Annotated in this window: 33 protein-coding genes and 2 riboswitches; of the genes, 6 read left to right on the forward strand and 27 right to left on the reverse strand. The window is 28.0% G+C overall.

Annotation, left to right across the window (positions count from 1 at the left end; translation table 11 throughout):
• Positions 1–1,058 precede the first annotated feature (1,058 nt).
• Positions 1,059–1,499 carry a prepilin-type N-terminal cleavage/methylation domain-containing protein gene (locus tag ABUA17_RS08665; protein WP_052330640.1) on the forward strand — a complete coding sequence of 147 codons (441 nt, stop codon included), beginning with the start codon at positions 1,059–1,061 and terminating at the stop codon, positions 1,497–1,499.
• 394 nt (positions 1,500–1,893) lie between these two features.
• On the opposite strand, the gene ABUA17_RS08670 is transcribed toward ABUA17_RS08665, so the two are convergent.
• Positions 1,894–3,189 carry a M18 family aminopeptidase gene (locus tag ABUA17_RS08670; RefSeq protein WP_195952594.1) on the reverse strand — a complete coding sequence of 432 codons (1,296 nt, stop codon included), beginning with the start codon at positions 3,187–3,189 and terminating at the stop codon, positions 1,894–1,896.
• Between the two features lie 560 nt (positions 3,190–3,749).
• Here ABUA17_RS08670 and ABUA17_RS08675 point away from each other — a divergent pair.
• The gene (locus tag ABUA17_RS08675; protein ID WP_042397550.1) at positions 3,750–4,925 is read left to right on the forward strand and encodes a cation diffusion facilitator family transporter; all 1,176 of its coding nucleotides are present in this window, start codon (positions 3,750–3,752) and stop codon (positions 4,923–4,925) included.
• Positions 4,926–5,317: 392 nt separating this feature from the next.
• Here ABUA17_RS08675 and ABUA17_RS08680 read toward each other — a convergent pair whose 3' ends face one another.
• The 4 genes from ABUA17_RS08680 to ABUA17_RS08695 all read right to left on the reverse strand — a co-directional run bounded on the left by ABUA17_RS08680 (position 5,318) and on the right by ABUA17_RS08695 (position 10,399).
• On the reverse strand, positions 5,318–7,891 hold the full coding sequence (locus tag ABUA17_RS08680; RefSeq protein WP_055291540.1) for a tetratricopeptide repeat protein: 2,574 nt from the start codon (positions 7,889–7,891) through the stop codon (positions 5,318–5,320).
• A 151-nt stretch (positions 7,892–8,042) separates the two neighbouring features.
• Positions 8,043–8,765 carry an amino acid ABC transporter ATP-binding protein gene (locus ABUA17_RS08685; RefSeq protein ID WP_042397552.1) on the reverse strand — a complete coding sequence of 241 codons (723 nt, stop codon included), beginning with the start codon at positions 8,763–8,765 and terminating at the stop codon, positions 8,043–8,045.
• Complete coding sequence (locus ABUA17_RS08690) at positions 8,752–9,432, reverse strand: amino acid ABC transporter permease (protein WP_042397555.1); 681 nt, start codon at positions 9,430–9,432, stop codon at positions 8,752–8,754. The genes ABUA17_RS08685 and ABUA17_RS08690 overlap by 14 nt, the downstream gene beginning before the upstream one ends.
• Positions 9,433–9,550: 118 nt before the next feature.
• Complete coding sequence (locus ABUA17_RS08695; RefSeq protein WP_195952595.1) at positions 9,551–10,399, reverse strand: transporter substrate-binding domain-containing protein; 849 nt, start codon at positions 10,397–10,399, stop codon at positions 9,551–9,553.
• 362 nt (positions 10,400–10,761) lie between these two features.
• Between ABUA17_RS08695 and ABUA17_RS08700 the strand changes: the two genes are divergently transcribed.
• Positions 10,762–11,844 carry a PRK06851 family protein gene (locus ABUA17_RS08700; RefSeq protein WP_042397561.1) on the forward strand — a complete coding sequence of 361 codons (1,083 nt, stop codon included), beginning with the start codon at positions 10,762–10,764 and terminating at the stop codon, positions 11,842–11,844.
• 615 nt (positions 11,845–12,459) lie between these two features.
• On the opposite strand, the gene ABUA17_RS08705 is transcribed toward ABUA17_RS08700, so the two are convergent.
• The 15 genes from ABUA17_RS08705 to ABUA17_RS08775 form a co-directional block, all read right to left on the reverse strand.
• Complete coding sequence (locus ABUA17_RS08705; protein WP_042397567.1) at positions 12,460–13,383, reverse strand: IS1/IS1595 family N-terminal zinc-binding domain-containing protein; 924 nt, start codon at positions 13,381–13,383, stop codon at positions 12,460–12,462.
• Between the two features lie 140 nt (positions 13,384–13,523).
• Positions 13,524–14,657, reverse strand: coding sequence for a M20 family metallopeptidase (locus ABUA17_RS08710; RefSeq protein WP_042397570.1), 1,134 nt, complete (start codon positions 14,655–14,657; stop codon positions 13,524–13,526).
• 336 nt (positions 14,658–14,993) lie between these two features.
• Positions 14,994–16,436, reverse strand: coding sequence for a YfcC family protein (locus ABUA17_RS08715; protein ID WP_042397575.1), 1,443 nt, complete (start codon positions 16,434–16,436; stop codon positions 14,994–14,996).
• Positions 16,437–16,633: 197 nt separating this feature from the next.
• Positions 16,634–16,809, reverse strand: a riboswitch (Lysine riboswitch).
• 173 nt (positions 16,810–16,982) lie between these two features.
• Positions 16,983–17,687: a GntR family transcriptional regulator gene (locus ABUA17_RS08720; RefSeq protein ID WP_055275284.1), complete on the reverse strand. Its 705-nt coding sequence runs from the start codon at positions 17,685–17,687 to the stop codon at positions 16,983–16,985.
• Positions 17,688–17,961: 274 nt separating this feature from the next.
• Entirely contained in the window at positions 17,962–18,228 is a 267-nt protein-coding gene (locus tag ABUA17_RS08725; protein ID WP_195952596.1) for a PTS sugar transporter subunit IIA, read from the reverse strand.
• Between the two features lie 12 nt (positions 18,229–18,240).
• Positions 18,241–18,975, reverse strand: coding sequence for a chitin disaccharide deacetylase (gene chbG / locus ABUA17_RS08730; RefSeq protein WP_042397581.1), 735 nt, complete (start codon positions 18,973–18,975; stop codon positions 18,241–18,243).
• Positions 18,976–18,988: 13 nt separating this feature from the next.
• Positions 18,989–20,290, reverse strand: a complete 1,302-nt coding sequence (locus tag ABUA17_RS08735) for a 6-phospho-beta-glucosidase (protein WP_195952597.1) — start codon at positions 20,288–20,290, stop codon at positions 18,989–18,991.
• Between the two features lie 264 nt (positions 20,291–20,554).
• Complete coding sequence (locus ABUA17_RS08740) at positions 20,555–21,877, reverse strand: PTS sugar transporter subunit IIC (protein WP_288161057.1); 1,323 nt, start codon at positions 21,875–21,877, stop codon at positions 20,555–20,557.
• Between the two features lie 82 nt (positions 21,878–21,959).
• A complete protein-coding gene (locus ABUA17_RS08745; protein WP_042397590.1) occupies positions 21,960–22,265 on the reverse strand; it encodes a PTS sugar transporter subunit IIB in 306 nt (101 codons plus the stop codon).
• A 334-nt stretch (positions 22,266–22,599) separates the two neighbouring features.
• The gene (locus ABUA17_RS08750) at positions 22,600–24,693 is read right to left on the reverse strand and encodes a HelD family protein (protein ID WP_195952711.1); all 2,094 of its coding nucleotides are present in this window, start codon (positions 24,691–24,693) and stop codon (positions 22,600–22,602) included.
• Between the two features lie 182 nt (positions 24,694–24,875).
• Positions 24,876–26,969, reverse strand: coding sequence for an ATP-dependent zinc metalloprotease FtsH (ftsH, locus tag ABUA17_RS08755; protein ID WP_042397596.1), 2,094 nt, complete (start codon positions 26,967–26,969; stop codon positions 24,876–24,878).
• Between the two features lie 46 nt (positions 26,970–27,015).
• Positions 27,016–27,546 (reverse strand): signal peptidase I, encoded by a 531-nt coding sequence (lepB, locus tag ABUA17_RS08760; protein ID WP_078061308.1) that lies wholly within the window; start codon positions 27,544–27,546, stop codon positions 27,016–27,018.
• Entirely contained in the window at positions 27,534–27,761 is a 228-nt protein-coding gene (locus ABUA17_RS08765) for a DUF3006 domain-containing protein (protein ID WP_042397603.1), read from the reverse strand. The genes lepB and ABUA17_RS08765 overlap by 13 nt, the downstream gene beginning before the upstream one ends.
• Before the next feature lie 565 nt (positions 27,762–28,326).
• Positions 28,327–29,619, reverse strand: coding sequence for a diaminopimelate decarboxylase (gene lysA, locus ABUA17_RS08770; protein ID WP_042397607.1), 1,293 nt, complete (start codon positions 29,617–29,619; stop codon positions 28,327–28,329).
• A 219-nt stretch (positions 29,620–29,838) separates the two neighbouring features.
• A riboswitch (Lysine riboswitch) is annotated at positions 29,839–30,005 on the reverse strand.
• A gap of 149 nt (positions 30,006–30,154) precedes the next feature.
• Positions 30,155–30,829, reverse strand: a complete 675-nt coding sequence (locus ABUA17_RS08775) for a beta/alpha barrel domain-containing protein (RefSeq protein ID WP_042397611.1) — start codon at positions 30,827–30,829, stop codon at positions 30,155–30,157.
• Positions 30,830–31,121: 292 nt separating this feature from the next.
• Here ABUA17_RS08775 and ABUA17_RS08780 point away from each other — a divergent pair, with 292 nt between their 5' ends.
• Positions 31,122–32,363: a DUF1576 domain-containing protein gene (locus ABUA17_RS08780; RefSeq protein WP_195952718.1), complete on the forward strand. Its 1,242-nt coding sequence runs from the start codon at positions 31,122–31,124 to the stop codon at positions 32,361–32,363.
• Positions 32,364–32,366: 3 nt separating this feature from the next.
• Positions 32,367–32,711, forward strand: coding sequence for a hypothetical protein (locus ABUA17_RS08785; RefSeq protein WP_042397617.1), 345 nt, complete (start codon positions 32,367–32,369; stop codon positions 32,709–32,711).
• 255 nt (positions 32,712–32,966) lie between these two features.
• On the opposite strand, the gene sfsA is transcribed toward ABUA17_RS08785, so the two are convergent.
• Together sfsA and ABUA17_RS08795 are read right to left on the reverse strand one after the other, a co-directional pair.
• Entirely contained in the window at positions 32,967–33,659 is a 693-nt protein-coding gene (sfsA, locus tag ABUA17_RS08790; protein ID WP_195951273.1) for a DNA/RNA nuclease SfsA, read from the reverse strand.
• A gap of 484 nt (positions 33,660–34,143) precedes the next feature.
• Positions 34,144–34,320, reverse strand: coding sequence for a hypothetical protein (locus ABUA17_RS08795; RefSeq protein ID WP_172676138.1), 177 nt, complete (start codon positions 34,318–34,320; stop codon positions 34,144–34,146).
• A 398-nt stretch (positions 34,321–34,718) separates the two neighbouring features.
• Between ABUA17_RS08795 and ABUA17_RS08800 the strand changes: the two genes are divergently transcribed.
• The gene (locus ABUA17_RS08800; protein ID WP_042397623.1) at positions 34,719–36,398 is read left to right on the forward strand and encodes a PTS transporter subunit EIIC; all 1,680 of its coding nucleotides are present in this window, start codon (positions 34,719–34,721) and stop codon (positions 36,396–36,398) included.
• A gap of 70 nt (positions 36,399–36,468) precedes the next feature.
• On the opposite strand, the gene ABUA17_RS08805 is transcribed toward ABUA17_RS08800, so the two are convergent.
• The 5 genes from ABUA17_RS08805 to ABUA17_RS08825 all read right to left on the reverse strand — a co-directional run bounded on the left by ABUA17_RS08805 (position 36,469) and on the right by ABUA17_RS08825 (position 42,339).
• Positions 36,469–37,647 carry an SAM-dependent methyltransferase gene (locus tag ABUA17_RS08805; protein ID WP_288161056.1) on the reverse strand — a complete coding sequence of 393 codons (1,179 nt, stop codon included), beginning with the start codon at positions 37,645–37,647 and terminating at the stop codon, positions 36,469–36,471.
• A gap of 201 nt (positions 37,648–37,848) precedes the next feature.
• Positions 37,849–39,255 carry a radical SAM/SPASM domain-containing protein gene (locus ABUA17_RS08810; protein WP_055291531.1) on the reverse strand — a complete coding sequence of 469 codons (1,407 nt, stop codon included), beginning with the start codon at positions 39,253–39,255 and terminating at the stop codon, positions 37,849–37,851.
• A 17-nt stretch (positions 39,256–39,272) separates the two neighbouring features.
• On the reverse strand, positions 39,273–39,854 hold the full coding sequence (locus ABUA17_RS08815) for a manganese efflux pump MntP (protein ID WP_042397631.1): 582 nt from the start codon (positions 39,852–39,854) through the stop codon (positions 39,273–39,275).
• A 220-nt stretch (positions 39,855–40,074) separates the two neighbouring features.
• Positions 40,075–40,635: a TetR/AcrR family transcriptional regulator C-terminal domain-containing protein gene (locus tag ABUA17_RS08820; RefSeq protein WP_195952435.1), complete on the reverse strand. Its 561-nt coding sequence runs from the start codon at positions 40,633–40,635 to the stop codon at positions 40,075–40,077.
• Positions 40,636–40,923: 288 nt separating this feature from the next.
• Positions 40,924–42,339 (reverse strand): sensor domain-containing diguanylate cyclase, encoded by a 1,416-nt coding sequence (locus ABUA17_RS08825; RefSeq protein WP_288161055.1) that lies wholly within the window; start codon positions 42,337–42,339, stop codon positions 40,924–40,926.
• Between the last annotated feature and the right edge of the window lie 427 nt (positions 42,340–42,766).

Here is a 42,766-nt window from a genome sequence, read left to right on the forward strand (position 1 = left end):
AACATGAACGTACCCGTATGGGTTATTTTTTTTGCAATTAATTAGTGTTGCACTTGATATTGTAATTTATCATATAAATAAGTAGTGATAAGTCTTTCGGGTAGTTTTATCACTACTTATTTTTTATTACGTCATCTTTTATCACTTCTTTTTTTATTATTTTTTATTACTTTTATTACTTTTATTATTTTTTATTACTTTTATCTTTATCATTTTTAACTCTTTATCATTTCTTAATTCTATTCTTTTATTTTTCTCTTAATTCTCTGTTTTTATTTTTCTGCCATCTACTCGCCATTGTTCATTATCTATTATCTATTTTCTATTTTTATATTTACTACAATTATTATATGATTTTTATTATTCTCCAAATTATATTTTTATAAATTAATATATAGTTCATACTATACTTTATATTTTTAAATATAAAAGGATTTTGAAACTATTATTTCTATATTAAAAGATAGTCCTTTACCCTCTATGATTTGTTTTCAAGTGTATTATACATAATTTTGTTATCTCCTGATAAATTTCTTTATCATTCTAATTGCAGTATGTTTAAATGAAAATATCCGAAATTATGCTTAATATTATTTTCAGTAATATTAAAATACCTCTTGAACCATCATATTCCTTTATAAAGCTTTTCTTTACAATATACTTTATATCCAAGAAATCGATATTTTCTCAATATTATAAAATAAAGATACACTATACCTATCCTTGAATTAATAGTTCAAAATCCTCCAAAGAGATAACACTATATAAAATTAAAAAAACAGTAGTAATGCATAACAAACATATTATCATTAACTTCTATTTCAATATTTTATAAACTCTTAGCAGAATGCTTATTTAATATTAATAAATTTTATTCTTTGTCATCTCTTATTATTGTTTTATCCGTTTTAGGCTTAATTTATTCATATTTTTTAGAACTTTTCACAAAAAGTTAAAATTTTTGTTTAGGTTTGTATATATTTTTCTATTCTAGGTAAGACTTCGTAAAGACTTAACTAGGCCTAGAGTTAAGAAATTTATTTTATAGGAGTGACTAAATGATAAAATATAATTTTAATTTAGAAAAGCTAAAAAAATTCTTTAAACTTAAAAGAAAGGATAAAAATGATGGATTTACTTTAGTTGAACTTGTTGCTGTTATGGCCATTATTGCAATTCTTGCTGCTGCATTTATTCCAAGGTTCGGAAATTATCTTACTGAAGCTAAAAAGGTTGGTATTTTAAATGAAGCCAAATCTATTGTTACTGCTTATGAGTCTATAAGGCATAAATCTGGTTTTGATACTGATTCAATAGGTTCCGATTTTGAAGGTGATAATCTACCATTAGAGGCTGGTACTTTAACAAAATTAAGTAGCGCTACAGTAGAACAATGTAAATTAATCATTGATACTGAAAGTAATAATTTTACTTTTAATGATGACGGAACTTCCATAATTATTAACGATGATGTAAGCAATTCTATTACTTTAGATTAGTTTTTATAATATTTCATAACTCCTCAATTATTGTGAAATATAAAAAATTAATTTATTCAACAATTATTAAAAACACTAATAATTTATTCAACATATATTATAAAATCCAAACAGTAATTTATATAATAATCATTAATGTAATATTATAATTTTAAATGGACTAATACATATATCAATTTATAAACTAATTTTTATAAAAGAATTTATTTCGCAGAATATAAGTTTCTGCTACTAAAAAAAAATTATCAATACTTCTTAAAATTATCAATAACTCTTTAGGAAATACACTTTTCTAAAGAATACAAAAGCTGTGTCTAATCTACTGCAACATTAATTTTTTTAATACACATTGTAGCTTTGACACAGCTAACTTAAAATATATTTATATCATAAATTATAAACTAAAGAATTCTGTAAATGCTTTAACAGTATAATAGTTATCCTTAACACTTGCTAATTCTCTTATTGAGTGCATTCCAAGCACTGGTGCTCCCATATCAATTACAGGAATAGTTAAATTTGCTGATGTTACAGGACCTATTGTAGTTCCACCTCTAACATCTGATCTATTAACAAACTTTTGGAATGGAACTCCTGCAGCTTCACAAACACTAGCAAATACAGCTCCATTAAAGCTATCAGTACTATAGCTTCCTGATGCAGCTATCTTTAATACTGGACCACCTTCAAGAACTGGTCTATTTGTAGGATCATGCTTATCTCCTAAGTTAGGATGAACAGCATGCGCTAAATCAGCTGATATCATTATAGATTTAGCTAAAGCTCTATAATATCCTTCTCTGTCTTTTCCTAATCCAAGTGTAATTCTTTCTAATATATTATTTAATAATGTAGAATTAGCACCTTCAGCTGTTAAGCTTCCTATTTCTTCATTATCTATGCAAATCATAACCTTAGTTGCAGCATTTTCTCTGCTATCAACTAATGCCTTAACTCCAGCAAATACCATCCATAAATCATCAAATCTTCCTGAAGAAATAAGTTCTTCATTCATTCCTATTAATGATCCTTTTTCATATTCATATAATCCAAGTTCAAAGTTTAGTATATCCTCTTTATTAACTTGTAGTTCATTAGCAAGAATATTCATTAAGTAATCTTCTTTTTCTAACCTATCATTTATAAGTCCTAATAAAGGTAATGTATCAACTTGTCTGTTGATTTTATATCCATCATTAACTTCTCTATTCATGTGAATTGCTAAACTTGGAATTATTAATAATGGCTTATTAATGTTAACTAATCTTATTTCTGGTTTTAATGGAGAAGCTCCTTTTAATGCAACCTTACCTGCGATTCCTAAAGGTCTATCATACCAAGTATGAAGTATTGGTCCTCCATAAACTTCAGTATTTAATTTAACATATTTACCTTCACTTATCATTTGTGGATTTGGTTTTATTCTAAATCCTGGTACATCTGTATGTGCTCCAATAAGTCTTAGTCCAGTTTCTTCTATATCTCCAGTACCTACTTCAAAAGCAATTAATGCTGAATCATTTTTCACAACATAATATTTACCTTTTGGTTGTAAGTTCCACTTGTCTTCTTCTTTTATTTCTATAAATCCATTTGCATCTAATATTTTTTGAGTAGCCTTAACTCCATGACAAGCACTTGGGCTATCATATAAGAAGTCTATTAATTCTAATGCTAGATTCTTTTCCATAGTCATTTGCTCCTTTACTTGTTGTATATATTTTACTATACTTCATTTGCTATTTTTTCTCAACTCATTTAAAAATATGAATTTTCATTTTAGGAAACTCTCCATTCATTTTTGTTAATATTAGTAATTCTATTTGAACAAATTAAAATTTGGAAATTTATTAAATAAAACTAACTATATAACAATATTTTGTTATAACAAATTTATATACTATTCCAACAACATTTTGATATAACAGTTCTACATACTATTCCAACAACATTTTGATATAACAGTTCTACATACTACCCCAACAACATTTTGGTATAACAGTTCTACATACTATCCTAACAACATTTTGATATAACAGAACTATATAGTACTATTTAACATCTTAATAAATTCATTTAACTTCTCACTCATACTGCTTGTCATTCTTCAAACTTGTAATTCTCTATAGTTGACTTTTATATTAGATTAAATTAGCATAATATAATAAGACGCATAAATGGAAATAATATGTTTCATAAAAATAAATACTTTATTATATATTAATAAAAAATAAATATGGGAGGATTCTTATGTTATCAAATTTTTTAGTAAAAAGATTTGTTAAAAACTCTGAAAATGTATCAGATGTTAAAGTTAGAGAATCTTACGCTAATCTTGCTGGGATCATTGGAATAATTACCAACTCACTTCTTTTTTTAATTAAGTTATCTGTTGGCTTACTTTCTAACTCAGTTTCAATTTTAGCTGATGCATTTAATAATTTATCTGATGCAGCTTCTTCAATAATAACTATTATAGGTTTTAAAATGGCAAATAAACCAGCTGATGCTGAGCATCCATTTGGTCATGGACGTATCGAATATATAACTGCAATGATAGTTTCATTTATGGTTATGCTTGTAGGATTACAATTTGTAAAAACTTCATTTCAAAAGATAGTTAACCCTACTCCAGTAACCTTTGAAATGATACCATTTTTATTATTACTTATTTCAATTGGCTTTAAATTCTGGTTATCTAAATTTAATAAATCTATAGGTAATAAAATAAATTCATCTACTTTAAAAGCAACTGCAACTGATGCTATGGGCGATGTTTTCACTTCAAGTACTGTTGTTATTTCTTTTTTAATTTCAAAGTTTACAACACTTCCTATTGATGGATATATCGGTATAATCGTTGCTTTAGCTATAGTTTATTCAGGATTTTCTCTTATTAAGGAAACACTTAGTCCACTTTTAGGAGAACCACCAGACCCTGTTTTAGTAAGTAATATTACAGATATGGTTATGTCTTATGATAATATCACTGGAATTCATGATTTAATTGTTCATAATTACGGCCCTGGAAGAATTATGGCTTCAATCCATGCTGAAATTCCTAGTAACATTGATATCATGGAAATTCATGATATTATAGATGCTGCTGAAAGGGAAATTTCTAAAAAACTAAATATTTATTTAGTAATTCATATGGATCCTATTTGTGTTGATACTGAAGAAATAAGAGAAGCTAGACAAATGGTTGAAAAAATACTTCTTAAATATGATGAAGTAAAATCTTTTCATGATTTCAGAGTTGTAGGTGATCATGATAAAAAGAATCTTGTATTTGATATTGAAGTGTGTCCAACAAAGCTTACACATGCAGAATCTCATACTAAATTATTATCTAAAATAGAGACTGACATTAAAAAAGAAGCCCCTGAATACCGTTGCGTTATCACTATTGATTTAGCTCTATAGCATAAATTTTATGTTTTTTTTGTATTTTATTACAATATAAAATTCCTTTATTACATGCTATAATTTAATCATGCAGTTAATAAAACTTTGAAAATATTATTTATGATGAATTATTATTCGCTGTTATTTAATTACGACAGATACCATATTTGCTTATAATAATGTACTAAAATATATTTTTGTTACATATATTTCATATAAGCATAAATTATTATAATTTATTCATATTGATTAAATTATAAATTCCTCAAAAAATAAATGGAGAAGTCTACCATTGGATTTCTCCATTTATTTTTTATTTTTTATTTTTAAATAATAATACTTTAATTGATATTCTAAATTTAACTCAAAGGAGTGTATATAATAAATTTGACATTCCAATTATATTAAGTTTACTCCTTCAAATTATAATAAATTTTATCTTCTAATAATTGATAATATAAAAGTTTATCTTCAGGTTTTCTTTCAGAATACCATTTAATTAAATCATTAATTACTTCATATATTCCTTTATTAATAAGCTTACTTAATTTCCTTAAAACGATTAATTCCTCTATAGTAACTATTTTACTCTCTTCGTATTCTTTAAGCTTTTCCTTTAAAATTACATACTCACATTTACTAACGCCTAAAGCTTCTCCCTCCATTGCAATATTAAAGACTTCTTCATATTTAGGGTTGTTATATAAATTATTTTTATATAAATAATTTGCAAGCTGTCCATAGCACTCTAGATTTCCAAGTTCTATTCCTTCTTGATATAAATTTATTATTTCATCACTATTCATTTCAATTAGATTATTTTCAGCTAAATACCCCCTAATGAAATTTGCAGTACCTTTATCTATTTCTTCAATTTCATTTATTAATTCATATCCCTTTTCCTTATTTTCTTCAACACCTATTCCTTTGAAGCAGTAATATACAAGTCTTTCTTTTCCCTTTAAGGCATCCAAATCTATTAATTTAAATACATAATAAATTGCTTTAATATCACTTCTTCTCCCACCTATTCCCCTTTCATATATTTGTATAAGATTTTCGATTCCTTCAATTCCATTTTTATTAGCAGCCTTTTCATACCATTTAATAGCTAAATCTATATTTCTTGATAGAAAAATTCCTTTCTTATACCAATCTCCAAGCTTAATCATTGCCTTAATACAATTCCTCTCTGCTGCAATATTGTAATAACTATAGGCTTCCTCATAATCTTGTAATACACCTATTCCTTTTTCATATATATAACCAAACTTAAAGATTGATTCCTTAAGGTCATTTTCTACTCCAAATCTAATATATTTAACTAACTCTGCTCTATTAACTTCTTTACCTTCATTTAATTCATTAATCATAATTGAAGCTAAATAATCTGCTGCATATGGTGAATTTAATTCATATGCTTCTTTTAATAATTTCTTAACTATGTCAGTTGTTTTATCTCCAAATTTATTTAATCTTAAGTATGCAACTGCAAGTACATACATAGCATGTGGCTCCTTTTTAGCAGCTGCAATACTAACATATTCTATTGCCTTTTCTAAGTCCTTTTCAACACCATCACCATTGTAATACATTATTCCAAGCCTTTGAGTGCATTTTAAATTTCCCTCTTCATGTCCTTCTTCATATGCACTAATAGCTTGATTAATTAATCCTTGCTCCTCATATACTTTACCAATTTTAAAATAAATACTTTTATCTCCAAATTCTATAGCCTTATTATAAAGCTCTAAAGCAGTATAAACATCCTTTTTAACATATAATCCCTTTAAATACATTTCTGCTAATGATTCTATACAATTAGTATCTAATGCTAGATATCCTTTAGATAAATAGTGAAATGCTTTCTTATAATCTGGTTCTAGATATATCCCCTCTAAATATGATCTTCCAACAATATAATATGCATCTTCATAATCATTTTCAGCAGCTCTTTCAATCCAATAATAAGCACTAACTAAGTTTTCCTCACACCCTTCTCCATTCTTATACATTAAGGATAATGCATACTGTGATGCTGGAAAATTATTTTCAGCAGCTTTTTTATGCCATTTAAATGCACTATCTACATCCTTTTCTACACCAAACCCATTGTAGTAACATCTTCCAAGTTGATAATATGCAGCAGAATAATCATTTTCAGCACTTTTTTGGAACCAAATAAAAGCCTTATAATAATCTTTTGGTACTCCATTACCTTCAGAATATAATACCCCTATAGAATATTGTGCAAAAGCATTACCTTTACTAGCAGCTTTATAATACCATTGATATGCCATTTCATAATTTCTAGGTATTCCAATTCCTCTATCATAAAATAATCCTAAATAACTTTCAGCATATTCATCATTCATTTTTGCTGCATCTAGAAAATATTTATATGCAGTTTTATAATCTCTCTTTACCCCCCTTCCAAAATAATATTTTTCTCCAGACTCAACTAATTCCTGTGAGACCTCTTCTGCCTCTGTTTTCTCTAAAATATTACTTTCTATTTTTTTCTTACTTTCTAAATCACCCTTGTCTTTTTTTAGATATTTCTTAAATATTTCTTTTTCTGATTCAAATAAATCACTTATAAATAAAGAATAATTCTCGTTACCATAATTAATTACAAACCAGACAAGCACTTCATATAATAGCTTCATTTCAATAAGCTCTTGATCATTTTCATAATCGTGTTCATTACTTTTAGCCTTTTTACTCCATAATATTATTTTTTGTAATATTTCATTTGGAATAACATCCATCTCTTTCAATATATCTAACCTTTTTAACCATCCTACATTTTCATCATATAATATATTATTTTGTTTACATATATAATAAATAATATCATCAATTACAGCATCTACATCTTTATTTATCATCTCTGGACTAGTTTGTCCCTTTAATTCATTTAAATCTTCATATATATCTCTAAACTCTAACTTTAGAAAATCATAATTAAAGATTTTGTCCATATATCCTCCAATGTTATTACTCCTACTAATAGTTTATTATATGGTTAATAGGTTTATTAGTAGTATTTTTTTAATAAATAAAAAAATACTAGCTATATCAAAGAAAAATTTATTATATAAATCTTCCTTTAATATAGCTAGTTTAACTAAATTATAATACTTTTGATAAAAAGTCTATTGTTCTTGAGTTTTTTGGATGTGAGAAAATTTCTTCTGGAGTTCCTTGTTCAACTATATTTCCTGCATCCATAAATAAAATTCTATCTCCAACTTCTCTTGCAAATCCCATTTCATGAGTAACAACTACCATTGTCATACCATCTTTTGCAAGATCTTTCATAACACTTAATACTTCACCAACCATTTCTGGATCTAATGCAGATGTTGGCTCATCAAATAGCATAACATCTGGCTCCATAGCTAAAGCTCTTGCTATTGCTATTCTTTGCTTTTGTCCACCTGAAAGTGATGATGGATAAGCTTTTGCTTTATCAGTTAGGCCAACCCTCTCTAATAATTCAAATGCTTTCTTTTCTGCTTCAGCCTTACTAATCCCCTTAACCTTAATAGGTGCTATTGTTAAGTTTTCTAATACAGTCTTATGTGGGAATAAATTAAATTGTTGGAATACCATCCCCATCTTTTCTCTGATCTTATTTATATCAACCTTTTTATCAGTTATACTATTTCCTTCAAATACTATTTCTCCTGATGTAGGTTCTTCTAATAGGTTTAAACATCTTAAAAATGTACTTTTTCCTGATCCTGATGGTCCTATTACAACTACAACCTCACCTTTTTTTATATGCTCATTTATTCCTTTTAAAACATCATTTTTTCCAAAACTTTTATGAAGATTATTAACGTGAATCACTTTTTTTCATTCTCCTTTCTATAAGAGATATAATTCTACCTAATGTAAATGTCATAATAAAGTAAAATACTGCTGCTACTATGTATGGCTCTAATCCAAGATATGTAGAACCTACAACAACTTTCCCTGCAAACATTAATTCATTAACACCTATTATTGAAGCCATTGATGATTCCTTAATTATTGCAACGAATTCATTACCTATAGCAGGTAAGATATTTTTAACAGCTTGTGGTATTACAATTAACATCATTGCTGTGCTCTTTTTCATTCCTAAACTTCTTGCAGCTTCCATTTGACCCTTGTCTACTGCTTCTATACCAGCTCTTACTATTTCTGATACATATGCTGCTGAATTTAATGCAATTGCTATAACTGCTGATGTAAATGGACTTAAATCTATTCCAAAGAACATCTTAGATCCTGCATACATAATTAAGATTTGTAATAACATTGGTGTTCCTCTAATTATTTCAATATAAACAACCGCTATTATCTTTAAAGGCTTTATCTTCCAAATATGAAAGTTTGACGTCTTCATAAAGAATAATAAAGATCCAAATAGTGCTCCAAAAAATACTGTAATTAACGAAATTAATAATGTATATTTAACCCCTTCAAAATAGTAAGGTAAATAATTTGGCACGAAGCTAAAATCAAAATTCATTTTTTTCATCCCCCTCAATATCAACTATTCATAGTAATATATTAATAAAATTTACTATTTAACAGTTTAGAGAACATAGTTACATCCCCTAAACTGCTATAACTAAATTCTATATTTATTATTCAGCAACTCCTGTACTTGCAGCTAATTCATTTGCTTTTAATATATAATCGTCCATCTTTCCTGATTCATTTAATTCATTTATAACTTCATTTATTTTAGCTAATAATTCTGGATTATTTTTAGCAACACCTACTGCATTACCACCAGTTTTTTCTTCATAAGTAGGTTCACCTACTGCTAAATCTGGATTATTTTTAACTGCCATTTCAGCAACCGGCTTTTCCATTACTATTGCATCAACTTTTCCAGATTTCAATTCTAATATTAAATTATTAACATTAGCTAGTAATTGTAAATCCGCATTTGGAATTTCTGCCTTTGCTATTTGTTCTTGAGTTGATCCTAGTTGTGCTCCAACTTTTGCACCTTCTAAATCAGCAAATGTTTTATACTTGTCTGCATCTTCAGTTCTTACTAATATTCCATGTTGTGAGTTATAATAGATATCTGAGAAATCTACAACTTTAGCTCTTTCTTCAGTTGGATTCATTCCTGAAATTACAACATCAACCTTTCCTGCTGGCAATGCTGATACTAATGCATCAAAATCCATTTCTTGAATTACTAATTCAACCCCTATTGCATCAGCTATTTCATTAGCTATATCTACATCAAATCCACCAATAACATCTTTTCCATTTTCATCTATGTAGTGGAATTCATATGGTGCATAATCCGCGCTCATTCCTACAACTAATTTACCTTTTTCTTGTATTGTTTCTAATAAGTCAGTGCTATTATTATCTGATGCTTTGTTACTTGATGCCCCACATCCAACAAAACCCATAGTCATTACTCCTAACATTACTGCTGCTATCACTTTTTTCATTAATCCTTTTTTCATATTTAAATCCCCCTCGACTATTCATTGTTAATCTTTTCCTTAACCTCGGTATAATTATACAACACATTATCATATTTATGCAACACTCTTTTTGATTTTTTTATATTTTTTTATATTTATGCATAAATATTATAGTTTTTATGAATATTTATATAACATTTATGAAATTTATAATATTTTCCTACAATTTCCTTGTTTTTTATACATATTTTATACATATCTTCTGCATATATATTTATATTTTCTTTCAAAAATAGCAAGCAATAATATTAAAATTAAATTATTTCATTAAATTTGTCCATTTTTATATCCATCATGAATAAAATATTATGAATAACTTAATTTTATTAGGAGTGAAATTAATGACAACACTAAAAGAGAGACATCTCTTTCCTGGTGGAAACACCTCTAAAGGCTTCTATTCATTTTATAGATATGTACTTTCTCAAGATGATGCAAAACGTATACTTTGTATAAAAGGTGGCCCTGGTACTGGAAAATCTCAACTTATGAAAAAAATTGCTGCTTATTTCAGCAAAAAAGGATATACAATAGAATATCATCATTGTTCTTCAGATCCGAATTCTTTAGATGGAGTTTTAATTAAAGAATTAAACATAGCTTTATTAGATGGTACATCTCCACACATTGTTGATCCTATAAATCCTGGAGCTGTAGATGAAATACTTAATATGGGTGATGCCTTAGATATGGATGTACTTTCTAAAAACAAAAAAGAAATTATCTCTTTAAACAAGGAAATTGGTAAGAACTTTAAAAGAGCTTATAGATATTTAGGCTCTGCTAAATGCATTCATGATGATTGGAGCAGTCTAAATTACGAATCTTTAGATTCTAATAAGATTTCTAATATTATCGAAAACCTAAAAAATAATATCTTTAAGTCTGATAAAATTGGATATGGCGGCGAACGTCATCTTTTCGCAACTGCAATTACACCTGATGGAATAATTACTTATGCTGATCAGCTTAGTAGTGAATTTAAAAAGAAATATGTATTAACAGGTGGCCCTGGCTTTGGTAAGACTGATATTTTAAAATTTATAGGCAGTAGTGGTCAAAAGAAAGGTTTCTTTATTGAATATATGCATGATCCTTTTGTTCCTGAAAGAATCGAGCATATTTTTATTCCTGAATTATCAACCTGCATTATAAGCAATAATGAAATTAACCAAGCTAATTATACTGGTATTGAATATAATTTATTTGACTACACTAAATCTAATTTACCATCTTCAAAAATTGACGATATAAAATATAATAGTAATTTATTCTATGAATTAGTTAATAAGAGTATTTCTTTAATCCATAATGCTCATATATTACATGACGAATTAGAAAGTTATTATATTAAAGCAATGGATTTTTCTGTTGCTAATGATATTTATGATAATGTTATTAAGAAATTAAGTAAATACGAATAAATTAAAAAGATTACATCAATGTTATTAAATATTGATGTAATCTCCTTTTACTTTTTTTACTTAACAACCAATTAAATTACTAACCATAATCCAATAATTTAAATATGTTTTTTTCTCAAAAATATGATACTACATTTTTAATATTCCCTGTTTCATTCCATCGATTAAAACTTATTCTCTTTTTGGAATTAAAATATAATTTGATAAGTTAATATTTAATTTTTATCAAACCTCATATTTTGTATATTTTTACAAAGCAAATTCATTTTATTTATTTTTATTTATTCACTATAACATAAATCATTTTACACTAATTCATCTCAAGGGTATATCATATGTCTTTCATCCCTATACGAATCTGTTATATCAAATTGTTGTTAACAACAATTTGATATAACAGATTCGTATAGGACTTAACTGCTACTCTATAATCTTATGTCTGACTATAAATTTCATTTATATATAATCTAGAAAAAGCAACCTTTTTTAACTTTTAAGTAGCACAACTAAACCACTATCTAATTTGAATAGTGGCTTCTTAATCATCACAATATATAATAAAAATTCTCCCTCATTTTCTGACTATATATCAACACTTTATTTTTAGAATTAAGTTTATACTTCTAATTCTTTTAGTTTTATTGAATTCCATGTAATATACGTACTTATTTCTACACCTAAATTAATTTTAAATTTTATTCTTTCTTCAATTGGTATACAATTTTTATATTCACCATTATTTTTATATTCAAAAGCCCTCAAACTTAAATAATCACTTAGGTATTTACTTGCAATACCTCTAAATTTTTTTAGCCATAATTTAGCTTTAATAGAATACTTTCTATGAGTGTTTTTCTCAATTTTCTCATTTAACTTGCTCTTATTTACTTCTATGAATACTTTACAAAAATAATCAAGTCTTGCATCTATCATTCCAACTATGTATGCCTTCTCATCTATGCGTTGTATTAATTTTTTCTTTATTTCATTAAATCCAAAGTACCTTCTACCAGCTATAACTGAAATTATGTTAATAGAATCATTTACACCATTAATAGTTACAATCTTATCTCTTTCTTTAGTATTTATATTTCTACTACCTTTAAAATTCTCAGTTGTTACTAGCTTAGTAAACTCTACATAAGAATCTATTCTTTCAATATGATTTTTTATCTTTAAATCATGTAAAAATCTATGTCTCCAATAAAATGACGTTACTAAAGTAATATTTAATGCTTTAGCACATTCCCTTAATGTTAGTCCATTAATAAAAACATCATAGTATTTTACCCAGTTCTCCTTAAATTTTTTAGAACATCTAAAAGGATTATTGCTCTCCTTAGTAAATGTTTTTTCACATTTTGTATTCTTACATCTATATCTTTGAATTCCTTTATAACTTCCAAACTTAATAAATTCAGTACATTCGCAATATGGGCATTTTTCACTTTTATCCTCAATATTATCTACTTTTAATTCATTTATAATTTTATTATTTCTTCTCTGATTTATAATTAATTTTTTATATGCATTTCTCATAACTCATCACCAGTTATGATTATTAACATATGACTTAAGTTCTAAACCGCATTATTATAAAATTTATTCATTTAATAAAGTTTTTAGTATAAAAAGGGATGGTTTAAAAATAACCATCCCTTTTTATCAACATAATCTATTTATTTTCTTAAATCTTCATTTTTAACTATAACATCATACCCTGTGTAAGCTAATGCTAATGCTGCAACTAATAATCTATCATGAGCCTTATCTGTAGTTGTAGTATCAGCCATTTTAGTTGTATGCCCTGATAGCGGACAATCTGTTAACCCTATATACGGATGAATTGTTGGAGCAACATGACTCACATTACCTATATCACTTGATGCTAAGCTCTTTTCTGGAGCATTTATTTCTGTAATTCCTAATGTTCTTAAGTTTTCATTAAACATTTCTGATAATGTTTCATTAGTTTTTAAGTTATCATATGGTAATTCATATCTATCCATTTCTAAAGTTGCACCAGTCATTAAGGCTGCCCCTTCGGCAATCTTTTTAACTTTTTCTAAAACATCATAAACTTTTTCTCTAGTTTCTGCTCTTAAATAGAATTGTGCTACGGCTTCATCTGGAACTATATTCGCAGCAACTCCACCCTTAACAATTATTCCATGCATTTTTACATCTGGAGTTACATGTTGACGAAGTGCATCTATTCCATTGAATAATTGAATAACACTATTTAATGCATTTATTCCCTTCTCTGGACAAGCTGCTGCATGAGCTGTTTTACCTTTGTATGTAAATTGAATTGCATATAGTGCATTACTTGATCCACTTGCTCTTGTTTCCCCTGCTGGGTGTACTATCATTGCTGCATCTAATTCATCAAATGCTCCAGCTTCTGTTAAAATAACTTTTCCACCATTTGTTTCTTCTGCTGGTGTTCCATAAACTATAACTTTACCACCAATTTCAGATAAAACTTTACTTAATGCAACTCCTGCTCCAGAAGATATAGGCCCTATCATGTTATGTCCACATCCATGTCCTATTTCAGGAAGTGCATCATATTCACATAAATATCCTACTGTTTTTCCTGGTTTTCCACTATCAAAAGTAGCTTTAAATGCTGTTTCCATCCCAGCATAAGGACATTCTATTTCAAATCCATGCTCTTTTAAGAATGTTGTTAATGCTTCAACAGCTTTATATTCTTCGTTTCCTAGCTCTGGATTATTGTATATGTAATCACTTATTTCTACTAATTTTTCTTTAATTAATTGACCTTCATTATATATTCTTTCCTTCATTTATTCTTCCTCCCTTGTAAAACAAATTAATAAGAAATTTAGTTAGTAATTAATAGTTTTAGGTTAGTAGTTGAATATAAAGCCTCTAGGAGCTTATTACTAATATTCCTTTAAAATTCAGTTTAATTGAATTTATTCTTAAACTACTACCTACAAATTATAAGCTACAAACTTATAATTCCTAACTATTACTTACTAACTAATAACTATTTACTATTACTTACCAACTCTTAAATATTGATCTAACTTTTAACTATTAATTCTTAACCAGCTAACTTAGCTATTAACCATTAATTCTAACTGATAACCTAATTACTAATTTAACTATTAACTAAATTAAGCCCATCCCATCATCATTGCACAAGTTACAAATATAATTCCAAGTGCAAATAAGATTATTTGTAATGGCATAATCCATTTAACCCATTTTGAATATGGTATTCCTGCCATTCCAAGACATGCCATTAATACTCCTGATGTTGGGAAGATAGCATTTGAGAATCCATCTCCTAATTGGAATATTAAAACTGTTGTTTGTCTTGATATCTCAAGTAAATCACCAAGTGGTGCTAATATTGGCATAGTTAACGCCGCTTGTCCTGAACCTGAAATAACAAAGAAGTTTATAAACATTTGAACTGGTAACATTACACATGCAGCTAATAATGATGGTAATTTACCTATAAATGATGATAAACCATATAATATTGTATCTATAATTTGAGCATTTTCAGCAATTATAACTATAGCTCTTGCAAATCCAATTACCATAGCAGCTCCAATCATATCCTTAGCTCCTGCTATGAATGCTTCTGCCATTTCATCAGCTTTTAATCCACCAACTATTCCTGCAAATATTCCTGTTATTAAGAATACAGCTGCTATTTCTGGAATCCAGAATCCTGCTTTTAGAACTCCCCATATAATAACTGCTAAGCAAACACCGATAGATGCAATAATAATTTTATGTGAAACTGTAAATTTAATTTCCTCACTTTGAGTTTGACTTAATTTTTTACGTTTTTCTTCATCTAATTTATACATTGGGCTAAATTCTGGATTTTTCTTAATTTTTCTTGCATAAATCATTAAGAATATAACTCCTACAGCGGTTGTTATAACCCATAAAATAGTACGGTATGCTAATCCTGAGAATAGTGGAATTTCAGCTATTGATTGTGCTATACCTACTGTAAATGGATTAAGCATAGCTGTTGCAAACCCTACGATACATCCTAAGTAACTTATCCCTACTGCTAATATACTATCAAATCCAAGTGCTAACATTAACGGAACTAAAATTGTTATAAATGGTATAGCCTCTTCAGTCATACCAAAAGTTGCTCCTCCAAGAGAAAACAGTGTAAATATAATAGGAATTATTAATAATTCATTGCCTTTAAAAATATTAACAACTTTAGCAATAGCTGAATCTATTGCTTTTGTTCTAGTTATTAAACTAAATGCCCCACCAACTACAAATAAGAATGCTATAATTTCTGCTGATTGCTCTAATCCGCTTATCGGTGCCTGCATTACTGAAAATAATCCTTGTGCTTCATTTTCAACATATTGGAATGAACCATTTAATACTACAGTTCTACTTTGTCCATTTACTTCTGTAACTACTCTTTCATATGCTCCACCTGGAACTATATATGTTGCTATTGCCATTAATATTATTATTGAAAAAATAATAACTAATGTATGTGGAACTTTTATTCCATTACTAAATTTTTTCCAAAAACCTTTTCTTTCGTTTTCTACTACGTTTTGCATTAGTTTAAAATCCCCCCTGAATTTATTATGTGACATTCTAGTTGAAGGAGATATCTTTTTAAAAGCTTCATGCTAATAAGTGATAGTTCTTCACAGTTTAATTAAAACAAAAAAAGCCTTGAGTTTATCACTCAAGACTATATTACTAACAAAAACTAATAAAATTTAACTCTTATCTTTTGTAAAAATATAACCATATTAGTGATAGCTCCTCACAAAGCGAACTGTGACAGTGTTATGTATCTTCTACATAACCCCAATGTTATAGCCTCAAAGCATTAGCTATACATTTCGGCGAAATTTCCTTTCTGTTTACATCACTGTGCTTACCTCCGCAAACATACTATTAAATATCGCAACCTCTACCTACTTCATATCTATTTGTCACTTATAATATACATTTTTTTATGTATATTGTAAAGATAATTTTGTATAATTATAAACTTTTCCGTCTTAATTCCTCAAAATACTACATATATAATCTACTTATAAGCCTAATTTAATATTTACATTAATTAATATATATTCTTGTATTTATATCCAATTTCAATACTTATCTACAGCAGCATTTAATGTCAATTTATATCCATAATGATATGTATGTGAATATTCAAAAACTTCTCCACCTTCTAATATTGCCACTTGCTCTATATGAAGAATAGGTGATTCACATTCTAATTCTAGTAGTTCCATTAATTCTTCACTTGATATTAATGCTTCAACTACACGTTGTGCCGTAGATATTTTATATCCACACTTCTCTAAATATTTATATAACGAATCACAATCAGTTTTCTTTAAATTGGGGAACATCTTTACAGGCATATAAGTTATCATATATGAAACCGGCGACCCCTCGGCATACCTTACTCTTTTAACTTCCCAAACATTTTCTCCCAATTCTAAATTTAATTTATCTTTTATAGTCTTATCAGCTTCAACTATAGACAAACTAATTAATTTAGTTATTACACTATACCCCTTATTAATCATTTCCTTAGTATAACTTTGAATATTGCTAATATTGTCAGAAATTCTATTAGCTAAAACAATGCTACCTATACCTCTTTTTCTTGTTATATAGCCTTCTTTAACTAAATTATTGTAAGCTGATCTTACTGTCATTCTTGTAACATTAAATTTTTCACATAATTTATTTTCTGATGGTAATAATTCACCTTGCTTTATTTCACCAGAATCAATTAATTCTTTTAAATATTTTTCTATTTTAACATACATTGGTTCAACCATTCTTTAAACTCCTTTGTATACTACTATAAATATAAGATGTATATACAAATAATAATAGTATATATATTCTATTATATCATATTTACATCTCTAAATTTTTGTATATTATTTTTATTTATAGAAAATTAACGATATAACTTTAAGAAATATTTTCTTAAGCCATACCGTTAAATGTATAAAATGTATAAGATATATAATATAAAAAATGGTTCGCTTATTTATTTTCTAACTTTACTAATCTTTCATAAACTTCTATAAATTCTTCAGCTAGTTGTTAAAAATTCATAGCATTCATTAAATGATCTTGTGCATGAATTAATAACACATTTACTTCTACGCTATTTCCTGAAGCTTCTTCAGTAATAAGCTTAGTTTGGAATGCGTGAGCTTTATGCATTTCTTCTTTTGATTTATTTATTAATTCTTTTGCTTCTTCAAAGTTACCAGCTTTAGCTTTGCTTAATGCATCATATGCTAATCCTTTAGCTTCTCCTGCATTAGCTATAAGACCAAATGATATTTCCATTAATTCTTCGTTCATATTTATATCCTCCTAAAGCTTACTGTAATTAGTAAGTTCTATGTTATTTTTTCTTAAATATTCTTGTACTTTTTCTGATGTTAAAATACTATATTCTTTCATTCTTTGCATTGCATAAGATGTTGAATTAACTAAGTACTCATCTACAAATGCTGGATGACACATGATATCTATTACATCATGCTTTTTAAGCTCATCCATATATTTTTCAAAATAATCCTCTGTTACATTTTCATTATAAAAACTTTCTGTCATTGGTATAACTTTGTCATAATCTAGTTTTGATTCAAATCCACCTCTTATAGGAAGATTATACTTCTTAACTATTTTCTCTATAACAGGTTTTAAACTTGATAATGTATGAACATGATGATGAGAATCCAAGTGATCAACATTTACACCACTATTAATAACCTTATTTATTTGGCTACAAAATTCTTCGTATACTTCATCTAAATCAAACTTTTCTTCTATAAGTTCATTAGTTATTCTTCTATAAAAGTTACCATTTTCATCTACTATTGTCTTATGATAATTTAAAACAGGTTTATTTAAGCTTAAAGTCATATGAACTCCACAGCCTAACCCTTTATTTTCTTTTAATAGTTCAACAGCATGATCAAAAGCTGGCATTCCTGCCATTATAGTAGTTGATCTTACTATTCCATTTTTATATGCTGATATTATTCCATAATTAACTGCTTCACTTAATCCAAAATCATCTGCATTTACTATTAATTTAGTCATATTAACACCTCTTCTATTTGAATTGTGGTAAATATTCTTTATGTGCTTCCATCATCTCATCTAGAATAGTTTTAGCTAAGTCATCTGATGGTATTAATGGATTTATACATAATGCTTGTAACGCTGCATTATAATCACCTTCAACTGCTGCCTTTGCTGCTAATATTTCAAATGCTTTTATTTCAGTAACTAATCCACTTACTGCAACTGGTAAATATCCTACTGATAAAGGTTTTGGACCTTCATTAGTTATTACACAGCTCATTTCTGCTGCTGAATCTTCTCTAAAGTCTCTTATTGCTCCATTATTTAATGTATTTACAACTTGAATATCCTTCTTATCATTGTAAATTGAGTTTATTAAGTTACAAGCTGCATCACTATAGTATGCTCCACCTCTTTTTTCTAATTGTGGTGGTTTAACAGCTAAATTTTCATCTTTATATAATTCAAATAAGTCGTCTTCTAAGGCTTTAACAGTTTCTCCTCTAGTTTTTCCATCCTTGAATCCTTCTAATTCTTCTTCTAACATTTCTTTATGTTTATAGTAATATTTATGATATGGACAAGGAATAACTCCTAGTGCTCTAACAAAATCAGCATTTAAAGGAATATCCTTTATATTTTGCATTGTTAATGATGAAGTAACGAATTTCTCAATTGCTTCTTTTGTTATATCTTTACCATCTAATCTTACATTCAATGCATAAACCATATGATTAAGTCCAGCAAAGTCCATTTCTACTCTATCTTTTTCCACTTCTAATATGTCTGCCATACCATTTTTAACACCTATTAGAACATTACATAATCCAATATATCTTCTAAAGTTTGTATATTTAAATACTGCTTCTGAAATTACTCCTGTTGGATTTGTAAAGTTAACAAGCCATGCATTTGGACAAAGTTCTTCAATATCCTTAATTATATCTAATACTACTGGAACTGTTCTAAGTGCTTTAAATAATCCACCTGCTCCATTAGTTTCTTGACCTATCACTCCATGTGAAAGCGGAATTCTTTCATCTTTTATTCTTGCATCTAATAATCCAACTCTTAATTGAGTAGTTACGAAATCAGCATCCTTTAATGCTTCTCTTCTATCTAAAGTTAGATTAACCTCCATATCCACTCCAGCTTTTTTTACCATTCTTTTGGCAAGATTTCCTACTATTTCTAACTTATGTTTTCCTTCTTCTATATCAACTAACCATAATTCCTTAACAGGTAGCTCTTTATGTCTTTTTATAAATCCTTCAACTAATTCTGGAGTATAGCTTGATCCTCCACCGATTGTAACTATTTTTAATACCATTTTTCATATTGTCCACCATCCTAACATTTATATTTATAAATTTGCTTTAATTAATCTGTATGTATTGTATTTTATTTAATAGTTCTTATTTTCTATAATCTCATTTAAGATAGCATTTTATATGCTGATTTTTACTCACTTTGTAAATGAATATAAAACAAAATATAAAATGTTAGGAGTTTTGAGTTTGGGATAAAGTCAACATTTATGTCAACTTTATTCTTTTATTAACTCCAAACTCCTATGCTTATTTTTCTATATCAATTAAGCTACTTGATCCATTTCCATTTTTCTAGCATCCATCTTTTCTGCCATAGCCACGAATGGTAAGTATATTAAGATTGAAACTGCTATATTAACTATACATAAAACTGCTCCTGACCAATGTCCTGTTGCCATAAATCCACCAAGTATTGGAGGTGTAGTCCAAGGCATAGTTGCCATTATTATTGGATGAACTAATCCAAATGAAATTGATAAATATGATATTATTGTTGTAACTATTGGTGCTATTACAAATGGTATTCCGAATATAGGATTTAATACGATTGGTAATCCAAATATTACTGGTTCACTAATGTTGAAGATTGATGGTGCTAATCCTAAAGCAAGCATATCTCTTCTTCTCTTACCTGCAATTGCTATAGCAATTAATAATCCAATTATTACTCCTGATCCTCCCATGAATACGAAAGCATCAAAGAACGGTCCTGCTAATACATGTAATTGATCTAATGGAGCTCCATTTTGAATCATTTCTGCATTTTGTGCTCCTAAGTTAGTTAACATTGTTCCTGTGAAAGGTAATGCAATATTTGCTCCATGTAAACCAACAAACCATAATCCATGAATAAAGAATGCTATCAATATAGCTGATGGTAATGTATCTGTTATATTACTTGATGGAATTCCTAAGTATTTGTTTATTAAATCTGTTAAGAATTGTCCATCTGCTGCTAATCTTATTAATAATCCTGCAACTGCAAATATAACTACTGTTAACATACCTGGGATTAACTTAGCAAATGATCTTGATACTGCTGGTGGAACCCCCTCAGGCATTTTAACTACTAATTGTTTTAGTTTTCCTAATCTAATAAATACTTCTGTTGATAAAATTCCTATTATAATTGCTGTAAATAATGCTCCTGTTCCTAAGTATGCAACTCCAATGAATCCCCAACCTTCTACTGCAGGTTGTCCATCAATTGCAATCTTTGCAACTTGTGGAATTAAAAGAATAAATATTGATGTTGCTATCATTGCTGATTGAAGCCCATTCTCTTCATATGATTTAGCTAAATTATATGCAACACCTATTACTAAAAGTAAAGCCATAATAGCTAATGTTCCAAACCATATATCTCCGTTTAATGATTTTATTTGCTGTCCAAATGTATTATCTGCTAAAAAGTTACTTAATGCCTTTATTGGTGCGTTATTTATAAGTGTTGCTAACGAACCTATTATTGTTAACGGTATCATTGCAACGAAAGCATCTCTTACTGCTACTAAATGTCTTTGTGCTCCCATCTTAGCTGCATATGGTGTAATGTACTTATCCATAAAAGCCATAAACTTTTCCATATCGTTCCCCTACCTTTATCTTGATATTTTTATAATTTCCCATTAATTCTCAATACCACTTTCTTTAAATCATACTTATATCTTATTTCTTTAATTCTAATGCTCTTTCTAAAACAGCTTTACCATTACATCTTCCGTAATCCATCATATTAATAACTTCTACTGGAATTCCGTGTGGTGCTGCTAAATCCTTAGCTTTACTTAAAATGTATCTAACTTGTGGCCCTAATAATAAAACATCGCACTTTTCAATTTCACTTTGTAGATTTACTTCTGAAATCGCCCAGATTTCACACTCTACTCCTTTTTCCTTTGCAGCCTCTTGCATTTTTGTTACTAATAAACTTGTTGACATACCTGCTGAGCAAGCTAACATAATTTTTATCATAATATATACCTCCAAACATTTATTTGATTCATGTATTCGTTTACTTACCTTATGTATACATTGTATATCCATTGTCTATACATTTCAAGCGTTTTTTAAAATATTTTTTGTTTTTTTATTTTCATACTCATTTTGCACTATTTATATACACTTTATTAAAAACAACCTCCTTAAAATATTAATTTCTTATTCCAATTCATATCGCTTTCATTCTTTACCAACATATTTAAAATCAAATGTATAGACATTTAATTTTAATATATATATTTACTTCTGACTATAAAAAAACTGCAAAGTTAATCCATTCATTCGATTAACTTTGCAGTCCTACTATTTATTTAAAATTAATTACCTTTAATCTATGTAGAGCTCTAGTTGCCATAATATATTTTACTAAATCATCTGTATTATCATCAAAATTAACTATTATAACTCCATCAAACTCAAGTCCTTTTGCATAATAAGAAGGAACTATGACTTTCCCACCTCTGTAAATAACATCTTCTCTATCAAATGCCAAAAGCTTAGTAAACTTTTTAAGCTCTGGCGCTATTCTTCTAAGTTGTTCCTTATCCTTAGTTATTATTGCAATATTATCATAATTTTCATCATCATAATCTTCTAATGTCTCTAAAATAGTATCAATTAAATCATCTTGATCTTTAACATCAATTTCTTCAACATCATACTTACCTTTTCTAACAAAAGGAACTATTGCATCTTCATTTAATAATTTACTTGCATACTCCATGATTTGGAATGTAGATCTATAACTCTTATTTAAAGCATAGTTCTTAACAAATCCACCAAATAAAGATTTTAACCTAAGCATTGCAGGTGTTTCTTCTACTTTAATTAATCTTTGATTTGCATCTCCAACTATAGTGTAGCTTCTACAACCTGTTAATTCTTTTAATACAATAAATTGAAGCATGCTATAATCTTGAGCTTCATCAATTACTATATGCTTAATTTCTTGACTAACTTTTTTACCATCAAGTTTAATCATTAAATAAAGTATTGCTGGTAAATCTAAGTATGATAAGTTTTGAGTCTTAGTAAATTCTTTATAAATGTCTACAATACTTTCATTATCTATCCATTTAGCTAAATTGTTTTTTTGAGTCATAAGTTCTCTAACAATTTCTCTAATTCTTATCTTTCTTTGGAACTCTATATTGTTTTGTTCAATTACTAATTGTTCTTCTGAAAGAGCTGATAATTTTTCTTTTACCTCATTATTTAAATTTCTTACTAGTTCATCTCTCTTATCTTTAAGCTTTGAAGTAATAATTCTCTTTATCTTTTGACTTCTTCTAAATAAAGGCATGTATTTATAATGTTTTTCAAATAACTCGTTAATTTCTTCTACTGAAACTACTTCTTCATCAAAGAATTTAGCAGGTTTAAAATTAAAGTAGTTAGCCTCTAATTCGTCACATTTTTCATCTAAAACAGTTATAAATTCTTCCCCGCCCTTATATTTTATCTCACTTATTATTTCTTCATTTCCATTTAGAACTTCTTCTAAATAAGCTGTAATATCAATTACTGGTTCATGTAATCCAATTTCATTTATTGCAAAACTAGCAAATGTTTGTTGATTAACATTACTTTCTCCTAAAGTAGGAAGGACATCCCCTATATAATCAATAAATATATCATTAGGTCCTAATATTAATACTTTATCTCCTAATTGTTCTCTAAAATTATATAAAAGATATGCAACTCTATGAAGTGCTATTGTTGTTTTTCCTGAACCTGCAACTCCATTAACAACTACAACTTTCATTCTTTCTTCTCTTATAATTTCATCTTGCTCTTTTTGGATAGTCATAACTATATCCTTAAGCTTTTCCCCAGCATTTGAAGATAAAATCATTTGTAAAATATCATCTTTAACATCTACATCAGAATCAAAGCAGCCCTCAAGCTTACCTTTTTTAATAAGTATTTGTCTTCTAGCTAATATATCAACTGGAACTTCCCCCTCTGGAGATTTATAACTAGTATTTCCTAATGTTCCTTTATAGAATAATGAAGCAACTGGTGCTCTCCAGTCAACTATTGCTGCATCAAAGCTTCCTTCCGGAGTTAATCCATATCTTCCAACATAAATTTCTTCAGCATATCCATTATCCTCAAAATTAACTTTACCAAAGTAAGGAGATTCTTTTAACTTTGTAAATTCAGCTAACTTTCTATCTATAGTTCTATACATTTCCTCTTTGACATATCTCTCATGGTCAAAGTATTCCATTACTTTATCTTCATCATCTCTATATTCTTCAATAAACTTCTTTCTATACTCTAATATGTAATCTGCAACATCTTTTCTTTTTTGTATGTAATTTAATATTTCTTTACTTAATAAATTAAGAGTATATTCTAAATTTTGTTCTTCTTGTAAAAATTCAAATTTATTCAAAGCTCCACGCACCCCTTCGGTTAGTTAATAGTTAATAGTTTTGAGTTAAAAGTATATTTATAGTTAAGAGTTTAAAGGAGTTAAGCTATAAAATAATAGCTTAACCCCTTATTAATTATACCTATTTATAATTTATCTTTTAGTTTATTTTCTGAGTTTTAATATACTTTTTAAGCCTTATCTTAGTCTTCTTTAGTTTCTTCCTCAGACTCTTTTTCTTTGTCCATATCTAATATAACTTCATCATTAGAAGATGATTGTTTCATTATATCTTCTTCTTCTTTTTCAACAGCTTCAATAACTTCTTGTGCTACTTTAGCATCTTGTAAGTCTTCTGAAATTTCTTCTGAAACTTCATCTGCCTTTTTTTTGTTATTTTCAAGCTCTCTGCTTTTCTTTTCTTCTTCTCTCTTTTCCTTTAATTCTGGATATTTTTCATATACAAACTTAAAGAATTCATCTCCGAAAATAGTTTCTTTTTCTAATAAGTATTCAGAAATCTTATCTAATAAATCTCTATTTTCTCTTAATATTTCTCTTGCTTTTTGATGGCACTCTCTAATTATAGATAAAACTTCTTTATCTACTAAAGTAGAAGTTTCTTCACTACAATTTCTAACTGCTCTACCATCTAAGTATCTGTTTTGAACTGATTCTAAAGCCATCATATCAAAGTTATCAGTCATACCATAAATAGTAACCATATTTCTTGCTGTTTGAGTTGCTCTTTCAATATCGTTTGAAGCTCCTGTAGATACAAGATTAAACACTTCCTCTTCTGCAGCTCTACCACCAAGCATAACCATTATTTGGTTCATTAATTCTTCTTTAGAAACAAGGTATTTTTCCTCTTCTGGAAGTTGCATAGTATATCCTAATGCACCCATTGTTCTTGGAACTATTGTAATTTTATGAACTGGATCTGTTCCTTCTAAAAGTCCAGCAACTAATGCATGCCCAACTTCATGGAATGCAACAACTTCTCTTTCTTTCTTAGAAAGAATTCTATCTTTCTTTTCTTTACCAGCAATTATAACTTCAACTGCTTCTTCTAAATCTTCTTGAATAACTGTTTCTCTTCCACTTCTAACTGCTCTTAAAGCTGCTTCATTTACTATATTAGCAAGGTCAGCACCTACAGCACCTGGAGTTCCCTTTGCAACTGATTCTAAGTTAACTTCTGGTGACATCTTAACATCCTTAGAGTGAACATTTAATATTGCAATTCTTCCTTTTAAGTCAGGTCTATCAACAATAACTCTTCTGTCAAATCTACCTGGTCTTAAAAGCGCTTTATCTAATATTTCAGGTCTATTAGTTGCACCTAAAATAACTATTCCTTTTGATGTATCAAATCCATCCATCTCAGTAAGTAATTGATTTAAAGTTTGTTCTCTTTCATCATTACTTTGCATTTGATTATCTCTACTCTTACCTATAGAATCAATTTCATCTATAAATATTATACAAGGAGCCATTTTTTCTGCTTCTTTAAATAAATCTCTTACCTTAGCTGCACCCATACCAACAAACATTTCAACGAAAGTTGAACCTGAAACTGAAAGGAATGGAACCTTTGCTTCACCAGCAACAGCTTTTGCTATAAGAGTCTTACCTGTCCCTGGAGGCCCTACTAAAAGAGCACCCTTAGGCAATTTAGCACCTATTTCTGTATATCTCTTAGGGTTATGAAGGAAATCTATTATTTCTGTTAATGATTCTTTAGCTTCATCTTGCCCTGCAACATCTTCAAAACTTACTTTTATATCTTTTTCAACATATACTTTGGCATTACTTTTACCCATGCCACCCATGCCCATTGGACCTCCGCCCATTTTTTTAGACATTTTGTTAAATATAAATCTAACCACAAAGAACATTATTACTAATGGAAGTACATTTAATATAATAAAGTCCATCCATACAGATTGTTGCTTTGTTATTTGAGGATAATACTGTACGTCATTATCTATTAATAATTGTATTAAATCTGGATTATCTGCATTTCCTGTATAAAGAACTTTACCTTTCATATCACTTGAATCTTGAGGTGTTATTACAAGTGCTGTCCCATCTACAGTAACTTCTTTAACTTCCTTATCTTTAACCATTTGAACAAATTCATTATATGAAATTTCCTTTGTCGTTAACATTTCCTTAGCTGTCGAAAATGAATATAAAAACAAGAAAGCTACTACAACATAAATTAATAAGAACTTATTATTGTTATTCTTCTTCTTTTCTCCGCCTTTTCTATTGTTCACATTATTATTCATACTTTTTTATTTCTCCTACTAACTCTTAATGTCTTTTTATAAGCTCTTATTCTATTTTTCCAAAGTCTTTCCATGGATATACCTTTATTTGAGCTTTACCTTTTATTTCACTACCATCAATATATGGATCATTCCAATATCTAGAATCTAAAGACCAATATCTATTATCTCCTAAAAAGAAATACTTACCTTCTGGCACTTCAAATTCACCTGTATAATTATCTGCGGTTCCTATATAGTTTTCTTGAAGTGTTTCTCCATTTACGCTAACCACACCATCTTTTATAATAACTTTATCACCTGGTAATCCTATTAGTCTTTTAATCATATCTTCATCTTTTTCTTCCGAATGAAAAACTACTATCTCACCACGCTTAAGCTTTTCTGGATTATAAACTCTGCTAACAAACAATCTATCACCAACATTTAATGTTGGAACCATAGATTCTGATGGAATTTTAACCTTAAAAATTAAAAACCTATTAATTAAAAATGCTAATATTACAGCTACTACTATTGGTACAATCCAATCATTAAAAAAGTTCGTTTTTTTTACATCTTGGCTCACTCTTCCCACATACCTTTCATTAAAGCATTTATATTACTTTTTCGCTCTTTAGTTGCGTCTTCATTTACCTTAAATGAATTATCATCAATCTCAACTACTACATCGCCTTCACTAGGTTTAGTATCAAACAAATTTATATCTATTAAGATTATACCCTGTTTTTCATCTTCTAAAACAATAGAATTTCCTTCTATTCTGTCCACTATAAATTTCTTTTTTCCCATACTAATACCCTCTGTTTATTAATCTTTATTTAAGATGTAAAGTCAATAACAAGTAAATAAACTATATACTTTAAATTTATTTATATTGAAACTTACCATAATTTCAATAACTGCTTATAAGTATATCACATTTCATTAATAACTAATAGTATCACTCTTCATTATATAGTGTTATTATGTCATTTCTGTTACAAAAAATTTAATGTTATATTAAAATATTAACTATTAATACTTTCAAAGTATTTAATTTATAATACTGATTCAAAATATTTATATACTTAAATATAATTAAAAAATTTTAAGCTATAAAATAAAAATAACATTGTTAGTAAGATTAATACAAGAGAAACTTAAAGCGAAAATATTTTTAGCTAACACTCTTAGTAAGTGACAAGCTTAATAACTGACAGGTAGCAAATGACAAGTGTAGAGTTTAGGAATAAATTCAGCTCAACCTGAATTTAAAAACAAAATAGCCTAAATCATCTCCGATGATTTAGGCTATTTTTTAAAGAAACTCCTAAGGAGTTTTTAATTCAACTCTTAACTATTAACTCTTAACTACCTAAACTTCTAGCTCTAAAAGTTCCTCATAACTTTGTCTCTTAGATACAAGCCTTACAACTCCATCCTTAATAAATACAACTGGTGCTTTAGGATTTTTATTATAATTACTAGACATTGAAAATCCATATGCTCCTGTTGAAAATACAGCTAATATATCTCCTATCTCTGGCTTTTGTATACAAATATCTTCAATAAATATATCTCCTGATTCGCAACACTTTCCTGCTATTGCAACCCTAGTATTAGCTTTTTCATCAATTTTATTAGCTATAGCCATTTCATACTTAGCTCCATATAATGCAGGTCTTATATTATCAGTCATTCCTCCATCTACAGAAACATAAGTCCTAACACCTTCAATATTCTTAATTGCTCCAATTGTATAAAGTGTTATACCTGCATTTCCAACTATTGACCTTCCTGGTTCTATAGTTAGTATTGGTCTTTCTATATTTAATCTTGAACAAACTTCATCAACTTTATTTAATATTACCTCACAGTACTCCTTTGGTTCTCTTGGTTTATCTTCATCAGTATAATGTATACCGAATCCACCACCTAAATCTAATTCAGGTATTATATGTCCTGTTTGGTCCTTAATTTCTTTCATAAAATTCATCATTATTTCAACAGCATCCTTATAAGGTTCTGTTTCAAATATTTGAGATCCTATATGGCAATGTAAGCCCTTTAAATTCAGATTTTCACAATCTAAAGCAAGTTTTACTGCATTCATAATAGTTTCTCCAACAGGTGCAAATCCAAATTTTGAATCTATTTGTCCTGTTTTAATATAATCATGTGTGTGAGCTTCTATTCCAGGGGTTAATCTTAAATAAATATCTTGCTTTATATTATTTTTTCCAGCCTCTTCATTTAGCATTTTCATTTCATCTAAATTATCTACAACAAATCTTCCAACCCCAAGTTTAACTCCTAATTCAATTTCTCCTCTGCTTTTGTTATTTCCATGAAAATACACTTTATTTAAAGGAAATCCCGCTTTATATGCTGTAAATAATTCTCCCCCAGATACTACATCTAAATAAAGTCCTTGCTCATTTACAAGCTTACACATTGCCTTTGTTAAAAAAGCCTTCCCTGCATATGCAACTCTATTATGATTCTCTTTACACTTAAAATTATCATAATAACTTTTGCATGTGCTAATTAATAAATTTTCATCCATTACATATAGCGGTGAACCAAATTCTTTAACTAAATCACTACAGCTAATTCCTCCTATACATAATTCATTACTTTCAATTTCCATTGCCCCAAATAATTTCATTGTTATACCTCCAAAATATTATTAATTAGGAGTTAGATATTATAGACGTCATTAATAGGTTATTCACTAAAACTACTTTTGTTATCCATATTCACAAACTACCAATTTATAAAAATAATAATAAAAAACTACCCCTATAGAAAACCTATTGAGGTAGTTTACTTATTAAAATGCAATTTTAATTCAAAAATAAATTCAATTCCCTTGATTGAATAATTGCACCTTTTTAGCACTCCACTTTCGTGACAGTTATACATATATTCTATGCATACCCAGAAATAACTTTTTGCATAAATTATTCCTTCGGCCATCATACCTTTCATAAATCATCTTAGCTCGCCAGCTCCTATTTACTACTCTTTATAAACAGCACCTCTAACATAGGTATTCTATTAAATTTTCTCTTAAATAATTAAACTCACTTTTCTCTGTTATGCTTAAAAGTTTCATTCATATATCATATGTACATCGTTATTAATATGATACCATATTAATTGAATTATTCAACCATATTTTATTTTTTATTCCATTTTAATTATTCACTTCTATATTTATCCATAAGATTACTCATAGTATCACCATTTGCTGGTGGTGTATAAGTTATTGCATTTGCTCCTGCTTCTATTGTTTTTCTTATTGTTTCTTCATTTGGCCCTCCTGTAGCTATAACTGGAAAATCTGGGAACTCGTCCTTTATCTTTTTAACTATCTCTGGAGTGTTTTTACCACCTGAAACATTTAATATAGTAGCTCCTGCTTCTATTCTTTCTCTTATATTTTCGTGAATAGATACTACCGTCACTATTAATGGTATATCTATAGTTTCTTTAATTTTTGAAACAACCTCATTTGACGTAGGTGAATTAACAACTACTCCCATTGCCCCTTTAAACTCTGCATCTAATGCTAAATTAACAACTCTTTTACCTTGAGTTATTCCTCCTCCAACTCCACAAAAAACTGGTACATCTGCAGCCATTACTAAAGCTGCTGTTATTAACGGTTGAGGAGTAAATGGATATACAGCTATAATAGCATCTGCATTTGTATTCCTAATAATTGCAACATCAGTTGTAAATAATAAAGATTTTATTCTTTTACCAAATATTTTTATTCCTGAACAATCTCTAATACATGAAGGTACTTCAATAACATGACTTCTTAAGATACCTTTTATTTCAGGTACAGTTTTATGCTTTTTAATCTCCATCTTAACACTCCTATTACTTGTTTTATAAATATAATTATACTAGTTTAATTCAAGATTTAAAGAACTTTAAAACAAATTGAACTAAAAGTTAACACTTTATATATAAAAAACAAATAAAATTTGATAAAATATTAATAAATATGCAATATAGTATTTTATGTTAGAAGTAACTTCTTTTCCTAACGTTGAATGAGCACATTGTATTTATTTTCTATTAACTAGCTTTTAAATTAGGAATATTAGTTCACTTCAATATATTTAAAATTTATAATTTGACTTATGAGGTGTTTTAATGAAATCTTTTAAAAATTATTATCCCCCATATGTAATCCTTTCCTTTTTGTATTTATTATTCATTATTTTTGCATTCTTCTTAGCTTCTCCACTGGAAATCTATCAAGGATTAAAAAGAATAATATTTTCTTCTGATATACTAATAACAGATTATATGGAACTTGGCGGAATTGGTGCCGCTTTAGTTAATGCATCATTAACTAGTTTATTATCCATTTCACTTTTAATGATTAACGGTATTAAACCTAATGGGTCAACAATTATGTCTTTATGGCTTATGACTGGCTTTTCTTTTTTAGGTAAGAACATTTTTAATATATGGCCTATTATTTTAGGAGTTTACTTATTCTCAAGATATCAAAAGGAACCTTTTCTTAATTATATTTTAGTAGCAATACTTGGGACTAGCCTTTCTCCTATAGTTAGTCAAATAAGCTTTGGAGATCATTTATCCACTCCAATAGACTTTCTAATTGGAATATTACTTGGGGTTTTAGTTGGCTTTATATTACCACCTATAGCCTCTCATAGCATTAAAGCTCATAATGGATATAACTTATACAATATAGGCTTTGCTAGTGGATTACTTGCCACTTTATTGATGTCTATATTAAGGAGCTTTGGAGTAAATTTTGATTCAAGATTAATTTGGCATAGTGGTTCTAATAAAATATTATTTATTCTATTAATGATATGTTGTTTTTACTTAATTATAGTTGGATTAATTCGTGGCAAAAATAAGAAATCTACTTTATCCACTATAAATAAACAAACTGGTAGACTTATTAGTGATTTTTATATCCTTTTTGGTGAAACAACTTATATAAATATGGGTATATTAGGAATACTTGCTACTCTTTTTGTTGTACTTATTGGTGGTGACTTAAATGGAGCTACAATATGCGGTATTTTCACTATAATTGGATTTGGTGCCTTTGGAAAAAACATAAAAAACACAATTCCTGTTGTTATTGGAGCAAGTATTGCTGCTTTATTCAATGTAAATCCTATCACTTCACCCTCTTTGCTATTATCAATATTATTTTCTACAACTTTAGCTCCTATATGTGGTAAATTTGGTTGGAAATATGGTATACTAGCTGGTGTAATTCACGTTAATATAGTAACAAATATAGGATATTTGCATGGTGGGCTTAATCTTTATAATAATGGTTTAGCAGGCGGCTTTGTAGCAATGATATTAATTCCGTTAATAACCACCTTCAAAAAGGAGATTTAACTTATGAAATTTAAAATTGAAAAAAACATTAAAATCATTAACGAATTAATTGCTTACTTTTACAAATTTGGAACTACCGATGTTCATATTGATTTAAATTCTGATTCTAAGAATTCTTACTTTAATATTTATGGTAAAATAGATAATATTTCAAAAGATGAATTAGAATCTTTAATAGATATATTAAATACTCCAAGGCAACGTGAAGTAGAAAATTATTATTGGAACTTAGGCGGTGAGTGTGAGTTTGATACTGAGCTTACATTAGTAGGAATGATGATAAATTCAGCTAAAGTTACTTATATTGATAATGTATTAACCATTAGTATTATTAGAGAAGAAAGTTAGAAATTCATCATTTATAAATAACAACCTTTGTTAGTTTAAAGTCTCAATTTTAGCAATTGAGAAATTTCAACTGATAAGTGACAAGCTTCATTAGTTTAGAATGATAAGTTTCAAATTGCAAGTTAAAGAATAAATTTAGCTATGGCTAAATTAAAATAAAAAAATAGCTTCAATAATTAAAATGATTGAAGCTATTTTTTTAAAGAAACTTCCAAGAGTTTCATTCTTAACTTGTCACCTGTCACTTGTAACTGATTAAAGTATTATTTCAACTGGTTCATTTATCTCGATTCCATCTTCAGTAACTATGCAATTATACGCAAAAATATCTACACCATTTTCTTTTGCAAATCTAAGAGCCTTACCAAACTCCTGATCCCTTTCATCATTTGGTGAGAATTTATTAACATCTTTTAACTGAATTAAGAACATTGCTCCAGCACCATACCCTTGCTTTTTAGCTTCTACTAATTCTAATAAATGCTTTGCTCCTCTTTCTGTCGGTGCATCTGGAAATCTTGCATATCCCTTATCCTCTAAAGTTACTCCCTTTACCTCTAAAAAATATTCTTCATTTTCATCATTTGAAATCTTAAAATCAAATCGGCTTTTTCCAAAAGTTTTTTCTCTCAAAATTTTAGTATACTGACTAAGTTCTTTTACCTTACCATTTTTTAATGCTTCTTCAACTACTTTATTAGGTATCTGTGAATCTATACTTATTAATTTATCTTCCTTATATACTGCCACTAAATCATAGGGGGTCTTCCTAGTAGGATTTAGTTCTTCTCTTAGAAAAACTGTACACCCTGGTATAAGAAGTTCCCTACATCTTCCTGTATTAGGTACATGTACAGTAATCTCTTCTCTATTTAATTTAACTACTGCATTAAATCTATTTGGTCTGCTTATAAATTCTGCTGTTACTATTTTTTTATTATATTTCATGTTTTCTCCTCAAATCCTTACAAATTATGTCTTTTTTCTATTATTATTTAAGATTTATTATATCTCTTAATAATAGTTATCCACAACCTATAATTATATATTCATATGTTTTTATCCGAATAATTACTTAAATATCGGGTTATCCACAGATTTTGTCCACAATTCTGTTAATATTGTTGATAACTTTTTAAAAGAATGCTTGTTCGATTTTTTTTATTCTACAAACTGCTTGTTTTTTTTACATTACCCCCTATATAGTTATTAATTTTTGTAGTACCCTAATATATTGTGTCAATACTTTGGAAAAAGTTTTCAACACTTTTTAAAAGTTATCCACATTTTGTGGATAACTTTTCTTATATATATTATTAGCAATCCACATATTAATCATTTTTAACATATAAATTATTTACTTAAATATAAAAATAAGCTGTGGATTACATTAAAATATTTATACTTAATATAACCCACAGCTTTAATTAAATTAAATCATTTTCTTTTCCTTAAATAATGTCACTAAATATTGAATAATAAATATTGCTGGTCCTAAAATTACAGTAACTATTGGCCAAACAATATGACTTTGAGATTTTTCTTTAGCTAATTTATATGAACAATATACTGAAGCTATTAATAATGCATATGAAAATATGTATGACATTCTGTCTCCCCCCTATTGTTTAATAATAATCATTTTACAAAAAAAATATATTATTCTCAATGTATTTTTCTAGGATTTTATCATTTTGTTATTTATACTTATTGTTTATTACATTTTTTCCCTTTATAAAAAAATTTTTTTATAAAAATCCTTTACAGCAGTTTTTTACTATGCTATTATAACTAATGTAATCGAATAACGAGCGTGTTACTGGTGATGCAGGCAAGGCTTAAATATGTATAAATTATTATTATATCTCAAATAATACTTATGGGATAATTATATAATTTATAGATATTTGGGCCTTTTTTTATTGTTTAATTTAAAACATTACATTTAGTCCCATGCTATTATATTTAATTTATTAAAAAACTATAGATTTTAGGAGGAATAATAAAATGATGCAATTTCTACAAAGAATTGGTAAAGCTATAATGCTTCCAATTGCTGCTCTTCCAATTGCAGGTATCTTACTTGGTATAGGTGGTGCGTTCTTAGGTATCGCAACTTTACAAGATGCTCCTGCAATATACAAAGGATTAATTGCTGTTGTTAATATCCCAGCAGTTACTGCTATATTAACAGTTATGAAAAATGTAGGGGATATCGTATTCGGTAACTTACCAATATTATTTGCTGTTGGTGTTGCTGTTGGTCTAGCTAAAAAAGATAAAGGTACTGCTGCTTTAGCTGCTGTATTTGGTTTCTTAGTTATGAACCAAGTTATATCTACACTTTTAGCTTTAGGTGTTACTCAATTAGGTGTTGTTACTGCTGACTCAGTTGGTAAATATGGTACTTATGTTACTACTAATGTTGGTATATTTACATTAAACATGTCAGTATTCGGTGGTGTAATTACTGGTTTAGTTACTGCTTTATTACACAATAAATTCCACACAATCCAATTACCAGCTATTATAGGATTCTTCTCTGGATCAAGATTCGTTCCTATAGTTACTGCTGTTACTATGGCATTTGTTGGTGCAATATTAGCATTTGCTTGGCCAGTTGTTCAAGATGGTATCAGTGTATTATCTACATTAGTTAAAAATGCTGGTGCAATCGGAACATTCTTCTATGGATTAATAGAAAGAGCTTTAATACCATTTGGATTACACCATGTATTCTATACTCCATTCTGGTATAGTTCATTAGTTGAAGGTAATGTTTTAGTTAATGGTTCTGTTCAAACTGTTGCTGGTGCAAACACAGCATACTTCGTACAATTATCAAGTATGTCAAGCTTAGTTGGTGCTTCTGCTTCAACTATGAGTGATGTTATAAGTGGAACAACTAGATTCATGGCTGGTAAATTCCCATTCATGATGTTCGGTCTTCCTGGTGCTGCACTTGCTATGTACAAAGCTGCTAAACCAAGTAAGAAGAAAATTGTTGGTTCATTATTAGCTACAGCTGCTTTAACATCATTCTTAACTGGTATTACTGAACCATTAGAATTTACATTCTTATTCGTTGCTCCAGCATTATATGCTGTACACTGTGTATTCGCTGGATTATCATTCATGTTAATGGATTTACTAAACGTATTTATAGGTATGACATTCTCTGGTGGTGTAATTGACTACGCATTATTCGGTTTACTTCCAGCTGGTGCTGGTGTTCCAACTAACTGGTACTGGGTACTTGTTGTTGGTGCTGTATATGCTGTACTTTACTACTTCGTATTCTACTTCTTAATTACTAAGTTAAACTTAAAGACTCCAGGTAGAGAAGAAGATAACGAAGAAACTAAGTTATTTACAAAAGCTGATTACCAAAAAGAAAAAGGTAACGGTGCTGCAGCTGCTCCTGCAAAAACTTCTGCTAAAGGTGAAATAGCTGAAAAAGCTCCTCTAGTATTAGAAGCTTTAGGTGGAGAAGCAAACATAGTATCTGTTGATGCTTGTATCACAAGATTAAGAGTTGAAGTTAAAGATAAAGCAAATGTTAATAAGGATCAATTAAAAGCTCTTGGAGCTGCTGGTGTTGTTGAAGTTGGAAACGGCGTTCAAGCAATATTTGGTGCAAAAGCTGATGCTTATAAAAATGCTATTAACGAAATTCTTGGAGAATAACATTAAATATCAATAATTTAAGTGTGTTTTAAAATATTCGGGTTAAAAAAAGTGGCTTATGCCACTTTTTTTATTTATACATATAATCTCTTGTCATTGGCAATTCATTATTAACACCTTTTACAAATAATATTTGATGTAAATCTACTATACCATTATTAAATACAGCTGCACATGCATATAAGTACATTCTCCACATTCTAATAAATTCATCATCAAACATTATCTTAATTTTATCTATGTTATCATCAAAATTTTTAGCCCACATTAATAATGTCTTTTTATAATGTAGTCTTAAACTTTCAACATCTATTGTATGATATTTATAATCACCAGATATATTTATAATTTCTCTAAAACTTGGTAGAACCCCACCTGGGAATATATACTTCTTAATCCATGCATCTCCCTCTGATTCTTGGAGACCACTTATATAATGTAATAAGAATAATCCCCCTTTCTTTAATACAGAATCTACATTTTTAAAGAACAAATCATAATTGGGTCTTCCAACATGCTCTAACATTCCAACACTAACTACTCTATCAAATTTAAGATGACTTTTGGATAGTTCTCTATAATCCATTATTTTTACATCTATATAATCTTGAAGGTTTTCCCTTTCTATTCTTTCTTTAAATGCCTTGTATTGTTCTTCACTTAAAGTAATTCCTAATCCTTTTACCTTATAGAGTTTAGCTGCTTCTATTAATAATCCACCCCAGCCACAGCCTATATCAAGCAATGATAATCCTTCTGATAAATTTAACTTCTTTAATATATGATGAATCTTATTCATTTGCGCATCATGTAAAGTATCATCACACTTCTTAAAATAAGCACAAGAATAACTTAATGTATCATCTAACCATATTTTATAAAAATCATTACCTATATCATAATGTGATGTAACTTCTTCTTTTTGTTTCTTCATAGAAGTTGATCCACCAAATATCTTTGTTAATGCTCCAAAGTTAGTTGAAAATTCATCTATGCATTTAAGTAATTCATCAAATACAGTAAATAAATCACCTTCTATTTCTATATCACCTTTCATATAGGCTTCACCAAACGCTAATGTAGTACTTGTTAATATATCTTTCTTTTTTAATGGTTTATGAAGTATAATTTTAAACTTTGGATTATCTTCACCTACCTTAACTTCATCTCCATCCCAAAATTCTACATTAAAAGAAACACCTTTAAATTTACCTAAAAATGTTTTTAAAAAGCTTTTTTCTAAATCCATAAGTAACTCCTATTCTATTTATTTTATCTAATATAGATAAGACTTTGCTGTTAATATTTTTTATTAGGGCGCTATTGATAATAAATAAACTACTAACAGCAAAGCACATGAATCTAAAAAAGATTCATATTAAAAATTATTCCAAAATAACTAAATTTTATTCAAAAAATAGGCAGTAAGTTTCCTTACTGCCTACACAAACTAATTTTTAATTAAACAATCATTATTTTCTTTTTTATTCTTTTCTTCCTTAGCTTTTTGTTTATTTTCTAGATTTTCTTTCCATAATGGCTCTGCTCTCTTAGCCCATGTTAATCCATAATTTATAGTCTTCTTACATAAATCATCTACATTTTCTGGATCTATAAATTCAGTAGATTTAGCACCTGAATTTTTAACCATTTCTGCTATCTTAGGTGCATTATCTAATATTGGACATGGTCTGAATTGATTTTGATTAAATGGTTGATTCTTTTGATATTCCATAAATAATGGTTGACCTAAAGCTTCTATTAAAGATACATCTTTTATATTTGCATTTGAATAATGGCAGAATACACAAGGCTCTACATCACCATTTGCATTTATATGGCAGTATCTTCTTCCTCCTGCAACACATCCTCCAACATATTCAGCATCATGCCAGAAATCCATATTAAATATAGCTTTAGTACTACGCCAGCCCCTTATAGTTCTATATAATTTTTCTCTTTGATCTGGATTTGCCATTAATGATGTATCTGTTTTACAGCCTATTGGCATAAATGTGAAATACCAAGAGAAATATGCCCCTTTATCTATCATTAAATCAATAAATTCTTCTGAAAGAACGCTATCGCAATTAGCTGTTGTAAAGCAAGTTGAGAATCCAAATGGAATTCTATTAGATTTCATAAGCTCCATAGCTCTCATTATATCTTTCCAAGAGCCTTCCCCTCTTCTTCCATCTGTAGCATCATCAAATCCTTCAACACTAATTGTCGGTACTAAATTGCCAACTTCAATTAAATCATCACAGAATTTTTGGTCTATTAATGTACCATTTGTGAAGAACATAAATACACAATCATTATGCTTTTTAGCAAGCTTTAATATATCACTCTTTCTTACTAATGGTTCTCCACCAGTCATTATATAGAAGTATATTCCTAATTCCTTTCCTTCTGTAAATAGCTTATCTAGTTGTTCATAGCTTAAATTTAAAGCCTTATTGTAATCTGCTGCCCAACATCCTACACAATGCTTATTACAAGCTGTAGTTGGATCTACTAATATTGTAAATGGTATTTCATGGCCATACTTATCTTTATTTCTTTGTATTTCAGCCCAACCTCTAATAGATGCATTTAATAGGAAATTAGTAAATACTGTTTGAACTATGTTTGGATGTACATTATTGATTATGTTACACATTAGTTTAGTCCAGTTATTTTCTGGATCTTTTAAATATCCTTCTATCATATCATATTGATCAACATATATTTTTTCTGTATCAAACTTTCTAATCCATTCAATTATTTTAGGTAAATTCTTTTCCGGATCTTTCTTTAAATATCCTAAGACTTGTTTTAATGCAAATTGTTGAATTTTATATTTTGGACTTAACATTTAAATATCTCTCCCTTTCAAATAATATTAAAATAATTACATATAATTTTTATACCAATAGCTAAAAGAATAATTCCCCCACAAATATCTATTTGTTTTTTATATTTGTTGCCCATACAGTATCCAACCCATAAACCAATAGTAACTAATATACTTGTTACTATAAATAAAATTAAAATATTACTTATAATTTCTGTTCTCAATAAGCCAAATCCTATTCCTAAAATAAATGCATCTATACTTGTCGCTAGTGCCAATCCTACACTACCTTTATATCCAAAAAATTCTTCTCTCCTTTCATTATATTTATTAACCTTAAATGCATTTCTAAAAAATTTTATACCTAAATAAAATAATATTATTGCTGAAAACCATTGATTTATTGATATGATTTTTTCATTATTTATATTTAACATAGGGTATAATGCAATAATCATTCCAGCTGCTAACATAATTGTTTGAATTGCTCCAAATATTATACCAACTAATAATGCTGTTGATTTTTTTAAATTTCCCTGTGTAGATCCCCTACATACTGCTACAGTAAATGCATCTAATGCTAGTCCTACAGAAACTATAATTATTTCCCATAATCTCATTCATCTACTTCCCTCCTCATATTTTTTATTTTAGTCTTTATATCCAAATAAAGGAATCTATAATATTACTCATTTGTATTTATAAATAAACAATAATAATAATTTGTAATTTTTAATATACAAACACTTAAAAATGTATATTAAATATAATATAGAAATTAATAGACCACTTAAGTGCACTAATTACACCTAAGTGGTCCATATTTTATATATTACATTATTAATTTAAATCGTTAACTATATCATCTAATGAGTTAGTCACTAACACTTTATACTTATTAGACAATTCTTTTGCAGAAATACTTACTCCTTCCTCTATCCATCTTTTAATTATAAATGTTAATCCCCTTGAATAGTATTCTGCAATATCACCTACTGAAAATTTTTCATTTTTTTCGTTACTGGTTCCATATTCCTCAAATAACTTTTTAAACATTTTAACTAAATTACTATTAATAATTTCCTCAAAAGAGTTCTGCCCTGTTACCTTAACTGCTTGTAAGTAAAAGCTCTTATTACTTTCTATTCTTGAAAACATATAATGTATAGCTTCATAAGGCATTTTGCTTTCTATTAACATTTCGCTTCCTTTAAATATATCTTCATAGCAAATTTCCTCTAAAACTTCATACTTATCTGCATAATGATTATAAAATGTTGGTCTTATAAACCCTGCAGCATCAGTTATCATCTTAATAGTTATCTTATCAAAGCTATGCTTCAGTATTAAATTTTTAAAGCTCTCTTGCAATGCTGTATGCACATCTTTTCTATTATTCATAACTCACCTACAAACTGCCTTATATTAAAAGTAAATAACTTTATTTTATAAACTTGAAATTATAGTAATCTAAATAAGACTAAAATTATACAGCTTAAATTATATCATGCTTTGTAATATTTTACCATCATCCATACTGTATATATCTTTCATATATTATTATATAAGCTACTATAATAATATATAAAAATTCCTAATATTATTACTATTTATTAATAGTGATTATCCTTATCTTTTATAAATATAAAAATGAACATAATATTACTACTATGTTCATTCTTACATTTGCTATATGCTTTTTATTTGCTTTTTAAACACATACATTTTCTTATCAGCTTCTTTATATATTTCAATTAGAGGTCTTTTATCACCATTACCTCTATTAAAATATCCATAAGAAATTTCTAATTTACAAATTTTATTATAATTATAATCTTCTATTTTTTCTTTCATATCATCTATCTTTGACTTAATTACTTCTATATCAATATTATTTAAAATTGCTATAAACTCATCTCCGCCCATTCTTCCAACAAATCCTATGCTTCCTAATGTTTCTTGAAGTATACCTGCAAATTTAATTAGTAATTCATCTCCTATATGATGTCCAAAATTATCATTAACATATTTAAAATTATTTAAATCAAATGATATTATTGTTATATTAGATTTATACTTGTTGTCTAACTCCTTAAATTTTATATCTACTGCTGCTCTATTATTTGTATTTGTTAATCCATCTGTATAAGCTAACCTATGATTTTCAATATTCTTATAAATTATTCTCACTCCAAAAATAATTAATAAGAATCCAGAAGTTAGAGCCAATAATTGAAATATTACAAATTTATTGAATCCTGATAATACTTCATCCTTTGGAATTAAAAATACAGCATTCCATTTAACCGAATCTAATGGATTAAAGTTTGCGTAATATGTCTCTCCATTTAATTTTACTTTTCCTAAAGACGTTTCACCTTTATTAATTCCTTCTCTTAAGAAATCTATGTTATTAGATTTCCCTTCAAAATCTTCAAAAATATTTTTTGAGTCATGTACAAATTGCATATCTTTATGTGCTACATAATCACCATTATTATTAATTAAAAAGCTGTAACCACTCTTTCCAACAACTTTATTTTTAAATATATTATATATTTTATTTAAATCAATTACTCCACAAAGTGCTCCAACCTTCTTTTTACCTTTATATATAGATACGCTTAATGTAGTTATTGATCTATTTTGATGAACTTCCATGAAAGGCTCTGTTACAAATCTTTCATTATCTATGACATCATGAAAAAAATCTTCATGAGATTGGTCTTTAACTTCATTTCTATTAACATAATATCCATTACCTAGCATGTCCATTATTATAAAATGTTCAAAATTTAATAAAGTTTCCTGACCCTTTAAAAATGAATATTGTTCATCCCAATTCATGTTATAGATATTTTCATTATTAGCCAAATAATTTAAGATTTTAAAACTGTACTCAAAGTATTCTTCAATAGATTCTTTACATTGATTTCCATTATCTTCAAGGCTTTTTTCAATTATTCCTACTTGATTTTGTTTTGATTTATAAAATGATATTACTGAAAAAGTTAATGTTAATATAAAACATATAAATACTATTGCTATTATTACTTTTTCATTCATCTTAACTTTTACATTATTTGTATTTTTCCTTTTGTACATTCTTACTACCCAATTTAAACCCTTTTTTTTCTATTTATATAATTATATTATATCTAATATCAAACAATTAAAAAAGGTTAATTCCTATTTTATACCAACTAAGTGCTAATTGTCTTAAATCTATACTACTTTAATAATTATTTATAAATTTATTGCCATATCAATGCTAAACTTTTGTATGTACATAAATAAAAAAAGAATTAGATAATACATTTATTATCTAATTCCCTCATTAATTATTCTATATATCTAATACACCTAGCTACGTTCTCAGCAGTGGGCTGTTTCAAATCACTTGCTTCGCTCGTTCTTTGACAGCCTTTGCATGGAACGTGCCAAATACTTCTCTTCGTCACTATCGTTCCTTGACAAGTAAGGCTACGTTCTCAGCAGTAGGATGAGCAAATCCTTCCTTTTAGTCACTCTT

Source organism: Clostridium sp. RTP31139st1_H3_RTP31139_211217 (genome assembly GCF_040227035.1).
Classification (GTDB): domain Bacteria; phylum Bacillota; class Clostridia; order Clostridiales; family Clostridiaceae; genus Clostridium; species Clostridium saudiense.

Bases quoted from the DNA above. Each gene is read 5' to 3' on its own strand.
- ABUA17_RS08665 (WP_052330640.1), top strand. From the start codon at position 1,059: ATGATAAAATATAATTTTAATTTAGAAAAGCTAAAAAAATTCTTTAAA.
- ABUA17_RS08670 (WP_195952594.1), bottom strand. From the start codon at position 3,189: ATGGAAAAGAATCTAGCATTAGAATTAATAGACTTCTTATATGATAGC.
- ABUA17_RS08675 (WP_042397550.1), top strand. From the start codon at position 3,750: ATGTTATCAAATTTTTTAGTAAAAAGATTTGTTAAAAACTCTGAAAAT.
- ABUA17_RS08680 (WP_055291540.1), bottom strand. From the start codon at position 7,891: ATGGACAAAATCTTTAATTATGATTTTCTAAAGTTAGAGTTTAGAGAT.
- ABUA17_RS08690 (WP_042397555.1), bottom strand. From the start codon at position 9,432: ATGAATTTTGATTTTAGCTTCGTGCCAAATTATTTACCTTACTATTTT.
- ABUA17_RS08695 (WP_195952595.1), bottom strand. From the start codon at position 10,399: ATGAAAAAAGGATTAATGAAAAAAGTGATAGCAGCAGTAATGTTAGGA.
- ABUA17_RS08700 (WP_042397561.1), top strand. From the start codon at position 10,762: ATGACAACACTAAAAGAGAGACATCTCTTTCCTGGTGGAAACACCTCT.
- ABUA17_RS08705 (WP_042397567.1), bottom strand. From the start codon at position 13,383: ATGAGAAATGCATATAAAAAATTAATTATAAATCAGAGAAGAAATAAT.
- ABUA17_RS08710 (WP_042397570.1), bottom strand. From the start codon at position 14,657: ATGAAGGAAAGAATATATAATGAAGGTCAATTAATTAAAGAAAAATTA.
- ABUA17_RS08715 (WP_042397575.1), bottom strand. From the start codon at position 16,436: ATGCAAAACGTAGTAGAAAACGAAAGAAAAGGTTTTTGGAAAAAATTT.
- ABUA17_RS08720 (WP_055275284.1), bottom strand. From the start codon at position 17,687: ATGGTTGAACCAATGTATGTTAAAATAGAAAAATATTTAAAAGAATTA.
- ABUA17_RS08725 (WP_195952596.1), bottom strand. From the start codon at position 18,228: ATGAACGAAGAATTAATGGAAATATCATTTGGTCTTATAGCTAATGCA.
- chbG (WP_042397581.1), bottom strand. From the start codon at position 18,975: ATGACTAAATTAATAGTAAATGCAGATGATTTTGGATTAAGTGAAGCA.
- ABUA17_RS08735 (WP_195952597.1), bottom strand. From the start codon at position 20,290: ATGGTATTAAAAATAGTTACAATCGGTGGAGGATCAAGCTATACTCCA.
- ABUA17_RS08740 (WP_288161057.1), bottom strand. From the start codon at position 21,877: ATGGAAAAGTTTATGGCTTTTATGGATAAGTACATTACACCATATGCA.
- ABUA17_RS08745 (WP_042397590.1), bottom strand. From the start codon at position 22,265: ATGATAAAAATTATGTTAGCTTGCTCAGCAGGTATGTCAACAAGTTTA.
- ftsH (WP_042397596.1), bottom strand. From the start codon at position 26,969: ATGAATAATAATGTGAACAATAGAAAAGGCGGAGAAAAGAAGAAGAAT.
- ABUA17_RS08765 (WP_042397603.1), bottom strand. From the start codon at position 27,761: ATGGGAAAAAAGAAATTTATAGTGGACAGAATAGAAGGAAATTCTATT.
- lysA (WP_042397607.1), bottom strand. From the start codon at position 29,619: ATGAAATTATTTGGGGCAATGGAAATTGAAAGTAATGAATTATGTATA.
- ABUA17_RS08775 (WP_042397611.1), bottom strand. From the start codon at position 30,829: ATGGAGATTAAAAAGCATAAAACTGTACCTGAAATAAAAGGTATCTTA.
- ABUA17_RS08780 (WP_195952718.1), top strand. From the start codon at position 31,122: ATGAAATCTTTTAAAAATTATTATCCCCCATATGTAATCCTTTCCTTT.
- ABUA17_RS08785 (WP_042397617.1), top strand. From the start codon at position 32,367: ATGAAATTTAAAATTGAAAAAAACATTAAAATCATTAACGAATTAATT.
- sfsA (WP_195951273.1), bottom strand. From the start codon at position 33,659: ATGAAATATAATAAAAAAATAGTAACAGCAGAATTTATAAGCAGACCA.
- ABUA17_RS08795 (WP_172676138.1), bottom strand. From the start codon at position 34,320: ATGTCATACATATTTTCATATGCATTATTAATAGCTTCAGTATATTGT.
- ABUA17_RS08800 (WP_042397623.1), top strand. From the start codon at position 34,719: ATGATGCAATTTCTACAAAGAATTGGTAAAGCTATAATGCTTCCAATT.
- ABUA17_RS08805 (WP_288161056.1), bottom strand. From the start codon at position 37,647: ATGGATTTAGAAAAAAGCTTTTTAAAAACATTTTTAGGTAAATTTAAA.
- ABUA17_RS08810 (WP_055291531.1), bottom strand. From the start codon at position 39,255: ATGTTAAGTCCAAAATATAAAATTCAACAATTTGCATTAAAACAAGTC.
- ABUA17_RS08815 (WP_042397631.1), bottom strand. From the start codon at position 39,854: ATGAGATTATGGGAAATAATTATAGTTTCTGTAGGACTAGCATTAGAT.
- ABUA17_RS08820 (WP_195952435.1), bottom strand. From the start codon at position 40,635: ATGAATAATAGAAAAGATGTGCATACAGCATTGCAAGAGAGCTTTAAA.
- ABUA17_RS08825 (WP_288161055.1), bottom strand. From the start codon at position 42,339: ATGTACAAAAGGAAAAATACAAATAATGTAAAAGTTAAGATGAATGAA.